Raw genomic sequence first — 57,671 nt, forward strand, 5'->3', positions numbered from 1 at the left:
ATGGGCGCGCCGTCGAACAGCCCCTGCCCCGCCATGGGATCGGCAAAGTCCACCAGCACAGACGACGCAGTGCCGCCCGCCTGCGCGATCAACGCCACCGTCGCGTCGCAGGCCCGGCGCCCGGCGCAGACCACGCTGGCCCCCGCCTGTGCCAGTCCCACGGCGATGGCCTGACCGATGCCCGTGTTGGCGCCCGTCACCAACGCGCGCTTGCCGTTCAGTGAAAACATACTCACCGCAGCGCCTCCATCGAGATCATGTCCATGTCGGTGAAGTCGGTGTTGTCGCCCGCCATCGCCCAGCAGAAGGTGTAGGACCCGGTCCCCGCCCCCGCATGCACCGACCACGGCGGAGAGATCACCGCCTCCTCGTTCGCCATGACGATGTGGCGCGTCTGGTCGGGGGTGCCCATGATGTGGAACACGCGCCGGTCGGCGGGCATGTCGAAGTAGAGATACGCCTCCATCCGCCGATCATGCGTGTGGGCCGGCATGGTGTTCCAGACCGATCCGGGCGCGAACTGGGTATAGCCCATCAGCAGCTGACAGCTCTCCGCCACCTCAGGGTGCAGGAACTGCAGGATCACGCGCTCGTTCGCCGTCTCTGCCGATCCCATTTCCACCCGGCGGGCGTCGGACAGGGTGATCAGGCGCGTGGGACAGGTGCGGTGCGCGGGGGCCGACAGGAGATAGAAGCGTCCGGCCCCGGCGAAGTCCACCGCCCCCGATCCCATGCCGATGTAGACGACCTCGCCCCGCCCGACGGTGTGCGTGGTGCCGTCCACGGTGACGGTGCCCGCGTCGCCCACGTTCAGCACCGCCATCTCGCGACGTTCGAGGAACGTCTTCGTCCCCGTCTCGGGCACGTGATCCAGCGTCAGCGTCCCCGCACCGGGCACGGCAGAGCCGAGGATCAGGCGGTCGTAGTGGCTGTAGACCAGCGTGATCGCACCTTGCGCGAACAGGCCGCCCACATGGAAGTGGGACCGCAGCCCTTCGGTATCGAGGGTCCGGGACGTGGCGGGATCGATGGCGTGGCGCACTTGGGTGGTGATCATGGGAGGGTCCTTCGGGTCAGAGGAAGTCGTCACGCCGCGGCGTGAAGGTGTCGATCAGCGTGCCTGCAGCGGTGCAGGTGCAGCCGTGCGGCACGCCGGATGGAATGATGAGACTGTCGCCGGTGCGCAAGTCATGGTCCTGCCCGTCCATGTGAAAGGTGAAGCGGCCGCTTTCCACATAGGTCGCCTGCACGTGCGGATGATCGTGCAGCGCACCGACCGCCCCGGTGTCGAACCGGAACGCGACGGTCATCATGGCGGGCGTCTCGGCCAGCACCTGACGGGTGACGCCGGGGGCCGTGGTGACGATGGGATGGGTCATGGAGTTACCTTTCAACGGAACAGGGATGGCAGCCACAGCGACAGGGCCGGGATGTAGGTCACCAGCAGCAGCACGAACAGCCCAGCGCCGTAGAACGGCCAGACGCTGCGCATCGCCTCCCAGATCGAGATGCGGGCGACGGCGGCGGCAACGAACTGCACCGGACCCAAGGGCGGCGTGTTCAGACCGATGCCGAGGTTCAGGATCATGATGACACCGAAATGCACCGGGTCGATGCCGAAGGACGCGACGACAGGCAGGAAGATCGGCGTTGTGATGATGATCAGCGGCGACATGTCCATGAAGGTGCCCAGCACCAGCAGGACGATGTTGATCATCAGCAGGATCACCAGCGGGTTGTTCGACACCGACTGCATCCAGTCCAGCGCGATCTGTGCCACGTGCAGATAGGCCATCAGCCAGCCGAACGCCCCTGCCATGCCGATGATCAGCAGCACCATCGCAGTGGTCCGCACCGCCTGCTCGGTCGCGTGCCAGAAATCCGCAAGGCTCATGGAACGATAGATGGCCAACGTCACCAGCAGCGCATAGATCACCGCGATGCAGGAGCTTTCGGTGGCGGTGAAGATGCCGGACCGCACCCCGCCGAAGATGATGGCGATCAGGAGCAGACCCGGAATGGCGTTCAGGAAGTAGCCGCCGGCGCGGGCAAAGCCCGGGAACGCCTCGGTCGGATAGCCGCGCTTGACCGCCACCAGATAGGCCACCAGCGACAGCGACAGGGCGAGCAGGATGCCGGGGATGATGCCCGCTGTGAACAGGTCGGCGATGGAAATCCGCCCGCCGCCCGCGATGGAATAGATGATCATGTTGTGGCTGGGCGGCAGCAGCAGCGCGATCAGCGCCGACATCGACGTGACGTTGACAGCGTAGTCCGCGCCATAGCCGCGCGCCTTCATCTGCGGGATCATGATGCCGCCGACCGCCGCCGCCTCGGCCACCGCGGATCCCGAGATGCCGCCGAACAGCGTCGAGGCCGCGATGTTCACCTGCCCCAGACCGCCGCGGACGTGGCCGATCAGCGATCCGGCAAAGGCCACGATGCGGGCGGCGATCCCGCCCCGCACCATCAGGTCACCGGCGAAGATGAAGAATGGAATGGCCATCAGCGTGAAGACCGAGATGCCCGCCGACAGCCGCTGGAACACCACCACGGGCGGCAGGTCCAGCCACAGCACCGTGGCGAAGCTGGCGATCCCGAGGCAGAAGGCGATCGGCGTGCCGATCAGCATGAAGAAGGTGAAGACGCCGAACAGGATGGTGTAGGCCATGATCCTCAGACCTCGCTTGCGATGATGTCGTCAGCACGCGGCGCGTGGTCGATGACCTGCCCCGCCAGACGCCGCCACAGGTTTTCCAGCATGAACAGGCTCATCAGGATGCCGCCCGCGAACAGCGGCATATAGGTGAACCCGCCCGGCAGGCCGATCACCGGTACGCTGGTGTTCCACGTCCGCGCCATCAGCTGCCAGCCATAGACCGCCATGCCGCACGAGAAGATCAGGATGCCCGCGTCGGACACCACCCGCAGGGCATGCCCCACACCGGCGGGCACGACATAGAGCAGCACCTCGAACCCCATGTGGAACCCTTCGCGCACGCCCACGGCGGAGCCGAGGAAGATGAACCAGCTCATCAACAGGATCGCGGTGGGTTCGACGAACAGCAGGCTGTCGTTCAGCACGTAACGCCACCAGACCTGTGCCGCGACGATGACGGTCATGGCGATCAGGCCGGACGCTGCCAGCCACAGGGCGGCACGGCACAACTGCGTGTTCAGGCGCGACAAGGCGGTCAGACTGCCGGACATGGCAACGTCCCTTTCTGGCGGTGACGGTGGGGGTGGCCCGCGCCGGATGCGGCGCAGGCCTGAGTCAGATCATTCGGTCGCGCGGATGCGCGCGACCAGATCCTGTGCCTCGGGTGTCGTGACGTATTTCTGATAGACCGGGGCCATCGCCTCGATGAAGGGCGTCTTGTCGATGTCGGTGATGACCTCGGACCCGGCGGCCGTCACCTTTTCCAGCGACGCGGCTTCCTGCGCCGCCCACAGCTCGCGCTGCAGGACGGAGGAGTTCTGCGCCGCTTCGCGCAGGACCGTCTGATCCTCCGAGCTCAGGTTGTCCCAGCTCGACCGCGACATGGCGACCAGTTCCGGCACGATCAGGTGTTCGTCCAGCGTGAAATACTTGGCGACCTCCGCATGGCCAGAGCTGTCGTAGCTGGGAAAGTTGTTCTCGGCCCCGTCGATGACGCCGGTCTGGATGCTGGAATAGACCTCGCCGTAAGGCATCGGGGTCGCGTTGGCACCCAGCGCGTCCATCATGTCCACGAACACGTCGTTCTGCATGACGCGGAACTTCATCCCCGCCAGATCCTCGATCGAGGTGATGGGCCGTTCGGAATTGTAGAAGCTGCGCGCGCCGCCGTCGTACCACGCCAGCGCCACAAGATCGGCGACCTCGAAATCGGCGGCGATCTCCTCGCCGATGGGGCCGTCGAGCACCGCGTGGCTGTGATCGACCGAGGTGAACAGGTAGGGCAGCGACATCAGCTGGGTCACCGGCACGATATCGTTGAACGACCCGAAGCTGGCGCGCACCATGTCGATGACGCCGAACTGGGTCTGCTCGATGGTGTCCTTTTCCTCGCCCAGCTGGGACGACGGGAACACCTCGATGCAGATGCGGCCATCGGTGCGTTCCAGCACCTCGGCGGCCATCGCCTTGACGCCCTCGACGGTGGGATAGCCGTCGGGATGCGTGTCGGACGACCGCAGGGTGATCTCGCAGGCACTTGCGGCGCCGGCCAGCAGCGTGCTGGCCAACAGGGCCGTGGTCAGGGTTGTCTTGATGGTCACTGGTTTTCCTCCTCAGATGAATGGCTGATCACAGCCGGTAAGCCTGCTTTGCAAGCCGGTAGGTCAGGTCGTGGGCGACCTGTGGTGCCTCGTCCGCCGCAAGACGCCCGGTGGCGACGAGGGTGGCGAGGAAGGCGCAGTCGACCCGGCGGGCCACGTCGTGGCGCGCGGGGATCGAGCAGAAGGCGCGGGTGTCGTCGTTGAACCCCACGGTGTTGTAGAAACCCGCCGTCTCCGTCGTCATCTGGCGGAACCGCCACATGCCCTCGGGGCTGTCGTGGAACCACCACGGCGGGCCAAGGCGCAGGCACGGCCAGACGCCCGCCAGCGGGGCCAGTTCGCGGGCATAGGCGCTCTCGTCCAGCGTGAAGAGGATCACGGTCAGATCATGCCGGTGGCCGACCGCCTCCAGCAGCGGGCGCAGTGCGCGGACGTAATCGGTGCGCGTGGGGATGTCGTAGCCCTTGTCGCGCCCGAACTGCGCCAGCACGGGACCGGAGTGGTTGCGCAGCGCGCCGGGATGGATCTGCATCACGAGGCCGTCGTCGAGGCTCATGCGCGCCATCTCGGTCAGCATGTGGCCGCGGAACGTCTCCGCCTCCTCCGCCGAACAGCGCCCCTGCAGCGCCTCGGCGAACAGGCGGGCGGCCACATCCTGGGCCAGATCCTCCGTCCGGGCCGTGGGGTGGCCGTGGTCGGTGGAAGTTGCGCCGAAGTCCTTGAAGTAAGCCCGCCGGTTGCGGTGCGCGGCGAGATAGCCGGTCCATGTCGTCGCATCCTCGCCCGCCAGCGCGCCCAGACGCGCGACGTTGTCGGCAAAGCCCGGCATCTCGGGGTCGATGACCCCGTCGGGGCGATAGGCGGTGATGACGCGGCCGGGCCAGCCGCTGCCCTTGATCATCCGGTGCCAGTGCAGGTCGTCGGTCGCGGCCTCGGTCGTGGACAGGGCCTCGATGCGGAACCGGTCGAACAGCGCGCGGGGGCGAAAGGCGTCGGTCTGCAGCTGTGCGTCGATCTGGTCATAGATCGCATCGGCGCTGGCGGGGGTCAGGCGATCGGTGACGCCGAACACGGTCTGGAACGCATGATCCAGCCACATCCGCGACGGCGTGCCACGGAACAGGTGGAAATGCTGCGCGAACAGCCGCCAAACGGCGCGGGGATCGGCCTCGGTGGCGCCACCATCCGCACGGGGCACGCCCAGCGCCTCCAGCGGCACACCCTGACTGTGCAGCATCCGAAAGACGTAGTGATCGGGGGTGACGAAAAGTGCTGCCGGATCGGCGAAGGTCGCATTCTCGGCGAACCAGCGCGGGTCGGTATGACCGTGCGGGCTGATGATCGGCAGGTCGCGGATGCCGTCATAGAGGTCGCGGGCGATGGCCCGCAGCCCCGGATCCGTGCCCAGCAGACGGTCGTCGTCCAGCAGCGTCATGCGGTCCCCTCCTCCCCCACGCGATTCTCCCGGATCGCCGGACCGTCGTAGCAAACTGAAAACTAATATGCTAGTTTTTAGTTTGCCAGTTTTCGCCGGTGCGGTATGACGGGGATCAGGCGATGGGGAGTGACGGGACATGCTGCGGCAGATGACGGCGGACGCGACGGGCGGGCGGCAGGCAATGCAGGCGGCGGCGCTGCCGCAGCTTGACGATGCGCGGCGCCCCAGCGTGGCGGATCAGGTCTTCGATGCGCTGCAGCGCCACATCCTGTCTTTGGACCTGCCGCCCGGCAGCAAGATGTCCGAAGTCGAGGTCGCCCAACGCATGGGCGTATCGCGCCAGCCGGTGCGCGATGCGTTCTACCGGCTGTCCAAGCTTGGCTTCCTGACGATCCGTCCGCAGCGGGCCACCACAGTCAGCCTGATCTCCGAGGCGGCGGTGATGCGGGCGAAGTTCATCCGCACGGCGCTGGAGTCCGAGACCTTCACCATCGCCTGCGACACGCTGACTGCCGCCGATCTGGACGCGCTGCACGACCTGATCGCGGGCCAGCGCGATGCGGTGGCGCGCGACGATCGGGCCGGGTTCCACGCCCTCGACGACCGCTTCCACCGCGAGATCTGCGACCGCGCCGGCGTCGGGTTCGCCTGGGACCTGATCCACGAGAGCAAGGCCCACATGGACCGGGTGCGCATGCTGTCGCTGTCCACCGCGTCGCAGCGGCTGGCGCTGGGCGAGCATGTGGAGATCCTCGACGCCATCGCCGCCCGCGATGCGCTAGCGGCGACTGCCGTGCTGCGCCAGCACCTGTCGCGCATCCGCGGGCTGATCGACCAGATTAAGGCGGAAAACCACGGTTGGTTCACGGAAGGTGGCGCATGAGATACCTGTGCATCGGCGAGTGCATGGTGGAAATGGCCCCGCAGGCCGACCCCGGCAGCTACCGCATGGGCTATGCGGGCGATACGCTGAACACCGCGTGGTATCTGCGGCAACTGATGCCCGACGCACGCGTCGGTTATCTGACCGCCGTGGGGCAGGACGCGGTATCGGATGCGATGCTGGCGTTTCTGGCGGGCGCGGGTATCGACACGGCACACGTCCAGCGCCGGGGGGACCGGACCGTGGGCCTCTATCTAATCCAACTGACCGGGGCGGAACGCAGCTTTGCCTATTGGCGCGGGCAAAGTGCGGCGCGGACGCTGGCGCAGGACGCGGGCGTGCTGGATGCGGCGCTGACGGGGGCGGACGTGGCCTATCTGTCGGGCATCACGCTGGCGATCCTGGCGGATGCGGACCGGGCCCGCCTGCTGGACCGGCTGGGCGCGTGGCGCGCCGGCGGCGGTCGCGTCGTGTTCGATCCGAACCTGCGGCCCCGCCTGTGGGACGACACCGCCACCATGTGCCGCGCCGTGATGCAGGCCGCCGCCGTCAGCGACACGGTGCTGCCGTCGTATGACGACGAGGCCGCGTGGTTCGGCGACACGGACCCCGCCGCGACCGCCGCGCGCTATGCCGCCGCAGACGTGACCGAGGTCGTGGTCAAGAACGGCGACGGCCCGATGCTGGCCCTGTGCGACGGCACCACCGTGACGGTCACGCCGCCGCCGGTCGCCCGTGTCGTGGACACGACGGCGGCAGGCGACAGCTTCAACGCAGGCTACATGGCGGCCCGTGCCGGTGGTGCAGATCCGGCGGCGGCGCTGGCAGCGGGTGCCGCGCTGGCCGGGCGCGTCATCGGCACGCGGGGTGCGCTGCTGCACCTGGACGGCTGATCGGCTGCGGCTGTCGCACGTGCCACCATCACGCATGAACGGCCCGTCAGCAGACGCGCCAACCCGGTCGATCAGGCGGTTCAAGGCACTGCATATGCCCGTGCGCGAACTGGATCGGGCGCAAGCCTCAGGTGTTTGGACGGTGTGTGTGTCGTCGCATGCGGCAGCGTCAGGCCCGCCATGGCTGCGGTCCGGGTGGCCGCGGGCGTCAATCGTCTTGCGGCGGTCGGTGACGTGCTGGCTGTCGCAGTCACGGCCATCGGTTCCGGCACAGGCGCATGCGATCCCGCCAGTCGGCGGGCCGCGCGCCCTAAGGACCCACGCCGGTCATTTGCGCGCCGCCGTCCTATCGGGCACGCCGTCGGCAGTCGCCTCGCAACCGCACGACATGGATAGCAGGGCCGGTCTGCGGGCATGACCGCCGGGCGCGCGGCAGACCGGCCCGCGCAACGCCACATGCCCGCCTTTGGGTCAATAAAGCGACACCACCTGCGAAAAGTCGCCCAGCCACCACGTCGCGCCTTTCAAATGCCCGCATCAGACGGCATTGCTGCCAACAGTCTTTCAGTCAGCCAGAGGTGCCCCCATGCAACGTCCCGTCAGGAAAGCCGTCTTTCCGGTCGCCGGTCTGGGCACCCGCTTCCTGCCCGCCACCAAGGCGCAGCCCAAGGAAATGCTGACGATCATCGACAAGCCGATCATCCAGTTCGCCGTGGAAGAGGCGATCGCCGCCGGCATCACCCACCTGATCTTCGTCATCGGGCGGACCAAGCGATCCATCGCCGACCACTTCGACGCGAACCCCGAACTCGACATGTTGCTGCGGTCCAAGGGCAAGGACGAGATGGCTGACACGCTCAACTCCATCGTGCCCAAGGACATCGCCTGCATCTACTTTCGTCAGGCAGAGGCGCTGGGTCTGGGCCATGCGGTCGCCTGTGCGTCCCCGGTAATCGACGACGACGAACCCTTTGCGGTGCTGCTGGCGGACGACCTGATGCGCGCGCAGACCCCGGTGCTCAAGCAGATGATCGACCTTTACGACCGGACCGGGCGCAGTGTCGTCGCGGTCGAGGATGTGGCCCCGGACATGGTCAGCAGCTATGGCATCGTCGATGCGGACCTGCCGCATGTCGGGTCGTCGGGCCGCCTGCGCGGTGTGGTGGAAAAGCCCAAGGTGGAGGATGCACCCAGCAATCAGGCGATCGTCGGGCGCTACATCCTCGACGGGTCGATCATGAAGCTGCTGCGTGACCAGACCCCCGGCGCGGGCGGTGAAATCCAGCTGACCGATGCGATCAGCCGTCTGGTAGGTGCACCCGGCGTCGATGCCTACCGCTTCGAAGGGCGCCGCTATGACTGCGGGTCCAAGATCGGTTTTGTCGAAGCCACGATGGCGAGCGCGCTGGAACATCCCGAGTATGGCGACCAGACCCGGCAGATGATGCGCGACCTGCTCGACAGGGACGCATGACACGGGGCCGCTGCGCCCGCACACAGACAGCCTTCCGGTCGGGTCCTGCGACATCCGGCACCCAGCGCGACCGCGCGCCGTCGGGCCCTGCCCGCGACCGCGAGGCATCGGGCACCCCGTGCCCCCGCGCGTCATCACGTGGTGCCGCACCGCGTCCCGCGACGGGTGACGCGCCGCCGGCGGCGCGGCCCCTGTCCGTGGGGCCGCTGCGCATGCGGCACCAAAACGTGCGGCCCCTGATCGTGCCGCAGGGGCCGGGCCGGTGATCGCGTTCGATCTGGCCGCCTGCGTGCAGCTGCGCGGAACGGGGCCGCAGGATTATTTCATCATCGCCCTGCTGCCGGTGTTCACGATCATCACCCTGTTGATCCGGCGTCAGCCGCCGTTTTCGGGCAAGCGGTTCTTTCTGACCGCGAACTGGGCGCTGACGGCGTGGCTGTTCACCGTCGCGATGGAACTGCTCAGCGCGGACCCCGGGTGCAAGGTGCTGTGGGGCATGCTGGCCTATCCGTGGATCAGCCTGCTACCCGTCGCGTGGTTCCTGTTCGTCTGGCGCTATGGCCGGGGCGAGACGGGCCGCATCGCGCGCTGGCAATGGGCGCTGCTGATCGGTGTGCCCGCCTGCGGCGCGTTGGCCGCCCTGTCGTCGCCCCTGACCGGGCTGTTCTATGCCCCCGGCACGGCGCCGTCGTCGCCCGCGCCCGGCGCCCCCATCGCCTATGTCTACGGCCCGCTGTTCTATGCGAACGCGGCGGTGCTCTACGGCTTTCTGCTGGGCAGTTTCGTGCTGCTGGGGCGCGGAATCGCGCGGGCTGCGGGCATCAGCCGGCTGCTGTACGTGATGCTCTTCGCGATGACGGCGCTGCCCAGCCTCGCGAACGTGGGCTACGTCGCCTTCGGGATCAACATCGCCGGTTTCGATCCGACGCCGTTCCTGTTCAGCTTCGTCCTGCTGGCCTACGCTGCGATCATGTCGCTCAGCAACTTCTTCCAGATCTCGGCCATCGCCAAGGACATGATCTTCGACGGCCTGCCCAGCCCGATCGTCGTCGTCGCCAACGACGGGCGCATCATGGCGTCCAACGCGCAGGCGCAGGCGCTGATGCCGGCGGCGGCGGCCGCCGATGCGACGGTCTGGAACGTGGCGTCGCTGGCCGACCTGATGACGCTCGCCATCTCGGGCGAACGGTTGTCCACCCCGCCGGAGGTCCGCATCGGGGACGGCCTGTTCGAGGTGAGCCTGACGCCGGTCCGCGACACGCACCGGATCGGCACCGCCGGCACCATGGGCTTTGCCTTCGTCTTCTTCGAAGTGACGCAGCGCAAGGCGCTGCAGGCATCGCTGGCTGCCGCACTGGATGCCACGGATGCCAAGCTGGACGCGGCCCTGATCCAGAACCGGCGCATCGCAGACGAGGTGCGGACCGACCCGCTGACCGGTCTGTTGAACCGCCGCGCCCTGACGACGGAGTTCGAAGCGATGACGGCGGCGGGTGCCGCGCGCATCTTTGCCGTGATGGTCGATATCGACCATTTCAAGGCGATCAACGACACGCAGGGCCACGCGAGGGGCGACGACGTGCTGATCGCGCTGGGCACCTGCCTGCAGCGCGCCTTCCGCGACAGCGACCGCGTGTTCCGCATGGGCGGAGAGGAGTTTCTGATCCTGCTGCCCGACATGGATGCGGCCACGCTGGAGGCCCGGATCGCCCGCCTGCGCCGCGACAGCCAGATCGCGGGCGACATGCTGTTGCCGTCCACCATGCCCCTGCGCTTTTCCGCAGGTGTTGCCGCATGGCCAACAGACGCGGAAACGTTAACAGATCTGTTGGACAGCGCGGACAGGCGTCTCTACACATCCAAGTCAACAGGGCGAAACAAGACCTCTGGACCATTGACGGAGACAGGATGATGCAAGGGACCCCGCACCGCGTCGGTGGGTTGCCGCCGCGTGGCGGATCTGCACGTGCAGCACGACACATCGCCATGATCCCCTTCGCACTGACCCTTGCCGCTTGCGCCGCCGTGCCCTTCGTCGGTGGCCCCAGCGTGGCACGGCTGGAGGAAACGCGGCAATTCGCGGCGAAACCGCTGGATCAGACCTGGGCCAGCCCGCGTGGATCGCTGGTGATGATCGAACGCGATCTGGGTCCCGAGGCGGAACAGATCGTCGGCCTGACGAACCCCACCACGATCGAAGGCGACAATTTCCTGTGGCTGCGCGCCCGCCGCCCCGACCGGCTGAGCGGCGACAACTTCGACCTGCGCGATTTCATGTCGCGTGCCCCCGACGTGCCGCCCCCCTTCACCACCGTGTCCGACGACAACCTCAAGCGGGGTCGGGACAGCATCGGGACGTATTTCTACCTTGAATGGCGCAGCGGCGCGCAGGCGAACTGCGTGCTGGCGTTCCGCCGCATCGCGGGCGCCGAAGGACTGCTGCCCGGCGACGCCAGCATCCTCGAGGTGATGTTGCGCAACTGCACGATGGGCTCGGTCGAAGAAGCGCTGCTGCCGATCCGCGACGCCCAGATCGGCGTGACGCCGGCGGGCGGCATCCCCACGGCAGTGGCGGCGGGCGGCAACGGGCGCATGATCTCGCCCCTCGCGGCGCCGCCCAGCGAATGACCGGGGCCGGGATGCCTGTGCCGCAGCGACCCCTGCCGATGCGGTCCGCTGTATACACAGCCGTTGCCGACACGGCACCGCCGGCTGCCAAGCCAGCGGGCGGCCTGCATTGGTCCATCGCATCGCAGACCCCCGGCGCGCGTGACGCCATCCTGTTCGACCACGACCCGTGTGCGTCGCTGGCCCCTTGGCCGCTGCGGGCGATCCGTCGCACCGGCACGCGGCCGGACCCGGCGGGCCAGACGTGACCACCCTGCCCCGCGGCACGCGCACGGCACCGGGGATCGTCGTGACCACGGTCCTGTGGCTGTGTCTGGCGGTCGTCATCGCGGCCATGGTCAGCTTTCCCACCTCACCCGGCGCGCAGGCATTCCTGTCGATCGTGGCCGTCATCACGGTGGCGGCGCTGAAACCCTACGCGCGGCTGCTCGTGGCCCGCTTCTTTCTGCTGGCCACGGCCAGCATCATCGTGCTGCGCTACTACCTGTGGCGCATCCTCGACACGATGCCTGACGCGGGTCTTACCATCTCGTTCATCGTGGCCGTGATGCTGCTGGTGGTGGAAACCTATTCGATCATGGTGTTCTTCCTGAACGCATTCATCGGCGCGGACCCGACGCGCCGCCCGTTTCCGTCCACCGTGGCGCCCGCCGACCTGCCCACCGTCGATATCCTCGTGCCGTCCTACAACGAACCGGTCGAGATGTTGTCCGTCACGCTGGCTGCCGCCAAGAACATGATCTATCCCGCCGACAAGCGCACCGTGGTGCTGTGCGACGACGGCGGCACCGACCAGCGCTGCAACTCCAGCGACGAGGGGCTTGCCGCCCGTGCGAAACAGCGCCGTGCGGACATGATGGCGCTGTGCGCCGAACTCGGCGTCACCTATTCCACCCGCGCGCGCAACGAACACGCCAAGGCCGGCAACATGAGCGCGGCACTGGAAAAGCTGAACGGCGATCTGGTCGTGGTGTTCGACGCCGACCACGTCCCCAGCCGCGATTTTCTGGCCCGCACGGTCAACCACTTCGTTGACGACCCACAACTGTTCCTCGTGCAGACCCCGCATTTTTTCATCAACAAGGACCCGATCCAGCGAAACCTCGAACTCAGCGAGGCGGCACCGCCAGAGAACGAGATGTTCTACTCATTGATCCACCGCGGGCTGGACCGCTGGGGCGGCGCGTTCTTTTGCGGCTCCGCCGCCGTGCTGCGCCGCCGCGCGCTGGACAGCGTCGGCGGTTTCGCCGGCGAGACGATCACCGAGGATGCGGAAACCGCGCTGGAGATCCATGCGGCGGGCTGGAAGAGCCTGTATATCGACCGCGCGATGATCGCGGGCCTGCAGCCGGAAACGTTCGCGTCCTTCATCCAGCAGCGGGGCCGCTGGGCTGCGGGCATGATGCAGATGCTGCTGCTCAAGAATCCGCTGTTCCGCAGCGGGCTCGGGCTGCCGCAGCGGATCTGCTACATCAATTCGATGAGCTTCTGGCTCTTTCCGATCATGCGGCTGTTCTACCTTTATGTGCCGCTGGTCTATCTGTTCTTCGGGATCGAAATCTTCGTGGCCACCCTGGACGAGGTGCTGGCCTACATGCTGGGCTATCTCGCTGTGTCCTATCTGGTGCAGAACGCGCTTTATGCGCGGTTCCGCTGGCCGCTGATATCCGAGATCTACGAGGTCGCGCAGGCGCCCTATCTGGCGCGCGCGGTGATGCGCACGATCATCCGGCCCCGCGACGCCAAGTTCAACGTCACCGCCAAGGACGAGGTGCTGGACAAGGACTACATCTCTCCCATCCACTGGCCGCTGACGATCCTGTTCTTCGTGATGCTGGCGGGGCTCATCGCGCTTGGGGTCCGTTGGGTGGCGTATCCGGGCGACCATTCGGTGCTGGCCGTCGTGGGTGGCTGGGCCGTGTTCAACTTCCTGCTGGTCAGCATCGCGTGGCGGTCGGTGGCGGAAAAGCAGCAGCGCCGCGCGTCGCCACGGGTGCAGATGGATGTGCCGGGTCGGTTCTGGCTGCCGGACGACGAGTCCGCGCAGGCGGGCGTGCGGATCGTCGACACCTCGACCAGCGGCGTGCGGATGCTGCTGGACACCGGCCACGGCCTGCCGGGCGGGCTGACGGCGCAGACGCTGGTCGGCCATCCCATCGTGATGCGCCCCACGCTAGAGGAAAGCCCCCATCTGGAGGCGCCGATCACCGGCGTGGTGCGTGCCGTCACGCAGACCGCGCGAGGCACGCTGATCGGCGTGGTGTTCGACGCCGACAACCCGATGCGCGCACGCGAAACCGTGGCCTATCTGATCTTCGGCGACAGCGAACACTGGCGCAGCATCCGCCACACCACCCGCGCGCCCAAGGGGCTGATCGCCGGGCTTGCCTATGTGATGGGCCTGTTCCTGCGCGGCACGCCGTTGCTTCTGATCGACATGTGGAAATCGCTGCGGGCCGACCGGACCGGGCCGGACGCCGGGCCTGGGGACAAGCCCGCGCATCTGCTGGCCTTCGGGATCGATCCGGAGGATCGCAGCAGGGGAAATCCAGAGGATCCGGGCGGTGAGTCCCCGGAAGAGACCGAAGATCGCGCGTCTGCTGCCGACGCAACCACCGGCGTGCGCGGCGCGGTCGTGCAGATGGGGGCGGCATGACGGTGCGGCGCACACGCCTGCGCGGTGTCGTGCTCGGCACGCTGTGCGCGCCCGCGCTGCTGTCGGGTCACGCGCTGGCACAGGGCACGGTCCCGCCGCCCGCCGAGGACGGGATCATCGACCTGACCCCGCTGCTGGGCGACGGCTTCGACGCCGCCCCCGCTGCGCCGGAGGTTGCCGTGCCGCCTGTTGCGGCGCCTGTGCTGCCCGACGGAAATGCGGCGCTGCCGGCCTATCGCCGTGGCGATCCCGTCGGCGATGCCGCCATCGCGGCCGTCCCGTCCGGGATCGCCGCGCCGCTGCTGCTCTATCCCGCCACCAGCGACGCCGGCCCCGGCCTGCAACGGCTGTCGGGGGAATACGCGGCAGGCGCGCTGACCGTGACCGTGCCGCCCGGTGCGGTGCCCGAAAACCTGTCCATCACCTATCGCAACAGCATCAACATCCTGCCGGAGGACAGCCGCCTGACCGCGACGCTGGACGGCGTCTTGCTGGGGGATTGGCCACTGACCGCGCCGGGCGATTTCCAGACTGTCACCCTGCCCGGCACTGCGCTGCGCACCGGACCCAACCGCATCCAGTTGCAGGTGCGCCAAAGCCACCGGATCTTCTGCGGACCAGAGGCGAGCTTTGCGATCTGGACCGACATCGCCCCTGCCCGCAGCGGGATCGCGATTGCCGCCGACGCACCGATGCCCGATGCTAATGGCTTCCGTCTGGCGGCTGCCGCGCAGCTGGCGGCGGGGCGCGGATTGCCGCTGGTATCTGCCTCAGCAGTGCCGCCTGAGCTGGCCGCCGAGATCGCGGGTCGCCTGACCGGCACCGGGGCGGACCGTAGTGCCGCGCTGGTGCAGCGCAGTGCCTATGCTCCCGCCCCTACCCCCGCCCCCGGCGCGGCACCCGGCGATCTGGCCCGCATCACGGTGCTGGCCGCCGCCGACGTCCTGCCCGGCCTGCCGCTGCCCGCCTATGTCCGCGCCCCGGACGGCGCCATCGTTCTGGTCCTGTCCGACGACACGCCACCAGAGGCGCTGGACAGCGCCCTGCCGCCGCCGCAACCGGTCGCCGCCCCGCCGCTGGTGACCCCCGGCCCTGCCGTGCGACTGTCGGACCTGTCCGATGCGGACCTGTCGCTGCGCGCCCGCTATGCACGGGCCGCGGTGACCTTCCGCCTGCCCGACGACTGGCTGCTGCTGTCGTCGCAAAAGGCCCGGATGACGCTTCTCTATCGCTATGCAGAGGGTTTGCCGGAAACCGCGCTGATGCTGGTCAAGGTCAACGAGACGACGGTCCGGCTGTTGCCGCTGCACGGGATGGGTGACACCGACCTGCCGCCGCTCGACGTGAGCTTTCCCGCGCGGCTGCTGCAGCCCGGCATGAACAGCGTCAGCTACGAGGCGATCATCCCCGGCGATCCCGCCGACATGCCCTGCCCGCGCATCGACGGCGATTTCGTGCAGATCATGGGCGAGACCACGCTGACGATCCCGCCCTCGCCACGGATGCAGTTTCCCCGTCTTGCGCGCGGCGTGCAGGCGCTGACCCCCGCAGGGGTGATGACCGGCGATCCCGTGGCGGACGATGCGGGCCGCGACACCCGTGCGATTGCCGCGCAGCAGGCGCTGGCCGCAGGCCTGCCGCCGCTAGACGTCGCGGCGACCGGCCCCGCCACGCTGACCGTGACATCGCACGACAGGCTCGATCCGGCGGTGCTGACGACGCTCGGCCTCGACCGGATCGCCCTCGACCGCGCGCTTGCACCGCGACGGACCGCACAGGACGACACCGGTGACGTGGCACCGCCCGCCGCCACGACCGCCCAGCGGCTGCGCGGGACCGCGACGCGGGCCTGGGACTGGTTGCGCACACTCGCGTGGCCGGGCGATCCGGCACTGACCGACTGGCTGGCCGACCGCACGGGCATCGCGCTGCTGGTGATCCCGGACCCTGCGCGCCCGCAGGACATGCTGCTGGTGACGGGCCCCGCCGCGGACCCCGCGACGCTGGCCACCGCCTTTGCAGACGGGCGCGTCAGCCCCGCCGGACCGACCGGTCAGGCGGCGCTGTTGTCGGACGGCGGCACCTGGCAGAACTGGCGCCCCGCCGCCGTGCCGCCGCAGATGCGCGAACCGCTTGGTCCGCGCAACGCCCGCGTCGTGGCCGGCAACTATGCCTCTTGGTCGCCCGTGCTGTTCACCGGGATCCTAGCCACCCTGATGGCGGCGTCGGTCCTGCTGGCCCTTTACCTGATCGTCAAAACCAGAGGAGCGCGGATGCGATGAACCGTCGTGAGATGATCCGCGCGGCCCTTGCGGCGACCCTGCTGGTGCGCCCGGCTGCCGCGTTGGCGCAAGATGCAGCCCCGCACCCGCTGCAACCGGCATGGACCGCGTGGAAGGCGGCCGTGATGACGCCAGAGGGGCGCATCGTCGATGCGCTGCAGCAGGGGGCAAGCCATTCGGAGAGTCAGGGTTACGGCCTGCTGCTGGCCGCGACGCTGGGGGATGCGGCTGCGTTCGATGCCATCGACGCGTGGACCATGGCCCATCTTGCCGTCCGGCCGGATGCCCTGCTGGCGTGGCGCTGGCTGCCCGATGCGGCGGCGCCGGTGCCGGATCTGAACAACGCCAGCGACGGCGACCTGTTCTATGCCTGGGCGCTGGTGCGCGCGGCGGTGACGCTGAACCGCCCGGAGCTGATCCCGCGCGCCACCGCCATCGCCGGGGCGCTGGCCGCGACCTGCATCGTGGCCCACCCGGACGGCAGCGGGCGGCAGGTGCTGACCCCCGCCGCCGCCGGGTTCCAGCGCGAGACGGGTCTCGTCTTCAACCCCGCCTATCTGATGCCGCTGGCGCTGCGCGAGGTGGCAACAGCCACAGGCGTGGCGGCGCTGCGGATCTGTGCCAGCGACGGGCTGTCGATCCTGTCCGATCTGGCGTCCGCCGGCCTGATGCCCGACTGGATCGAACTGCGCGCCGACGGCACGGCCCCCGCCGCCGACCTGTCGGACGCGACCGGCTACGACGCCCTGCGGGTGCCCTTGTTCCTGATCTGGTCCGGCGATGCCGATCATGCCGCCGTCACCAATCAGGCCCGCGCGGATGCGGCGGCCCAGGTCGCTTGGGGCGGTGCGCCTACGCGGATGGACCGGCTAACGGGCCGCGTCCTCGAACTCAGCCCCGATGCGGGCTATGCGGCGATCCGCCGCCTGACGGCCTGTGCCGCGACACCGCAGCAGACCGGGTCCTTCGTGCCCGCCTTCACCACCGACCAACCCTATTATCCCGCCACCCTGCATCTGATGACGCTGCTGGCCCAGACGGAGACCCTGCCCCGATGCGTACCGCTGTAATCCGCCGAGTGATTTTCCGTCCTGCCCTTCTGCTGTGCGGCAGCGCCCTCAGTGTCGGCCTGATGCTGGCCACGCCCGCGGCCTTTGCACAGGACGCCCCCACGCCAGACGACCTGCGCGCCCTGCGCTATTATGTCGAACAGGACGAACAGGCCGCCGTGACGGCAGAGCTGCGCCGCCTGCGCACCGCCTTTCCCGACTGGACGCCGCCGGAGGATCCCGCAGCGCTGGTCGGACCCACCGGCGGCCCGGCAGGCGAGGTGGACGACATCTATGCCGCGATCGCCCGTGGCGACGTGGCCGCAGCCCGCCGCATGCTGAGCGAGACGCGGCGCAGCTTTCCCGACTGGACGCCGCCCGGGGATATGACCAACCTGCTCGCCACCGCCGAGGCGCAGGGCAAGTTCGACACCGCCCTGTCGCGCGGCGACGCGGAGGGCGCGTTGCGCATCGGGCTGGCCACGCCGGAACTGCTGCGCTGCACCCGGATCAACAACACCTGGCGGCTGGCCGAACTGGAACAGTCGCGGGGCCGCGATGCGGCGGCGCTGGCCGCCTACCGGCAGATCGTGGGGTCCTGCAGCGGCGAATCCGATCTGATCGCCACCATCGAAAAGGCCGACGCGGTTGCCAGCGAAGCGGATCTGCGCGCGCTGATCACGCTGGCGGGTAACCGCCTGCCCGGATCGCGGGCAGCCCTTGCGGCAGTGCAGTCGCGCCTGCTGGCGGGTCGCGGCGGGGCGGACGCAGGGTCCGCCGCCACCCCCCCCGCAGCGGCGAAACCGGCAACACCCGCGGCGGCTCCCTCGGCTGGCCCCGCGCCCGCGCCCGTGGCAGCCCCCGCGGCAGCGCAACCGGCGACCCCTGCCCCCGGCCGGGGCGTCGTCGCGGCAGCGGCGGTCGCAAGCCCCCTGTCACGCCTGCCGGCCAGCGGCGACGGACGGGTGGGATCCACCCGCAGCGCCGCCCAGGCGGGGGATTTCCGCGACTGCACAGAGCGCTCGACCAACCCCCGCTCTCTCGACATCGCGTACGAGCGGGCGTGGTGCGTCTACAACCTCGAACGCCCCCTCGAAGCGCTGGCGCTGTTCACGGCCGCCGCGAACGGGCCGCTGTCGGGGGTGGTGAAACGCGATGCCCGCTACGGCATGGCGCTGGCGCTGCTGAAGCAGGACATGACCGACGCCGCCTCGCGCATCGCCGCCGAGACGGATTTCGACACCAGCCAGCGCCGCACGGTCGAGGGAATCATCCTCGATCAGCGCGGTGTGCGCGCCTTTGCGCAGGGCGACTATCCCGCCGCGATCCGCTATCTCAACGCGTTGGAGACCCTCGACGGCAGTCTGCGCCGCGATTTGGGGCTGCTGCGGGGCTATGCCTATCTCAACGGTGGCGACAAGGCGACGGCGCGTACCCTGTTCGAGCGGTTGAACAGCGAACTGGAAACCCCCGAAAGTCGTGCCGGCCTGCGGGCGAGCCGGTCATGATGCGCAGCCGCGCCCCACGGGCTGCGGCGCCCGACGTCGCAGGTGGGACCGCGCCATCAATGCCTTGCTGCTGCCACAAAGCGGCTGCAATCGGACGGCATGCTCCTGCACACCACCGCAACCGCCATGCGGGTTCCCCGCCGGGGGGGTCGCGATGACGCTGCCAGTGGACGACATGACAACTTCGGAGAAACCGATGCGCATCCTTGCCGTGGACGACGAGCCCTTCATCCGCGAACTGCTGCCGCTGTTCACCGCCCGCGCCGGATTTCGCGACGTGGCGACGGCAGACGGCGGCAACACGGCACTGCAGATGATCGCCGCAGCTGAACAGCCCTTCGACTGTTTCCTGCTGGACGTGAACATGCCGGGCATGGACGGCATCACGCTGTGCCGCCGGATCCGCGCCCTGCCCGGTCACGACCGGACGCCGGTGATCGTGTTGACGGCGATGAACGACCGAGACGACGTGGCGCGGGCATTCGCAGTCGGCGCGACCGATTACGTCACCAAGCCCTTCGACCTCGTGGCGCTCGGCGCCCGGCTGGAAGCGGCCCGCGACCTGCGCGCGGCCCAGCTTTCGTCTGGTGCGATGGCGCCCTGTGCGCCGGACATCGTGCAGGGACGCGCGCTCGACCGGGTCGCGTTCGCCAATTATCTGGCGCAACTGGCCCGTGGCACGACCGGACAGACACAGGTGTTCGCCATCGCACTGGCCGAAATCGCCGTCCTGCAGCTGCCGGGCCACATCCTGGGCCTGACCGCCGCCACCAACCGGCTGACGCAGGCGATCGACACGGCACTGGGTGGATCGGGCTATTTCATGACGCCGACCGGACCGGGCACGCTGGTCGTGGCCACCGATGCCAGCGCCGCCTTGCCGGTGGCCCGGATCGAGGCGCTGGTGCAGGCCGCACTGGACGCGGTCCGCACCGCCGAGGCGACGGTGATGGAAACGCCCCGGCTGGTCATCAGAACCGGCCGTGGCGTCATGCCGGAAGCGTCCGATCAGGCTGACATCGATGCCGTGATCGATCGGGCGGCTGCGCAGCTGGATGGTCCGGCCACGCCGCAGCGCCGCTGGACGGCACCGTTCGCCTTGTTCGCACGGCGTCCCGCCGCGCCGCGCGCCGCGCAGCCGAGCAGTGCACGCATCGCACCGCAGGGCCTGTCGCGGGCCTGAGACCCGCTCTTGCCGCTACCGCGGACCAAGCCCGCGCGGCGCCGATCGCGGCGGTGACGGCCATGCGAATAGCCCGGGGCGCGATGACCCTGCGTGGCATGCCATTGGCCGTCAAATCAGTCGTGCGCCGTGACGGGCGGTCCCGCGCCGTGTGGAGGCGGTTCACCTGTCTTGGCCAGAGGCAGCCCGTGCACCGCGCACATCGCCACCGATCACGGTGGGTCAGATCACGGGCTGGCCGACCCCTCGTCGTGGTAGCGGTGGCGGGACTCGAACCCGCACTCGGTCAGGAAAGCGATTTTAAGTCGCTCGTGTCTACCATTCCACCACACCGCCCCATCCGACGAGGCTCCGCGCCTGCGGCTGCGATACCGCAAGGTCTGGATCGTCCGCAAGGCCGCCTGCAACGCGCTCCACGCGGCCCCCGTGCGACGACAGCTACTGGCCATGCCCCCCGGCGGCAAGGGGATTGCCACGCAATCCGCCGGCAACCCCCGCTCCGACCGGCGCGCCGGGGGTATGCCAAGAGAGCAGTAGACGCGCCTTGACTGCGGCCCGACGGGCCGCACCTATGGCGCATGTTCCCGATCCGCGATCACAACCCGTCCAGCCGCACGCCATGGGTGTCGCACGCGCTGATCGTGGCGAATGTCGCGATCTGGCTGTGGACCGCCGTGGCGATCACCGACGAGACGGCGTTGTGGTCGCTCTATTACGACTACGCGCTGATCCCCGCCCTGCTGACCGGGGGCGAGGGGTTGACCGGGCTGCTGACTGCGATGTTCCTGCATGCGGGCCCGCTGCATCTGGCAGGCAACATGCTGTTCCTGTTCATCTTCGGCGACAACCTGGAGGATCGGATGGGGCATGTGCCCTTCGCGCTGTTCTATGCCGCCTGCGGTGTGGCGGCGGGGCTGGCGCAAATCGCCGTCGATCCGTGGTCCGCCGTGCCGACCGTGGGCGCATCTGGGGCCATCGCAGGGGTGATGGGTGGATACCTGTTGCTGTTTCCGCGCGCGCGGGTCGACATGCTGCTGGTGCTGATCGTGATCTTCAAGGTGATCCCGATCCCCGCGTGGCTCCTGCTGGGCCTGTGGTTCGCGCTGCAGGTCTGGGGCGGGCTGGGGCCGCAGGCGGACGCAGGCGTGGCATACGCCGCGCATGTCGGCGGCTTCGTGGCCGGCATCGCCCTGACGCTGCCGCTGTGGCTGAGACTCGGCGGGCCACGGTTCTGGCAGGCGACCGATGGCCACCCGCCGCACCCGGCGGCCGCACCCATCGGTCCCGGCCGCGTGCCGCTGGTGCGCCGGCGCTGAGCGGGCTCAATCCTTGCGGATGACCTTGGCGAAGGGGGCGAAGATGTCGTTGTTGGCGCAGATCACCGTGCCGTCGGCCAGCGGATCGCCGTCCTTGGTCAGCGATTCCACGATCGCCCCCGCCTCGCGCGCGATGACGAGGCCTGCGGCCATGTCCCACGGCTTCAGCCGGCGTTCCCAAAACCCGTCGTAGCGACCGGCAGCGACATAGGCGAGGTCCAGCGCCGCCGCACCGAAACGGCGCACGCCGGACACCGCAGGCAGCAGACGCGCCAGATCCTGCAACGTCTCCGGCAGGTCGCTGCGACCGGCGAACGGCAGACCCGTGGCGAACAGCCCGTCGATTAGCCGGTGACGCCCCGATACGCGCATGCGGGATTCGTTCATGAAGGCACCGCCGCCCTTTTCCGCATAGAACATCTCGTCCTTGACCGGATCGTAGATCACGCCCGCGACGGCCTGCCCCTTGTGTTCCAGCGCGATCGAGACGGCCCAGTGCGGCAGGCCGTGCAGAAAGTTCGTGGTGCCGTCCAGCGGATCGACGATCCAGCGGCGGGTCGGATCCTCGCCCGCGATCTTGGCCCCCTCCTCGCCCAGAAAGCCATAGCTGGGGCGGGCATGCATCAACTCGTTGCGGATCGTCTCTTCGGCCTGGCGGTCGGCGCGGGTCACGAAATCGCCGGGGCCCTTGGTGCTGACCTGCAACTGCTCGACCTCGCCGAAGTCCTTGAGCAGGGCGCGGCCTGCCTTGCGGGCCGTCTTCATCATCACGTTCAGGTTCGCACTGCCAGCCATCGGGGCCTCCGGTCATGGATCAAGGGCGGCGTATAGGGTGCCGCATCCGTTCGCACAAGGTCGCACGGGGATCGGGGCCATGCCGGCCGGCGTTAAGTGAATCTTCTTGCCCCTGCGTCCATAGATGATGGCGATATGACCCGAGGATGCCGTGCTGGACCGCCTGAAGAACCGATTCCTGTTCGAGACGCGCTTGACGCTGCATATCGTGCGGCGTGACCGGTTGCGCAGGCTCAGCCTGTTGCCGGTGCTTGGCGGGGCGTTGCTGGTGGCGGGTGATGTCCAGCGGATGTGCATCGTCGCACTGCTCGCCGCGACCAGCGAGGTGACGATGGCCGTGGCGGGGGCAGGTGTGCCGATCGACCGGCCGGGCATCGGTTTGCGACGCTGCATCGCGGTCTGGGTCGCCACCATTGCATCCACCCTCGCGTATCTGTCGGCGGCCTGGGTGATGACCGACGGGCATAGCAGTGCCATGCTGATCGGCGCCTGCCTGTGGATGTTCGGCGTCCTCGTGCACATCTCGAACTCCTTCGTCACCGTACCCATCTATAACTGGAGCATGCTGATCCCGTCCGGCTTTTGCGTGGCCGCGATCATCCACGACGTGTTCGACGAACCGGTCACCGCGCCGATGCCGATGGAAGGCTGGGTGCTCGCCGGTCTGCTGCTGGTCTATTTCACGAACACCGTGATGACGACGCAGCGCCAGAACGACACGCAACACGCGTTCGAGACGATGCGCGATCTGGCCAACCGGCGCCTGACAGAACTCGAGGACATCGCCAGCCGCGATCTTCTGACCGGACTGCCGAACAGGCGGGTCTTCGACCGCATCGCGCAGGACAGCCTGCAGGCGGATCGCGCCGGATCAGGCGCGGTCTTTCTGATCAATCTGAACGGCTTTCGCCCGATCAACGAAAGCTACAGTCAGGCCGCAGGCGATGCCGTCCTGATCGAGGTGGCCTGCCGTCTGCGCGGCCTGCTGATGGACAGCGGCATCGTGGCGCGCATGGACGCCGACACCTTCGCAGCCCTGATTCCGGGACCGTCCGACACGGCCGGGCAATTGCGCATCGCGGCCGACGTACAGACGGCGATCTGCCAGCCCATCACCTTCGAGGACCGCCAGCTTCAGGTGGCGGCCAGCGTCGCGATCGCCCCGGTCCGGGCGAACCCGTCGCTGGCGGCACTGATGCAGCAGGCCGAACAGGCGATGGACCGGGCCAAGGCCACGCTGGACCGGCCCGTCGTGATCTATGATCCCACCCGCTTTCCACCGCGCCCGACGCTGGACGACCGGGCGCGGATCGGGGCCGCGATGCAGGCGGATCAGATCGTTCCGTTCTATCAACCGCAGGTCGACATCGCCACGGGCCGCGTCACGGGGCTGGAGGCGCTGGCCCGCTGGGTGATGCCCGACGGTCGCGTGCTGTCGCCGGGGTCGTTCCTGCCGTCGATCCGGGACCTCGGCCTGCAGGCCGATTTCCAGCACCAGATCCTGCGCCACGTGCTGCAGGACATGCAGCACCTGCGCGATCTGGGCCTTCTGCCCGACCAGATCTCGGTCAACCTGTCAGAGGTGACGCTGGCGACCACGTCGGGGCGCGGAGCGCTGATCGCGGCCGTCGCGCGTCACCCGGACCTGCGCCCACATCTGATGTTCGAAGTGACCGAGGACATCTTCATCGCGCGGGCGGGGCGCATGATCCAGGAATCGATCAGCCTGCTGCGCATGACCGGCGTGCGGATCGCGCTGGACGATTTCGGGACCGGCTTCGCCTCGTTCCAGCACCTTCAGGAACTCGAATGCGACGAATTGAAGCTGGACAGCACGTTCGTGCGGCGGTTGGGACAGGACCCAACGGCAGAGGTCCTGATCAAGGCGTTCCTCGACATGGGGCGTGGTCTGGAACTGGCCGTCGTCGCCGAAGGGGTCGAGACGCGGCAACAGCTGGACATGCTGCATGCGCTGGGCTGCCGGACGGTGCAGGGCTATTACTATTCGCCCGCCCGGCCGCTAGGCGACGTCATCGGAATGCTGCAGTCGGGCATCGCAAGTGCCGCCTGACGGATGGAGCGCGACGGGTGCCGCACGACCGGGGGTCCACGGCGCGACGATGTGCGCGTGCCACCGGCCGGGCATCCGCAGGACCGGCACAGGCGTGCCTCAACCGCGCTGCATCCGCACCGCCTCTTGCCGGGCCAGACGCGTCACATGGTCCAGATAGGGCATCCCCGCGTCCTGCGTCCGCGTCGCGGCATACAGGGTGCGCGTGATGCCCTGCGCGGTCAGCGGCCGCGTGACATAGTCCGCGTTATAGCGCACCTGCCGCACCACCCAGTCGGGCAGCACCGCGACACCGCGATTGGAGGCCACCAGCAGCAGGATCATCGCCGTCAGTTCCACCTGCCGCAGCGCCAGCGGTTCCACCCGCGCGGGCGTCAGCAATTCGGTGAACACATCCAGCCGTCGGCGATCCACCGGATAGGTGATCAGCGTCTGGTCGGCGAAATCCACGGCCTCGATCACCGCCTTTTGCGCCAGCGGGTTGACAGCCGCCGCGACGAACACCGGTTCGTAGTCGAAGATCGGCGTGAATGCGATGCCGTCGATCACCTCCGGATCAGACGAGATGACGAGGTCCACCTCCTCGCGCCGCAGAGCCGGCAGGGCGTCGAAGGCGAGGCCGGGGCGGATGTCCACGTCGACCTCGGGCCAGGATTTGCGGAAGGTATCCAGCACCGGCATCAGCCATTCGAAACAGGCGTGGCATTCGATCGCGATGTGCAACCGCCCCGCGCGTCCCGCCACCAGCCCGTCGAACTCCGCCTCCAGCGCCGCGACCTGCGGCAGGATCGCCTCGGCCGCGGCCAGCAGCTTCATCCCCGCCGCAGACAGACGCAGCGGCTTGGTGCGGCGCACGAACAGCTCGACCCCGGCCTGATCCTCGATCCCCTTGACCTGATGCGACAGGGCCGACTGCGTAATGCCCAGCAGGTCCGCCGCATGGGACAGCCCGCCCGTGTCGTGGATCGCCTTGATCGTGCGCAGGTGACGGAATTCGATATGCATCTGCAAATCTTCCTCATGATGATCGTGAGAATTATGAATTTGCTTCATATGAACAGAGATGCGAAAGAGGGCAAGACATCAGCACAGGACCGCCGCCATGACCCGCCCCCGGATTTCGTTCGAATTCTTTCCGCCCAAGAACCTCGAAGGATCGTTCAGGCTGTGGGATTGCGTCAACGTGCTGGCCCCGCTGGGGCCCGAATTCGTGTCCGTCACCTATGGCGCCGGCGGCACCACGCGACAACTGACGCACGAGGCGGTGACGACCATCGACAAGACCACCGGGCTGAAGGTCGCGGCGCACCTGACCTGCGTGGACGCGACCCGTGCCGAAACGCTGGCCATCGCCGAGGAATATGCGGCCGCCGGAATCACCGACATCGTCGCCCTGCGCGGCGATGCGCCCAAGGGCGCGGCGACGTTCACGCCACACCCGGACGGCTTTGCGTCCTCCGTCGATCTGATCGCGGCGCTGGCCGAGACGGGCAAGTTCACCCTGCGCGTCGGCGCCTATCCTGAAAAGCACCCGGAAGCGGCCAGTCAGGACGCCGACGTGGCGTGGCTGAAGCGCAAGATCGACGCGGGCGCCGTCGCCGCGATCACGCAGTTCTTTTTCGAGGCGGACACCTATTTCCGCTTCCGCGATACCTGTGCGGCGGCGGGCATCACCGCGCCGATCATTCCGGGCATACTGCCGGTGGAAAACTGGAAAGGCGCGGCCCGCTTTGCCGCCGCCACCGGCACCCACGTGCCCCCCGCACTGGCCGCGCAGTTCGAGGCGGCAGTGGCAGACGGCACCGCCGATCAGCTGGCGACCCGCCACGCGACGGACCTGTGCACCGCACTGGTGGCGGGCGGTGTGGATCACCTGCATTTCTACACGCTGAACAAGCCGCAGCTGACCCGCGACGTGTGTGCGGCCCTCGGCATCGGGCCAGACCCGCGGTTGCAAAGCGTCGCCTGACACGGCAGCCTGCGGCGAACAGCCGAAGGACCTGCCATGACGACGCCATTCATCGCCCAGACGCCCGCCGACCTGCCGGACCGCGCACGGGTCCTGTCCATGTCGGGACTTGCCTTCATGCAGGGCGTGCACGACGGCACCCTGCCGGGACCGCCCATTGCGGGCATCATGGATTTCGGCATCGTGAGCGTCGACGCGGGCCGCGTCGTGTTCACCGGCACCCCGGCCTTCGCACATCTGAACCCGGTCGGTGGCGTCCACGGCGGCTGGTACGGCACGCTGCTGGACAGCTGCATGGCCTGCGCGGTGATGACGACGGTACCGCAGGGTTCGGTCTATACCACGTTGGAATACAAAGTGAATATCGTCCGCGCCATCCCGCCGGGAATCACCGTCACCGCGACCGGCACCGTCGATCACGCGGGCCGGTCCACGGGTGTCGCCACGGGCCGGATCGCGGGGCCCGACGGCACGCTCTATGCCACCGGGTCCACGACCTGCCTCATCATGAAGATCGACTAGGCGGCCTTGTCTCGGGCCGCCTGCAGCCAGCCCCAGACCCGGTGCGGCGTGAACGGCATCGCGACATCGCGCACGCCGCTGTCCCACAGCGCGTCCAGCACGGCGTTGGTGACGGCAGCCAGCGCGCCAACCGTTCCCGCTTCGCCACAGCCCTTCATGCCCATCGGGTTATACAGCGACGGCGTGCCACGGGTGGAAAACGCCACCCGCGGCACGTCCAGCGCCCGCGGCATCCCGTAATCCATGTAGCTTGCGGTCAGAAGCTGCCCGTCCGCATCGAAGACGACGCGCTCGCTCAACGCCTGACCAAGTCCCTGCGCCACGCCGCCATGCACCTGTCCTTCGACCAGCAAGGGATTGATGAGGTTGCCGAAATCGTCGACCACCGTGTAGCGGTCCACGACCGTGTGGCCGGTCTCGGGGTCGATCTCGACCTCGACCACGTGGGCGCCGTTGGGAAAGCTGCGGTTGTCCAGCGTGATGCGCTGGCTGTGGCGCAAAAGATCGGTGCGGCCGTCGCCGCGGGCCATCTCGGCCACCTCCAGCACGGTCGGCGTCATGTTGGACCCACTGACCCGGAACCGTTCGTCGTCGAAGGTGACGTCGCCACCCTCGCGGTCCGCCAGATAGGCGGTGAAGGCCGCGATCAGCGCACCCACCGTGGCCAGAGTCGCCGTATTCTGCACCGTGACCGACCGCGACCCGCCGGTGCCGCCGCCTTGCTGGATGCGGTCGCTGTCGCCCTGCACCACGGTGATCCGGTCCATGGGGATGCCGGTGTGATCGGACAGGAACTGCGCATAGACCGTCTCGTGGCCCTGACCGTTGGACTGGGTGCCGACGTGGATCTCGGCCCCGTCCCCGGTGAACACCACCGTCGCGGTTTCCGACGGATCGCCGAGGATGCTTTCGATGTAATAGCACAGCCCCTGCCCACGCAGCCGCCCGCGCGCGGCAGAGGCCGCCTTGCGCGCGGCAAAGCCCGCCACGTCGGCGCTGTCCTGCGCCGTGTCCAGCAGGTCGGAAAACGCACCCACGTCATAGGTCACGCCGGTCGGCGTCGTATAGGGGAACTGGTCGGGCGTGATAAAATTGCGGTGCCGCAGGTCCCACCCGGTGACGCCCAACTGCCGTGCAGCCGCGTCCATGCTGCGTTCCAGCACGAAGATCGCCTCCGGCCGCCCCGCGCCGCGATAGGCGTCCACGGGCGTCGTGTTGGTATAGACGCCGCGCACCCGCATCGCGGCCAGCGGCACCGCATAGGTGCCGGTCAGCACCTTGGCGAAAAGCTCGGTCTGGATGTTCTGTGCGAACTGGCTGTTGTAGGCGCCCATGTTGGCGATGGTATCAAGGCTGTAGGCCGTCATCCGCAGGTCCGCGTCGAAGGCGAGGGTCGCCTGCGTGATCAGGTCGCGGCCTGCGTTGTCGGTCAGCATGGCCTCGGTCCGCTCGCTCATCCAGCGGACGGGGCGCGACAGGTGCCGTGCGGCATGGGCCACGACGAAGGGTTCGGGATAGCGCATCCCCTTCATCCCGAACCCGCCGCCGACGTCGGGCGTGGTCACGCGCACTGCGTCTGGCGAAAGGCCGAAATGTTTCACCAGATCGGCCTTCGGCGCCCAGACGCCCTGCCCGTTCACGGCGACGTGCAGGCGTCCGTCCACCACCTCGGCATAGCAGCCGCGCGGCTCCATCGCGTTGCAGATCACCCGGTTGTCGGGCACCTGCACGGTCACGACATGGGCCGCCGCCGCGATCGCCGCATCCACCGCAGTTGTATCGCCGAGGCTGAAATCGAAGGCGAGGTTGTCCGGCGCCGTGTCGTGCAGCGCCGCCCCACCCACCGCCAGATCGACGTGCGCGGGCAGGTCGTCGATATCGACCTCCACCGCCTCGGCGGCGTCACGGGCCTGCGCCAACGTGTCCGCGATCACGCAGGCGATGGGTTCGCCCACGTGCCGCACGCGCCCCTGCGCCAGAATGGGGCGACGGGTGAATGCGCCCCGGCTGCCGTCCCGGTTGCGCACCTGCACGCCCGCCAGATCCAGCACCACGCCCGCCGCCAGCAGCTCGTCGGCGGTGACGACCGCGTGGACGCCGGGCATCCCCCGCGCCGCATCCGCATCCACGCCGCGCAGCACCCCGTGCGCCACCTGCGCGCGCACGAAGACCGCGAACAGCGCCCCCGCAGGCGCCACATCGTCCACATAGCGGCCCGCGCCGGTCAGGAACCGGCGATCCTCGATCCGGGTGACGGGCTGACTCTTGCCGAATGCGTCCATGGTGGCTGCTCCTGTGCTGTCACGGCGGAACCTAACCTGCGTCAGGCGGGCGTCCAGTGGCCCCGCCGCCGCACCCCGGCGGCCATTGCCCCTTTTCCCCCTGTCGCCCAGCGGCTAAACCCTGCGGCAACCTGACAATCAAGGACGCAGCCATGGCCCTCGACAAGACCTTCGACCCCGCCGCCCGCGAAGCCGCGATCTATGCCGCGTGGGAACAGGCCGGCGCGTTCAAGGCGGGCGCGGCCAAGCGTCGTGACGAGACGTTCACCATCATGCTGCCGCCCCCCAACGTGACCGGTGCGCTGCATGTGGGCCACGCCTTCAACCACACGCTGATGGATATCCTCACCCGGTGGAAACGGATGCAGGGCTACGACACGCTCTGGCAGCCCGGCCTCGACCACGCGGGCATCGCCACGCAGCTTGTCGTGGAAAAGCAGTTGGCAGAACGCCAAATCAAACGCACCGACATGACCCGCCCCGATTTCATCGCCAAGATCTGGGAGTGGAAGGCCCAGTCCGGCGGCACGATTGAGGATCAGGCGCGGCGGCTGGGCGACAGCATGGACTGGTCCCGCTCCGCCTTCACCATGTCCGGGGCCGAGAGTGCGCCCCAGAGCGAGAAGCACGGCAACTTCCACGACGCCGTGCTCAAGGTCTTCGTCGACCTGTTTGACAAGGGCCTGATCTATCGCGGCAAGCGGCTGGTGAACTGGGACCCGCATTTCGAGACGGCGATCAGCGATCTGGAGGTCGAGAACCGCGAGGTCGAAGGCCACATGTGGCACTTCAAATACCCTCTCGCCGGCGGTGAGACCTATACCTACGTCGAGCGCGACGAGAACGGTGCCGTGCTGTTCGAGGAGGAGCGCGACTACATCTCCATCGCCACGACGCGGCCCGAGACGATGCTGGGCGACGGCGCAGTGGCCGTGCACCAGGATGACGCGCGCTATGCCCCCATCGTCGGCAAACTGTGCGAGATCCCCGTGGGGCCGAAAGAGGCCCGCCGCCTGATCCCGATCATCACCGATGAATATCCCGACATGACCTTCGGGTCGGGTGCGGTGAAGATCACCGGCGCGCATGATTTCAACGACTATCAGGTCGCCAAACGCGCAGGCATCCCTATGTATGCGCTGATGGACACCAAGGGCCGGATGCGCGCCGACGGGCGGCCCTACGCCGAGGAGGCCGCGACTGCACGGGCCATCGCCGCAGGTGAACAGACCTTCGACGAAAACATGATCGCCGCGATGAACATGGTGCCCGAGGCCTACCGCGGCCTCGACCGCTTTGCCGCGCGCGACGCTGTCGTGGCCGACATCACCGCCGAGGGGCTGGCGGTCATGACCGTCGCCACCGACCCCCGTCTGGGCAAGGCGGCGGTGAAGGCCCCCCTCGCCCCCGAAGAAGGAGGCGACGCCCGCACGGACGAGGAGCAACTGGTCCCGCTGGTCGAGGCCAAGGCGATCATGCAGCCGTTCGGCGACCGCTCCGGCGTCGTGATCGAACCCGCGCTGACCGACCAGTGGTTCGTGGACACCGCAAAGATCGTGGGTCCGGCGCTGGATGCGGTGCGCAACGGGCGCACCAAGATCATCCCCGAGAGCGGCGAGAAGGTCTATTACCACTGGCTCGAGAACATCGAGCCCTGGTGCATCTCGCGCCAGCTCTGGTGGGGCCACCAGATCCCGGTGTGGTATGGACCGACTGGGAGAGGCGATTTCGAAGAAAATAGCCATGAGGTTCGTCCTGCTGGCTACAAATATGCGGTTTGCGCAGCCACCTTTGAGGAGGCTGCGCAAAAGATCGCATTTAGATACGGCGGCCCTATCGTTGAAGTATCCTCTAAAGAGGAGGCGGAGAACTTTAAGGGGCCAGAAACGCCGCTCTACCGCGACCCCGACGTCCTCGACACCTGGTTCTCCTCCGGCCTCTGGCCCTTCGGCACCCTAGGCTGGCCAGAGCAGACGCCGGAGCTCGCGAAATACTTTCCCGGCGATGTCCTCATTACCGGGCAGGACATCCTGTTCTTCTGGGTGGCGCGCATGATGATGATGTCGCTGGCCGTGACGGACGAAATCCCGTTCCACACGGTCTACCTCCACCAGCTCGTCCGGGATGCGAAGGGCGAGAAGATGTCCAAGACGCGCGGCAACGTCATCGACCCGCTTGCGATGATCGACCTCTACGGCGCCGACGCCCTGCGGTTCAACAACGCGGCCATGGCGGCGATCGGCGGCGTGCTCAAGATCAACGAGGACCGCATCAAGGGTTATCGCAACTTCGGCACCAAGCTGTGGAACGCCGCCCGGTTCGCGGAACTGAACGGCGTCTTCGACGCCCCCCGGCCCGATGGCGTGCCCACCGCCACCGCCACCGTGAACCGCTGGATCATCGGCGAGACGGCCCGCGTCCGCGCCGACGTGGACGCCGCCCTCACCGCCTACCGCTTCAACGACGCGGCGGGTGCGCTCTACGCCTTCGTCTGGGGACGGGTCTGCGACTGGTACGTGGAATTCGCCAAACCCCTGCTGCTGGACGGCGACGCAGGCGCACAGCTGGAAACCCGACAGACCATGGCGTGGGTGCTGGACCAGTCGCTGATCCTGCTGCACCCCTTCATGCCCTTCATCACCGAAGAGCTGTGGTCCCTGACCGGTGAGCGCCCCCAGATGCTGTGCCTGACCCCGTGGCCAGATGACCTGACCGACACGCTGGCCGATCCCGCCGCACAGGCCGAGATGGACTGGACCATCGCACTCATCGACGGCGTCCGCTCTGCCCGCGCGCAGATGAACGTGCCTGCGGGGCTGAAGATCGACGTGCTGCGCATCGACGCCGATGCGGCTGCGCTGCAGGCCGAGGGTAACAATGCCGCCCTGATCCAACGTCTTGCCCGGATCGAGACGATCACTGCGGCCGATGCGGTGCCGAAAGGCTCGCTGACCGTCGCCGCCAAGGGGGCGACCTATGCCCTGCCGCTGGCGGGCCTGATCGACGTGGACGCCGAAAAGGACCGCCTGACGAAGGGCCTGGTGAAGCTGGAAAAGGAGATCAAGGGCCTCGCGGGCCGGGCCAACAACCCTGCCTTCGCCGCCTCCGCCCCGCCCGAGGTGGTGGCCGAAACGAAGGCCAATCTCGCCGAACGCGAGGCCGAGGCCGAGACCCTGCGCACCGCCCTCGCCCGTCTGGCCGAGATCGACTGACGCCAACAGCCCCGGTCGTACCTTGACGACCGGGGTCCGTTGCCCGTCATCTTGCTCCAAACACTCCCCGCGCGGCGCGCTCCCGCCCCACCCCGCCTCCGGCCCTCGCTTTTTTTCAAGTACTCCCGCCGGAGGCGTCCCTGTCTCGCCGCCAACGCGGCCAGCGACCGCCTTGCGCCACCGCTTTCCACCTCTACGCCGCTCTCGTTCATCCGACCCGTGAAACTCCCGCCGGAGGCGCCCATGGCCGACACCACAGACCCCCGCCTGACCCCGCTGGCAGCCTCCCTGCCCGCCACGGTCCCTTTCGTCGGCCCGGAAACCATGGAGCGGCAGCGCGGCACACCCTTCGCCGCACGGCTGGGGGCCAACGAATCCGCCTTCGGCCCCTCGCCGCGGGCCATCGCAGCCCTGCGGGACGCCACGCCCGAGATGTGGCAATATGCCGATCCGGAGGCGCACGACCTGCGCCACGCCATGGCCGCCCATCACGGCATCGCGCCCGCCCACATCATGCTGGGCGAAGGGATCGACGCGCTGCTGGGCAATCTCGTGCGGCTGCTGATCGCACCCGGCGATGCGGTCGTGACCAGTGCCGGGGCCTATCCGACCTTCAACTACCACGTCACCGGCTTCGGCGGCACGCTGCACATGGTGCCCTATGCGGGCGACCACGAGGACCCCGCCGCCCTGATCGCCCGCGCGGCGGAGGTGGGCGCGAAGCTCATCTACCTCGCCAATCCGGACAACCCGATGGGCAGCCACCACCCGGCGACCACGATCCAGACCATGATCGACGCCGTGCCCGACGGCTGCCTGCTGATCTTGGACGAGGCCTATGTCGACCTCGCCCCCGACGGCACCGCCCCGGCCCTCGATCCGACCTCGACCTCCGTCATCCGCATGCGGACCTTTTCCAAGGCGCATGGCCTTGCCGGTCTGCGCATCGGCTACGCCATCGGTCCCGCCCCGCTGATCGCGGCGTTCGAGCGGGTGCGCAACCATTTCGGCGTGAACCGCGCCGCACAGGTGGCGGCCCTCGCAGCCCTCGCCGATCCCGACTGGCTGCCCCATGTGCGGGCGCAGGTCGTGGACAGCCGCGCCGCGCTGTCCCGGATCGCGGCGGACAACGGCCTGACGGCCCTGCCAAGTGCGACGAACTTTGTCACCATCGACTGCGGACAGGACGGCGCGTTCGCGCGCCGCGTGCTGACAGCCTTGCTGGACCACGGCATCTTCGCCCGGATGCCGGGTGTTCCCCCGCACGACCGCTGCATCCGCATCACCTGCGGTCCGGCGGACGCGATGGCCGCGTTTGCCGCCGCCCTGCCACGGGCGCTGGCCGCGGCACAGGACTAGGCCTGCCGCGCCCGTGGGTGCCACCCCGCCGACAGGGCGGTGGTGGCACGGGCGCAATCGCGGCACGCACGGACGTCACCGCGCCCGTCGGACCAGCACCACGGCACAGACCGCAGCCCGCACGGGCGCATCCGGCACCGCGCCCATCAGCTTGCGGCCGCGATCACCTCTGCCGCCGCACGGGCGCCACCGGCGCCGTGGGGGATCCTGCAGGCGATCAGCCCCGCCTCCAGCGTGGCCACCAGCCCGAGGATCATCTGCGCGTTCACGTGCCCCATGTGACCCAGCCGGAACCACGCATCCGCAGGTTCGCGCCCCAGACCGATGCCCAGCGTCAGGCCCGCCGTATGCTCGCACCAGCGGCGCAGGGCGTCGCCCTGCCCGGCCTCCAACCCGATGGAGGTGACGGAATGCGACCGCAGGCCCGCGTCGGTGACGTTCAGACGCAGCGGCCCGGCGCTGCCCCACACGTCGCAGGCGGCCCAGATCGCACGGCTCAGCACCGCGTGGCGGGTCCAGACGTTTTCCAGCCCTTCGGCGCCGATCATGTCCAGTGCTGCACGCAGACCATACAGATGGTGCGTCGGGGCCGTGCCGTCGAAATACTGATAGAACTGCGCGGGCCGCGCCCGTGGCGTCCAGTCCCACCACGCCGACACCCGCGCCACCTGCCGTGCAGCCGCACGCGCGTTGAAGAACACGAACGCCAGCCCCGCCGGCGTCATCAGACCCTTCTGGCAGCCCGCCACCATCACGTCGACACCCCATGCGTCCATCTCGAACACGTCGCACCCGAGTGACGCCATGCAATCGACCATCAGCAGGGCCGCGTGCCCCGCCGCGTCCAGTACGCCGCGCAGGGCGGCCACATCGTTGCGGATCCCGGTCGAGGTGTCGGTCTGGCACACCAGCACCGCCTTGATCGCCCCATCCGTATCGGCGGCAAGCGCCGCCGTGACGCGACCTGCGTCCACCGTCGCGGTCTGGCCGAAGTCCAGCACGTCGACGACCAACCCCAGCTTTTCCGCCATCTCGGCCCAGCCGTGGCCGAACCGGCCCGTACACAGCACCAGCACCCGGTCGCCCGGGGCGCACAGGTTGGCAAGCGATGCTTCCCACGCCGCATGGCCGTTGCCGATGTAGATCGCCACGTCGCCGGTGGTGCGCGCGACGCGGCGCAGGTCGGGGATCAGGCTGGCGGTCAGGTCATGCAACTCGCCCTCGTAGATGTTGGGCGACGCGCGGTGCATCGCGCGCAGCACCGCATCGGGCATGACGGAGGGGCCTGGAATGGCAAGGTAGGCGCGGCCTTGGGACAAGGACATGGGGGGTATGACTTTCAGCGCAAAGGGGTCTGCGCGACACTAGCCATGGCGCACCGCGCGTCAACCACACCCCGTCCGCGGATCACACCCTGCCGCGGACATCACTGGCGGGCGCATCACCCTGCCACCGCGTCCATCGCGCCCCCTGCGGCCCCGTGTCGGCCCTGCCGTCCGGACCCATCGCACGACCACCACCTTGCGACCGACACGGCACCCGCAGCGGTCCGGCCACCTCTCCGTCGCCCGGCGCGATACGGCCTGCCGTCGCTGCGGCCGCGTGGGCCACACGCTTGCCCTGACCCCGATGCATCGCTAGATGTGGGCGCGACGGACGGACCCCTTCCAGAAGGTGCGGCATGCTGCGCAGACTAGTCACCACCCTGTCATGGGGCACCCGCCCACGCCGCCCGGACGATGCGCCCTCGATTGCGCCGTCGGTCGTGGGCCATGTGACCGACTGGTGGCGCGTGAACATGACCGATCACGGCTGCCTGCGCTGGGGCTGGTCCAACTTCGACAGGGTCGCCCCCGGCGTGTTCCGCTGCAACCAGCCGCACCCCGCACGCCTGCGCCGGTATCGCAACTATGGCATCAAGGGCGTCCTGAACCTGCGCGGCGAGAACCGCAGTCCCGCCTTCCGGATCGAGAAGGCGACCTGTGCGCTGCTGGGGCTGCCCCTCGTCAGCGTCAGTCTGACCGCCCGGACCGCCCCGTCGCGTGCCGTGCTGCTCGACCTGCTCGACGCCTTCGACACGTTGCCGCGCCCCTTCGTCATGCATTGCAAATCCGGCGCCGACCGGGCGGGACTGGCTGCGGCGCTCTATCTTATCGATCAGGGCGCATCGTTGACCGAGGCGCGCCGACAGCTTGCGCTGCGCTACCTGCACCTGCCCTTCACGCGCACCGGCGTCCTTGGCACGCTGCTGGACGCCTATGCGGCACGGCTGACCGAAGGGCCCGTGACGTTGCGCGACTGGATCCACGACGAGTATGATCCCGCCATCGTGTGTGCCCGCCACGCGGCCCGCAGGCGGGCTGCATGACCACGGCGACCACGACGCCCGCCCCTGCAGACACGATCCGCGCGCGCGACATCCAGACGTTCCGCTGGCTCTGGCGCAGCTATCTGCGGCGGTATCGCTGGATCATCGTGCTGGCCGTGGTGCTGATGTCGGTCGAGGGCGCGATGCTGGGCGTGCTGTCCTACATGATCCGGCCCATGTTCGATCAGGTCTTCGTCGGTGGCGACGGCACGGCGCTGTGGTTCGTGGGTCTGGTGATCCTCGGCTGCTTCGTCGTGCGGGCCATCACGTCCGCGTCGCACCGTATCCTGATGATGTCCGCCAGCCAGCGCGCCGCCGCCCGCATGCGCAGCGACCTGCTGCGGCACCTGATGCAGCTCGACAGTGCCTATCACCAGATCAACCCGCCCGGTCAGCTGATCGAGCGGATGCAAAGCGACGTGACGCTGGTCAACCAGAGCTGGGCCAGCATCCTCGTCAGCCTCGGGCGCGATCTGGTGACCGTGCTGGTGCTGTTCGGCGTCGCCCTGTCGGTGGACTGGCAGTGGACGCTGGTCGCGCTGATCGGCACGCCGCTGCTGGTGCTGCCGGCGCTTGTCGCGCAACGCTATGTCCGGCGGCGGTCGGTCAATGCCCGCGATCTGGCGGGCCGCATGGCCACGCGGCTTGACGAGGTGTTTCACGGCATCAACCCGATCAAGCTGAACGCGCTGGAGACCTATCAGTCCAGCCGGTACGACAGCCTGACCCACGCCCGCGTCCGGGCAGAGGTGCGCGCCACCGCCGGTCAGGTCACGGTCCCTGCGATGATCGACGTCATGACCGGCATCGGGTTCTGTGCCGTGCTGATCTATGGCGGTTCGGAGATCATCGACGGGACCAAGACCGTGGGCGAGTTCATGTCCTTCTTCACCGCGATGGCGCTGGTGTTCGATCCGCTGCGCCGTCTGGGCCAGACCAGCGGGTTGTGGCAGGTCGCACGTGCCAGCATCGACCGACTGCGCGGAATGCTGGCCGAGCGGCCCACCCTGCTGTCGCCGCCCGTGCCGCGCCCCGTCCCCGCCGGCGCACCCGAGATCCGGCTGCACGACGTGGCGTTGACCTATGGCGACCTGCCGGTGCTGCGCGGCGTGTCGTTCGTCGCACAGGCCGGGCGCACCACGGCGCTGGTCGGTGCCTCTGGTGCTGGCAAGAGTACGGTGTTCAACGTGCTGACCCGTCTGGTCGAGCCGCAGGGCGGTCGCGTGTCAATCGGCGACGTGCCGGTGCAGGACCTCGATCTGGGCGCGCTGCGGGGCCTGTTCTCGGTCGTGACGCAGGACGCCGCCCTGTTCGACGAAAGCCTGCGGGACAACATCCTGCTGGGACGCACCGACGTGTCGGACGACCGCCTGCGCACCGTGACAGAGGCCGCCCATGTGTCGGATTTCCTGCCGCAGCTCAGCGACGGGCTCGACAGTCCGGCGGGGCCGCGCGGATCGAACCTGTCGGGCGGTCAGCGCCAGCGCGTCGCCATCGCCCGCGCCCTGCTGCGCGACACGCCGATCCTGCTGCTGGACGAGGCGACGAGCGCGCTCGACACCATGTCGGAAGCGCTGGTGCAGTCCGCCCTCGACCGTCTGTCCGCAGGCCGCACCACGCTAGTCATCGCGCACCGCCTGTCGACCGTCCGCAACGCCGACAGCATCGTGGTGATGGACCACGGCCGCGTGGTCGAACAGGGCACCCACGACGACCTGCTGGCGCTGGGCGGCTTCTATGCCGACCTCTATGCCATGCAGTTCAAATCACGGGATGACACCAATCATGACTGATCCACGCCCACGCACCGTCCTGGCCCTGACCGGCACCGACCGGGTGGCCTTCCTGCAGGGCCTCGTGACCAATGACGTGGCCCGTGCGGATGGCGGCATCGTCTATGCGGCGCTGCTGACGCCGCAGGGCAAGTTCGTGGCGGATTTCTTCGTCACGGGGCAGCCGGACCGGTTGCTGATCGACGTGGCGACCAGCCATGCCGCATCGCTGCTGCAACGGCTGACGCTGTACCGGTTGCGCGCCGACGTGCAGATCGTGGCGACGGATCTGACCGTGTCGCGCGGCACCGGCCCCGCACCCGACGGCGCCCTGCCCGATCCGCGCGATCCGGCGATGGGCTGGCGGCACATCGGGCCCACCGACCTGTCCGACGACACCGACTGGGACGCCCTGCGCACCGCCCATCTGGTGCCCGAAACCGGGATCGACCTGACGCCCGACACCTACATCCTCGAGGCGGGATTTGCCCGCCTGCACGGCGTCGATTTCCGCAAGGGCTGTTTCGTGGGGCAGGAAATCGTCGCGCGGATGAAGCACAAGACAACCCTGCGCAAGGGTCTGGTTCGCGTCAAGCTGGACGGTGCGGCCCAGACCGGTGAGGCGATCCTGTCCGGCGAGCGAGAGGCGGGCACCCTGCATACGGTCGCGGGCGCACATGGCATCGCCTATCTGCGGTTCGATCGCGGCACCGACCTGCGCACGACTGGCGGTGCTGCGCTGAGTGTGGATGCGCGCGATCTGACGGCGGACTGACGACGGATTGATGGCGGACTGACGCAGGCAGACGCAAAAGGCCGGCCCTGTTTCCACAGGACCGGCCTTCGACATGCGATCCCGCAGGATCAGGCGCGTTCGACGTATTCGAACAATTCGGTGTTCACGATGATCTTTTCGTCCGTGCCCACGAAGGGCGGGATCATGACGCGCACACCGTTGTCGAGGATTGCGGGCTTGAAGCTGTTGGCAGCAGTCTGCCCCTTCACTACCGGCTCGGTCTCGACGATGGTGCAGGTCACCCGCAGCGGCAACGTCACGTTCAGCGCCTCTTCACCATAGTATTCGATGTGCACGATCATGCCGTCCTGCAGGAACGGGCGACGGTCGCCAAGGATGTCGGCGGGCAGCGCGATCTGCTCGTAGGTCTCGCTGTCCATGAAGGTCAGCATGTCGTCCGTCTCGAACAGGAACTGCTGGTCCTTCTGTTCCAGCTGCACCTTTTCCACCTTGTCGGCGGACCGGAAGCGTTCGTTCAGCTTGCGGCCGTCGCGCAGGTTCTTCAGCTCGACCTGTGCAAATGCGCCACCCTTGCCGGGTTTCACGTGATCGACCTTGACAGCGCCCCACAGGCCCCCGTCGTGTTCCAGAACGTTGCCGGGGCGGATTTCGTTACCGTTGATTTTGGGCATGGGTCACTTCATGTCAGACAGATGTCAAAAGGTTGATGCGCGGTTGCGGCGATCTATATATTGCGCACGGACCCCTGACAAGACGACTAAATCCATGTGACGACCGGCGACTGTCATGCAGCTGTTGCATGGCAGCCATTCCAAAACAGGCAACCCGAATCGGCTCTCAGCGGTCATAAGGGGCGGCACCCCGAGACGACAAGAGCGAAAAAACGAGAAGGATCCAAGATGCGAGATTTCGTTGACGGCACGGCATTCAACAACGAACAAGGCAACCGTGCCCGCAAACTGTTTGCGGCCGTCGTTCTGGCGGCCCTCGACGACGCGATTGCGGATGACAAGAAATACGGCAACGGACCCGAGCAGATAGCCCGCTGGGCCCGGTCGCGCGATGGTCGCGAAGTGTTGTCCTGCGCAGGCATCGACCCCAACGAGCGTGTCGTGACCGGCCTGATGGATTTCGTCGGCAAGGGTGTGCGCACCTCGGTCGCTTTGTCGCGCGAAGAGAGCGAGCGCCGCAATGCCGCCGAGCAGGACGCCCGGGCCGCCTGATCAGTCCGACCTGCCGACCCTGAGATGACCGAACGCGGCCCCGCCTTAGGCCGCGTTTTTCGTTTGGTCATGACTATGCCGGGGGTGGGTGCGATGATCCGGTCGCAAAGCACGATGACCCGTTCCGGCGTGAAAAGGTCAGGCCGACCCTTCGTCAAAGCTTTCCGTCGTGAGGATGCGATGGATCTCGCTGCGCACCAGCTTGCGGACGTTGCGCGTGATCTTGACACCCAACTGGCCCTGCAACTCCTCGCGCACGATCTGCGTCACCATCGCACGCAACGCGTCCGGGTCGGTCAACGCCGCGCCAGAAAGATAGCGGTGCATCTCGTCCTCGGGGTCGGGGCCAAGATCCGGGCCACCAATCAGGTCGTCCTGCCATGCGGCGGGATCATCGGCACCGGCCCCATCCCCAGACGACGCGGCATTTGGCAGCGCGGCAGGCTGCGGGTGGCGTCCCGACAAGGCCCTGTGGCGCAGGGTCGAGGCCGGTGGCGGCATCCGAAGATGCCGGAATGTCGGCTCGTCTGCGTCCTTCGCCGCATCGGAACCGGCAGCGTCCGCCGCATCGCCATAGCGGCGCGCCGCCTCGGTCAACGTGGCAGGCCACGCTGCAGCATCCATCGGTGCGGTCACGGGTGACGCCAGCATGTCGGCGCTGCCATCCTGCGCCGTAACGCCCGCCCGCGCCCAGTCGAGGTCGATCTGCGTGCCCGTCCCGTCCGGCTCGAACTCGTCGCCCTGCGCGCGCACCGCCGCCTCGAGTTCCGCGATCGTGGCCATCAGCCGCAGGCGGTCGGCCACGACCGTGGGCGCGTCCGGGTCGCCTGCCGTTGCGTCGGTTGCGATGACCGGCGCTGCCACAGGCACCTGCAACAGCAGTGGGGATAAGGCGTCTTCGACGGTGTCGATCCGCTGGGCCGGTGTCAGGACCAGCTTCGGCACCCGCGGTACCACCGGTGCCGCCGCGCCGCCATCCGCGACCAGTCGCCGGATGGACGACAGCACATCCTCGATTTCGACGTTGGTCATCGGGTCGGCCATCATTGATCCTTTGTCACGTCAGCGTGAGTGTATCCACGTCATACGGTTCGGGCAACAGCCCGCCCACCGGTTTACTGGCCGATCGCCTGCAGCACGCGGTCCAGTGCCTGCCCCTGCTGGGACAGCGCCGCAGGCGCATCCTTGACCAGATCGTAATAGGCGGTCGGATCGTACTGCTGCACGGGCAGGTTCAGGTGATCCGCCGTCAACAACCCGACCGAGGCGAGCACCGCGTAAGAGGCATTCACCTCTGCCGCCTGTGCGGTGATGACGTTGGCGCGGGCGTCCAGCAGGTCCTGTTCCGCGTTCAGCACGTCGAGCGTGGTGCGCGCACCCAAGGTCGCCTCTTCGCGGATGCCGTCGAAGGCGACCTGCGCCGCACGGACCTGTTCGCCAGATGCAGCGAGCGATGCGCGGGTCGCGGTCAGCACCGCATAGGCATTCGCCACGTCCTGCGACACGTCGAGCGTCGCCAGATGCAGCCCGGCCCTGGCCTGATCGCGCAGCGACATCGCCTGCCGCACCGTCGATGGCAGCGCACCACCGTTATAGATCGGCCCACCGATCGACAGGGTCAGCGACCGGCCCGTGTTGCGGTCCTGATCGATGCCGATTTGACCGCTCAGGTCGACGTTCGGGCTGTAGGCCGTCTCGGCGCGCGAAATGCCCAGTTCGGCGGCGGTCACGTTGTATTGCGCCTGCCGGATCACCGGATGGTTGCGCATGGCCAGCGCCTCCGCCTCGTCGCGGGTCTGCGACGTCGGCGCCGGCGACACGGCGACCAGCGGTCCCGGGGCACGGCCGATGGCGGCCTCGAACTCGGCGACCGCCTGTTCATTGTTGCCGCGCGCCTCGGCCAGCAGGCTTTGCGCTGCCGCAAGACTCGCCTGCGCCAGCGACACGTCGGTCCGCGTCACCTCGCCCACGTCGAAGCGGTCCTGCGCCGCGCGCAGTTCCTGCCCCAGCACCCGCAGGTTGTTTTCGCGCAGGCTGATGATCTCGGACGTGCTGCGCACGGTCAGATAGGCGGCGACGGCACGCTGCAGCACCTGCTGTTCCACGTCGCGCAACGTCTCGCGCGTGCCCAGCACCAGTTCCTTCTGCTGCGCGAGCGCGAGCTGGTTCGCGCCACCGTCATACAGGGTCAGCGACGCGGTCAGCGACAGCTGTGCCGTGATCTCCGGCGCGCCGATGGCGCGCGGCGACTGGGTGTTCGCCTGTGCGGCCCATGACACGACGGGGCCAAGGGCGGCCATCGCCTGTGCCACATCCTCGTCCGCGGACCGCAGCACGGCGCGATTTTGCGCCAGCAGACCCGATTTGTCGTAGGCATCGGTCAGCGCCTGTGCCAGCGTTTCCGCAGACAGGGCGGTGGCGGTCAGCGCCGTGGTGGACACCAGCAAGGCTACCGTCACGGCACCGCGGCGCAGGAGGGTCCCGATCATCATAATGCAAAGGCCCGCGTCTTGCGGAACCCGGGCAGCACCGGCGCCCCCGCATTGAAGGCATGGCGCCAACTGATGCGGCCACCGGCGCTGGTGCCGATGCGCACGGTGCCCAGCGCGCCTTCGGCGAACAAGGCCGCGATGCGGCCGCCGTCGCGCAACTGGTCGGTCAGGGCCTCCGGCACGACCTCGACCGCTCCGTGGATCAGGATCGCATCGTAGGGGCCTGACTTCGCCACGCCCTCGGCCAGCGGTCCGGTCATCACGGCGGCATTGTCGACACCGGCTTCCGACAGGATCGCCTGCGCCTCGGCGGCGCGATCTGCGTCATCCTCCAGCGCCACGACGAATTCGGCCATGCGGGCCACGACGGCGGTGGAATAACCCAGCCCGCACCCCACATCCAGCACCACGTCGCTGGGCTGCAGGTCGAGGGCATCCAGCATCTTGGCAAGCGTGCGCGGTTCCAGCATGACGCGCCCGCCGGGCAGCATCAGATTTTCGCCGACATAGGCGGCCTCGCGCAGGGACGATGGCACATAGGCCTCTCGCGGGATGCTGAGCATCGCGTCGATGATGGGGAATTTCGTCACGTCGGACGGCCGCACCTGCGTGTCGACCATCATCGTGCGGCGGGTCTCGAAGTTTGCCAAGGTCAGCACTCATCCGGTTGTCTGCGTTGGCGCGACGATGCCACAGGCCCCGTTCCGGGGCAACGCGCGAATGGCGCCGGTGGCAATCCTGCAACGCCCGGTGTCGCCAAAGTTCCGGGGCGCGTGACAGGGTGCGTGATGGCCCCGCCCGTCACGTCAGCAGCGTCGCCGCCGCGATGACGCCCACGGTCAGGCTGAACGGGATGACGACCGCCACGACGAAGATGTCGGCATAACTTTGCTTGTGCGACAGCCCCGTGATCGCCAGCAGCGTGATGACGGCCCCGTTGTGGGGCAGCGCGTCGAACCCGCCGGACGACAGCGCCACGACCCGGTGCATGATCTGGGGATCGATCCCCGCCGCCTGTGCCGCCTGCGCGAACTGCGTGCCCAGCGTCTGCAAGGCGATCGACATGCCGCCAGAGGCGGACCCGGTGATCCCTGCCAGCACGTTGATCGCCACCGCCGACGAGATCAGCGGATTGTAGGAAATGCCCAACACGGCATCGCGGATCACGAGGAACGCCGGCAGGGCCGCGATGACGGCGCCGTAGCCCACCTCTGACGCGGTGTTGAACACGGGCAGCAGCGATCCCATCGTGCCTGCGTTGGCGGTGTCCATCAGGTCGGCAAAGCGGGACCAGTTCAGTGCGATGCACAGCAGGATCGACGCCGTCAGCGACGCGATGATCGCCCAGACCCCCTTCACGTCGTCGATGGTCGCACCGCCATAGGCGTCCTGCGCCAGATAGGCAGTGTCGAGGCGCGGGATCACCAGATAGGTGAAGACGCCGTTCAGCACGATCACCGCGACCACGGGCAACAGCGCCACGACGATGCTCGGCTGGCGGCCCACCTGCGCCTCGGCGTCCGCATCGCTGCGACCGTGGTCGCCGTAGCCTTCGTCAGCGGCGATGGCGCGCGCCCGCCTGCGGTTCAGCCATGCAATGCCGAAGATCATCATGCCAAGGCCCGCCGCCGTGCCATAGATCGGCGCGGCAAACGGCGTGGTGCCGAAATAGGGCATCGGGATCGCATTCTGGATCGCGGGCGTCCCCGGAAAGGCGGTCATCGTGAACGTGAACGAGCCCAGCGCGAGGGCGGCGGGCAACAGCCGCTTGGGCGTGTCCGACCGGCGGAACAGATCGTTGGCGATGGGATAGACCGCAAAGGCCACGACGAACAGCGACACCCCGCCATAGGTCAGCACGCCGCAGGCCAGCACCACGGCGGCAATGGCCTGCCCCGCACCCATCCGGGCCACGAACCATTCCGCGATGACGCGGGCCGATCCCGAATCCGCCATCAGCTTGCCAAAGATCGCGCCCAGCATGAACAGCGGAAAGAACTGCAGCAGGTAGTTGCCCAAGGCGGGCATGAAGACCTGCGTATAGGACGCAAGCAACGGCATGCCGCCCGACAGCAGCACCGCCAGCAGCGCCAGAACGGGGGCCAGGATCAGCACGGTGATCCCGCGATAGGCCAGATACATCAGCAGCCCGAGGGACACGAAGATGCCGATCAGACCCATGGGGTACCTCCTGCGATGCCACGACCGTTGCGTTGAGCCTCGGCCGGGACCCTAGGGCGGGGTGGCGGGAATGACCACCCGTGCCAAGGGTTGCGGCGACACGGCACAGTCGTCGGGGCCGCGCACGACGCACAGCGCCCCGTCGGGGCCGGTCGCCGCAGGGCGCGATCAGCGTCCTGCCCTGCCCTGCAGAGGATCACGAGGCGGCGGCGGATCGCCATGATCGCCTGTCCCGTCGACATGTCCCCGGTTGCATTCCGGTGCCTTGCACGCTGTTGTGGCTGTCAGACCCGGAAAGGTGCCCGCCCCATGACACGACGTCCCACTTCACCGCACCGCCCCCTGTGGGGCGTCCTTGTATCCGTGCTGCTGATCGGGGTGTCGCTGTGGGTGCTGCAGGCGGCCCGCAGTGGTGTGGTGGTGACGACGACATACCGCGGCGACACGCCGGTGACGACCTATGCCCTGCCCGGTGCCGACGGCCCGGTGGTGGTGGTGGCGCACGGCTTTGCCGGATCGCGGCAGATGATGCAGGGCTATGCGTTGCCGCTGGCGCAGGCGGGCTACCGGGTTCATGCTTTCGACTTTCAGGGGCACGGTCGCAATTCCGTGCCGATGTCGGGCGACGTGACGGCGGTGGACGGCACCACGGGTCTGCTGGTGGCACAGACCCGCGCCGTCATCGACGCGGTCGCGGACGGGGACGCGCCCGTGGCGCTGCTGGGTCATTCGATGGCCACCGACGTGCTGGTACGGGCGGCCCAGGGGCGCGACGACGCAGGGCCGCTGGTGCTGATCTCGGCATTCTCTGGCGCCATCGACGCGCAGTTTCCGGCGAACCTGTTGCTGATCTCTGGCGCGTGGGAAGGGCCGTTGCGCCGCGCCGCACTGGATGCAGCGCGTCTGGTCGATCCAGGCGCCGCCGAGGACGAGACGGTCACGGCGCAGGCCACCACCCAAGGGGCGGTCGCACCGCCGTCCACGTCCCCCGACACCACGGCACAGGTGATCCGCCGCGCGCAGGTGGCCCCCTGGACCGAGCATGTGGCGGTGCTGCACAGCCGGGTCGGGCGCACGGCGGCGCTGGACTGGCTCGACGCCGCCTATGGCCGCACATCGGACGTGCCGATCAGGCCGACTGGCTGGGCGCTGCTGGGTGTGCTTGCCGGCATCGTGGGGCTTGGCGTCGCGTTGCTGCACTGCCTGCCCATGCGGGATGCGACACCGCGCCTGCCGCTGTCGCGGGCGCGTTTGGCACTTGTGACGGGCGTGCCGCTGCTGGTGGCCCCGCTGGTCGCCGTGCCGCTCGATCCCAGCGTGCTGCCGGTGCTGGTGGCCGATTACCTCGCCCTGCATCTGGCGATCTTCGGTGCCGTGCAACTGGCGCTGATCGCGTGGTGGCGGTGGCCTGTCGGACGCGTGGACGGGCGCGCGCTGCTGGTGCTGCTGGCGGTCAGTGCGGTCTTCGGTGCGGGGCTGGACCGCTATGGTGCGAACTTCTGGCCGACGCCGGGGCGCGGCTGGATCATCGCGGCGCTGGCGCTGGGCACCCTGCCCGCCATGCTGGCGGATGCTGTGCTGACCCATGGCGCAAGTGTTTGGCGCCGCATTGTGCTCAGGGGCGGGTTCCTCGTCTCGCTGGCGCTGGCGGTGGCACTGAACCCCGGCGAGTTGTTCTTCCTCATCATCATAGCACCCGTGATCCTGCTGTTCTATGCGGTGTTCGGAACGCTGGGGCGCGCGGCGTCCGGCGCGGCAGGGCCGTTGGCACCGGGGATCGCGCTGGGTCTGGTGCTGGCCTGGGCGCTGGGGGTCAGCTTTCCACTGTTTCAGGCGTGACCCAGATGGTCCGCCAGCAGGCCGTGCACGTCGACGCGCGCGCCCAGACGGGCGGCCAACAGGAACATCCCCGCCAGCTTGCGCTGCACCAGAAGCACGGCGATGGGAACCGGCGGCGGGATGAAGCCGTCCTCGGCCAGTTGCATCCCCTGCGCCTGCAACCGGCGCGACAGGCTGGTGTCGGCGAAATCGATGCCGGCCGGGTCGCGCAGGCGGGCAAAGACCTGCGCCATCATCACGGCGATCTGCGCGCGGTGCGCCACAGCGGCGTCGGGCGCGATGAAGCCGATGCGTTCGACCATGACCATCGCCGCATCCATGTCGTCGGCCAGCCCCGCGCGCAGCAGATCGCGGTAGTGCTGCGCGGTGGTGGTGTCGATGTCGCCCGCAGCCCCGAAATCCAGCAGCACGACGCGGCCCGTGTCCGCCTGCCAGCGGTAGTTGGCAAAGTTCGGGTCGGTCTGCATCACGCCGAACGTCCACAGCTCGTCCAGCGTCAGGGCGATCAGGTCGCGGGCGATGCGGTCGCGCACGTCCTGCGCCTCGCTCACCGCCGCCTCGATCGGTTGCCCCGCCACATAGGTCATGGCGAGGACCTGCGGCGTGGACCAGTCGGGGCGCACCTGCGGGATGGCAAAGCCCGGCCTGTCGCCGATCAACGCGGCATAGCGCGTCATCTGCGCCGCCTCGCGGGCGTAGTCCGTCTCCTCGTGCAGCTGCCGGGCGGCGTCGGTCAGGTAAGGCGCGATGTCGAGGCCCTTTGGCAGCAGCCCCGTCATGCGGATCAGTGCGCCCACGTTGGCCACGTCGCTGTCGATGCTGCGGGCGACGCCGGGATACTGCACCTTGATCGCCAGATCCGTGCCGTCGCGCAGTTGCGCCCGGTGCACCTGCCCGATGGACGCGCTGGCAATGGGGCGCACGTCGAAGTGGCGGAACTGCGACAACCACCCTTTCGGCCATTGGGCGTCCAGAACCTTGCGCAACTGCGCAGGCGGCATCGTGTCGGCGCTGTCGCGCAGGCGCGCCATGATCTGCGCAAGCTCCGGCGGCAGCACGTCGCCGGTGTCCATCGAGACCATCTGCCCGATCTTCATCGCCGCACCGCGCATCTTGGCCAACTGGTCGGCGATGCGGGTGATGTTGGCAGGCGTCAGCAGCAGGTCGCGCATCGCGGGACGCTGTCCGCGCCCCCACTGCCCGGCGCCGTCGCGCAGCATGGCCCCCGCCACACCGGCGGTCATGGCGCCGAGGCCCGCCAGACGCGTCAGGCGGGCGGTGGGGACGGCGATGGGACGGGGCGCGGTGGGGGCTTTGCTCATGCCGCTCAGGTAGCGGTGTGTGACGGTGCGGCAACGCCGAAGGACAGTGCGCCGCAGGTTTCAGGCGTGACAATCGCGGATGCACGGTCCCGGCAGACCGGCTAGGACGGTTCTGCACCGATCCGGAACATGCCTCATGACCACCCTCGCCGCCCCGCGCCCCCATCCGCTGCTGTGGCCCCTGATGGCCGCAGCTCTCGTGCTGGGGTGGAGTTCGGGGTTCGTCGGCATCCGCTATGCCAGTCAGGATGCGGGCGTCGCGCTGCTGCTGTTCTGGCGGACGCTGTTGTCGGGACTGATCCTGCTGCCCTTTGCCCTGCTGATCGGGCCGCGGTTGCGCTGGCGCGGGGTGCGGGATCAGGCGCTGTTCGGTGTGGCGTCGGTGTTTTTGTATCTGGGCGGTTTCGCCCTCGCCATCGGGCAGCGGGTGCCGACCGGCCTCGTGGCACTGATCGCCGACCTGCTGCCGCTGGCGATGGTCGTCTTGGCGCAGCCGGTACTGGGCGAAAGGTTGCGCCCCCGACAGTGGCTGGGCACCGGGATCGCCGTGGCGGGGGTGCTGATCGTGACGGCGGACAGCCTGAGCGTCGGGTCGGCCCCACTGTGGGCCTATGCCCTGACCGTGGGGTCGATGGCGGTCTTTGCGGCGGCCAGCGTGGTGTTCCGTGCCCGGCGCACCGATCCGATGCCGGTGCATCAGGCGCTGTGCATCCACACGCTGACCGGGGCGGTGCTGTTCGGCCTGTGCGCGGCCACGCAGGGATCGCTGATGCCGCCGCTGACCCGGACGTTCGGCATCGGGATGGTGTGGCTGATCGGGCTCGGCACGTTCCTCGCCTACGGCGTCTATTACGGTGCCTTGCGGGTCTGGCCTGTGGCGCGGGTCAGCGCCGCGATCTATCTGTGCCCGCCGGTGACGATGGTCTGGGCCTGGGCCCTGTTCTCAGAGCCGCTGACCTGGGCGATGGCGGTGGGCGTGGCGGTCACGCTGGTTGGCGTCTGGCTGTGCGTCAGGGATTAGCAGCGGGACTGCGTCGCTGCGCCGATGGGACTGCGCGCCGCGACGCGCTATGTATGCGTCCAGTCACATAGAGGAGCACCGTCATGCACATCATCCCCGCCGCCGCCGCCTGCCTCGCTCTCGCCACCGCCGCCCATGCGGCCCCGGCCACCTTTGAGCTTGACCCCACCCACACCACCGTCGCCTTCCTTGTCGACCACGTCGGCTATGCGGCGACCCTCGGCCTCTTTGCTACCGTCGAAGGCAGCTTCGTCTATGACACCGAAACGCAGGCGCTGTCGGACGTGCGCGTCACTGTCAGCACCGACAGCGTCAACACGCTGAACGAGGCCCGCGACGAACACGTCCGCTCCGCCGATTTCCTGTCGGTCGCGGCGCATCCCGAGATGGTCTTCACCGCCAGCGAAGGCACGCCGACGGACGCCACCAGCGGCACCGTCACCGGCACGCTGACCCTGCTGGGGCAGGCACAGCCCCTGACCCTGGACGTGACCCTGAACAAGGCGGAAGCCTATCCCTTCGGCCATGGCCGCTTCACCCTCGGCCTCAGCGTGCGCGGCAGCCTCGACCGCAGCGCCTATGGCATGACCTATGGCGTGGCGGACGGTCTGGTCGGCGATACCGTCACGCTGATGATCGAGACGGAAGCGATGCAGATGACCGAATGACGATGGCTGTGGCGGGCGGACCTGCGCCCGCCGCTACCCCTTGACCGCGCCCACCACGAGGGCGCTGACGATCATCCGCTGCAGCGCCACGAAGACCGCCACGGCGGGCAGCACCGCGACGATGCAGGCCGCCGCCAGCACCTGCGTCGTCGACGCACTGGTGGAGCCTGCGAAGTTGAAGATGGCCACCGAGATCGGCCAGTCGCCGTCGCGTTCCAGCAGGATGAACGGGATCAGGAACTGCGACCAGTTCGTCACCATCGCGAGGATGAAAGCCGATGCGATGCCCGGTCGCGCCAGCGGCAGCGTGATGCGCAGCAGCGTCGTCAGGCGTGACGCCCCGTCGATCGCCGCAGCCTCCTCCAGATCCTTGGGGATCGCGTCGAAGGTCACCTTCAGCAGCCAGACTGCCAGCGGCATGCCCAGCGCGCCGTAGACCGCGATCACCGACAGGTCGCGGTTCAACAGATCCAACGCCACCATCCAGCGATACAGCGGCACGAGGATCACGAGCGGCGAGATCATCTGCACCGCGAGGATGCCCACGAGGATCGCGTTCTTGCCTTTGAAGTCCAGCCTTGATGCCGCATAGGCCGCCGGGATCGCCAGCAATACCGCAAGCGTGGCGCCCGCCGCCGACAGCTTCAGCCCGTTCCACAGGTAGGTCAGGAACGCCGGATCGGACAGGATCAGGGCGAAGTTGTCCAGCGTCGGCGCCTGCGGGATGAACCGCGCGGCGCCCAGATAGACCTCGGCGGGCGTGCGCACGGCGAGGCTGAGCAGCCACGCGAAGGGCAGCGCAAAGAACACGCCGAGCACACCGAGCAGCAGATAGGTCGCCACGTCGCCCCACCGGTCGCCCGTCATGCGGAGGCGTGACATCCGAAGACCGCTCATGCCGCCGCCCTCTCTCGGCCCATGCCGCGCAGGACCACCAGCGCCAGCACCATGCTGATGCCGAACAAGAGCAGCGCCAGCACGCTGCCCCCCGCGAGGTCGAGGTTGTAGAACACGGTGTTGAAGGTGAAGAGCGCCAGCACCTCTGTCGCTCGGCCCGGACCGCCCCCCGTAAGGGCGAGGATGCTGTCGAAGGTGTTCAGCGTCTGCACCGCGATCAGGATGGTGTTCACCGCGATCAACCGCCGCAACAGCGGCAGCGTGATGTAACGGAACGTCTGCCACGGCGTCGCGGCGTCCAGTTCCGCCACCTCATAGAGCACCGGATCGATACCCTTGCGGCCCGCATAGAACACGATCATCGAAAACGCCGTGCCCTGCCACAGGTTCGCGATCATGGCGGACACCATCGCCATCTGCGGGTCCGACAGCCACGCCACCGGACCGATGCCGACCGAACCCAGCAGGCTGTTCAGCGTGCCGTAGGGTGCCTCGTCGAACAGCATCCCCCAGACCAGACCGTTGGCGATGCCCGGCACGACCCAGGCCGCCAGCACCAGCGTGCGGAACGCCGCCATGCCGGGCAAGCCGCGATCCTCGCCCCGGATGATGACCAGCGCGATCGCCAGCCCCATCAGTTGCAGGGCTGCGACGGTGATGCCGGTGAACACTGCCGTGGTCCCCAGCACCGACAGCAGCGCAGGGTCGGTCAGCGTGCCGCGCACCGCATCGGTGGTGACGCGCGTGGCGGGGGCCAGCAGGCTGGCATCGCTGAACGCCAGCCGGAACACGTCCAGCACGGGGATCGCATAGAACAGCGCCAGAACCGCGACCGCTGGGACCAGCCACGGCAACGGGTGGCCGTCGGCGGGGGCCGGGCCGCGGCTGTGGCGGGCGGGCGATGCGGCGGTCACGCGCGCACCGCCGACCACGCGACCACGGGGCGAGACGCGCACGCCCCGCCCGGTGTCGCCACGGACCCGATCCCGTCCGCCGTCACTGGCGGGCGTAGGCCGCCTGCACGGCGGCGTCGGCGGTCTCCAGCGCCTCCTCCGGCGTGGCGGCACCGGACAGTACATCGCCGATCAGGATCTGGATCTGGTTCGAGATCTCGGGATAGATCGTGGCCCCCGGACGGGCCACGCCGTTCTGGAGCGCATCGGAGAACTGTGCATATTCCGGCCCGTCGTAGGTGTCGAACTGGTCATAGATCGCAGCCGACGTGGGCAGCAGACCTTGCGCCGCATTGCCCGCACCGGCGTAGATCTCCTTCACCATCTCGCCACACAGGCTCGCTTTTTCCGGATCGTCGGACAGGGCCGCGATGGACCAGCCACCGGTGCCCGTCGCGCGCATGTCCGCCGTGGGGCCGGGCAGTTCCGACACCTGCCAGTTGGCAAAGGTCGCCTCGTCCAGCGTGCCGCGCAGCTGGCCATATTGCCAGTTGCCGCCCACGAACATCGCAGCCGACCCTGCGGCGGCGGCGGCGTTGAAGGCGTCGTAGTCGGTGATCGAGGTGACGCGGGCGGGGGCCGCACCGCTGTCGACCAGATCCTGATAATAGGCGATGGCGCTCAGGAACTTTTCACGGTTCTCGCCTTGCGCGAACACCGGACGCCCCTCCGCATCGACCAGTTCGCCGCCCTGCGCCCAAAAGTTCGCCATCCAGTCGAAGGCGGTCCCTTCCCAGCGGCCACCGTTGAACAGGATGCCTTCGCGGCCCTGCTCGACGGCGGCGAGGGCTGCGTTCTGCACCTCCTCCCACGTCTGTGGGGCGTCGGGGACAACGGTCGTGTCGCGGTAGAGGACGCGCAGGTCCGTGAACCACCACCACGCCAGCACGTTGCCGTCCGCATCGGTCACGGCGTCGCGCACGAAGGGAAACAGGTCCGCCACCTCGTCGTCCGAAAACACCCCGTTCATCGGTTTCAGCACGCCCGCGTCGATGAAGGTCGCAAGCTGGCTGCTGTCGATCATCGCGCAGTCCGGGCCGCGACCGGCCTGCGATTGCTGCAACAGACGGGCCTGTTCCTGACCGATGCTGGCGGTCTGCAACTGCGTCTCGATCTTCCAGTCGGGGCGGGCCGCGATGAAATCGCTGAACAGCCCCTCGAACGTCTCTTTCGTCGCGGGGTCCGAGGAATAGAGGTCATAGGCGGTCAGGCTGAAGGTCAGCGTGTTGGGCGCGTCCGCGAGCCCCACGCGGTTGCGCGCGATCAGCTCTTGCGCGGCCCCCAGCGATGGCAGGGCCGCGATGGCGGCGGTGGTCAGCAGAATGGCTCTCATGGGGGTCTTCTCCTTGGGGGTCAGTCGGTGAGGGGTTGCTCGTAGATCGTGGTCAGCAGGCCGCGCATGGCGTCCATCGGCAGCACCGGTGCGTCGGCGGAAGGCACCATGCCGGGGGCAAAGGCGTCGGCGGGCAACCGGTCCAGCAGGCGCGGATCGGTGGCGATGATGTGCACGGGCACGTCGGGTGGGGCATCCTGCCCGGCCAGCAGGGCGGCGGGTTGATGGTCGCCCAGCACGACGAACAGGGCGTCGTTGCCGCTCCGGGCGATGTATTGCCCCATCACTTCCAGCGCGTAATCCAGCGACAGGGCATACTGCTGCCGGATGCGGACGGGATCGGACCAGACCGCGCGGGGCGTGTCGCCGAACCGCTGCGTGCCGTCAAAGATCGCGCCGTCGCCCACATCCTCCCACGGCACGATAAAGGGCAGCGGCGTCCACGGTGCGTGGGACGTGATGAGGGCGACCTCGATCATCGCAGGCTTCCCGGTCTGGCGCAGTTTCATGTCCAGCGCCGACCATGTGTATTGGTCCGGCATCGTCACCCACTCGAACGGCTGTCCGCGATAATCCAGCCCCGCCGCATCCAGCGTCGTGTCATAGCCATACCACGCCGCCTCCGGCCAATGAAGCGTTATGGCGGGCATCGCCGCCCCGGTGGTCCAGCCAGCCGCCCCGAATAGGCGGTTGAGCGAGGCACGGTTCGACAGCATCAGGCGGTCATAGCGGATCTGGCTGTCCACCCACAAACCCGACAGCAGGGTGCCATGGCTCAGCCAGCTTTGCCCGCCACGGGTGGGGGCCGCCAGCCAGCCGCTGTGCACGGACCAGCCCGCATCGCTCAGACGGTCCTGCACGGCGGACAGGCGCGGCGCGGACAGGGCCGCGAACTCCGGGTCGTCGATGAACGACCGGCCATAGGATTCGACAAAGGCCACGATCACGTCGCGGCCCTGCAGCGCGGCGAAGGTGGGGGCGGGCACTGGATCCTCCGGCAGGGCGGCGGTAAAGACCGCGAGGCTCGCCACGCCGGTCTGGATGCGGTCGATCTGCTGCACGACAAGCGGCGTGGCCCACATGGACCGCAGGCCGGGTGTCACCGCCACCACCCCGGCAACCGCCAGCGGCAGGGCGACGGCGATAGCGCGCCCGCGCAGGCCGAACTCGCCCAGCCGGCCGAGGCTGACCCACAGCAGGACCGCCACCAGCGCGAGCACCGTCACGGCACCGCCGACCGCCAGTGCCGCCACAGGCAATCCCACGCTGGCCGACAGCAGCGCCCAGCCCGACACGAGCATGTGCAGATCGAGCAGCGGGTTGAACGCGCGGCTGAACGCCAGTTGCGTCCCCAGATCCGCCAGCTTCAACGCCTTCAACGCGACGACCGCCATCACGACCAGCGCACGCACCGCGCGCCATGGTGCCACCACCAGCAGGCCCACGATCAGCGCCACCTCCCACACCGGGGTCAGCCAGCGGGACAGGGTCAGGCCCGCGGGGTGCGATGGCAGCACCAGCAGAACCTGCAACAGCAGCACGCCGAAGGCGGCGAAGACCACCGATTGCAGGCGGCGCGCCATCATGTGTGGACCGCCTTGGGATGCGGATGGCGCAGGTCGGCGTCCGGTGCCACGGTGGCGGTCGGTCCCGCGCCGCCTTGCCGTCTGCGCCGCAGCAGCAACGGCACGGCGGGCAGTACGGCCAGCATGATGACGATGCCGAACACGATTCCCGCCGCGATACCCGCATCCGCCGCAAGGCCGGCGACCGGGAACAGCACCGCCGCCGCCCCCTCGCGCCAGCCCCACCCGGCAACGGACAGCGGGACCAGCATCGCCGTCAGGATCAGCGGCACCAGCACCAGCGCCGCCTGTGGGTGAAGCACCGTACCAGTCGCCGCAGCGGCACAGGCAAAGCCTGCGACGTTGAGCGCAGCGGCGGCCAGTGACAGGACCAGATGCGCCGCGCGCTGCGGTGCGTCCGGCAGGCACCGGGCCAGCAGCAGCGCCACCGGCCCCCCGCGCAGCCAAAGCGCCGCGATCACCGCCACAGCCCCTGCCGCGGCCCCGACGACCAGCAGGCCCCGCGCCAGTGCGGGCGGCCAGTCCAGCACGCCAGGCGCCACCAGCGCCCAGAGCAGACCGCACAGACCGACAAGCAGCAGGCCCGCCTGCCCCAGCGCCCGCTCGATCACCACCGCCTGCGTGGCCGCGCGCAATCCCGCGCGTCCGCCGGACGAGCGGACGACGCGCGCGCCGTCGCCCACGACGCCGCCCGGCAGGCTGACATTGACGATCTGGGCGATGAAGTATTCGCGCACCGCATGACCGAACCCCAGGGTCAGGCCCAACTGCCCCGCCACCAGCCGCCACCGCTGCGCCATGATGACGGTCTGCACCAGCAGGCAGACGGTGCCGGCGGCGATCCAGACCGGGTCGGCCCGCGACAGCCGCGCGCGCAGGGCAGGATCGTTCAGCACCCACGCGAAAAGGGCGATCAGCACGGCGATGCCACCGGCGCGCAGCAGGCCCTTGGCGACCCCGCCCCTCACCGGCGCGCCGCCAGCCAGCGGATGTCGCGGACGAACGACCAGACCAGCAGCACGGACGCCGTCACAGCGAGGGGCCGCGCAAATCCATCCGGCAGCACGGGCAGGGTCAGCACCGCGAGTGTGCCGATCTGGATCACGCAAACGGTCTTGCGGCGCAGGCTGGGATAAAGCGGGCTCGCCAGCCAGGGCCAGACGAGGCTGGCCGCGACATAGACATAACGTGTCAGCCCGAGGATCAGGATCTCGGGCCCGACGCGCCCTTCGGCCATCAGCAGCGCGGCCAGCACGGCAGCGAGGGCCGCGTCCGTCTCCATGTCGAAGCGGGCACCGAAGTCGGAGGAGAGCCCGGCGCGCCGCGCCAGCCAGCCATCGACGCCGTCCAGCGACAGCGCCAGCACCGCCAGCGCGAAGATCGCCCAGACGGTCCCCGTCTCCATCGGACCTGCAACGCCCACCCCTGCCGCCAGCACCGCCACCAGCGCCAGCCGCAGCATCGTGACCAGATTGCAGGCGCCCGCATGGCCATGCGGATAGGCCGTGGCCATGCCCCACACGACGATCGCCACACCCGCCATGTGCACGGCGAACGCGATGGGCCATCCCGACGGAAAGATTAGCCCGTCAAGGGCCATGACCACGGGCAGCAGCAGCAGCCCAAACAGGCCAAGCCGCCACGCCGGATCCGGCAGCCATACCGCCATGGTCGATCGCATCCGTGCGGTCATATGGTGGGACTGCCTGTCACGGGCAGCACGGGTTCGGCGCATCGGCCAACGGCACGGTGCCCGCGGTCAGCGGCAAGGCGCCGTGTGCAAACTGTGGTCATCGCGCGGCCTCCTGCTGTCTGATCGCCCGTAGGTACGGGTCACGCCTCGTCATCGTCTCGTCACATACCTGTGCGGGTTAGGGCTCCGCAACGCCACGGCAATGCGTGATGGACGACATCGATGCAACAAGGCCGCCCCGCAGGGCGACGCGATGACGCACCACGCCGACGGCGCAGGTAAGGCCACGGACCCAAGGGCGGATTCAGGCCCGCCCGCCCCTTGACGCAGCAGACCGGGCTTCCGATGTACCGATTGCGGCCCGGGCCCCTCTGACGATGGAATAAACCATCGTGATGTCGGATCGCATCGCCTGTGTGCGATGGTTTGCCCGGACGCCCCCCCCCGCCAGTCCCGACGAGTCCGCGCGCGCATCCGTTTTCACGGCGCCACCTGCGCCCAACCGGGTCTGATACCAATGGAAATCCTGCTCTACCTGTTCCTCGGCAAGCCACTGTGGATGTGGCTGGTCTTCGTCGTCATCGTCGTGGCCCTCCTCGTCTTCGACCTTGGCGTCCTGCACAAGGACAACCACGAAATCGAAGTCGGCGAGAGCCTGAAGCTTTCGGCCATGTACATCACCCTCGGCGTGGCCTTCTCCGGCTTTGTCTGGTGGCAGATGGGCGGTGAGGCCACGGCGCAATACCTGACCGCGTTCGTGGTGGAAAAGACGCTGGCGCTGGACAACATCTTCGTCATCGCGCTGATCTTCGGCTTTTTTGCGATTCCGCGCGAATACCAGCACCGGGTGCTGTTCTGGGGCATCCTCGGCGTGATCGTGCTGCGCGGCATCATGATCGGTTTCGGTGCGACCATCGTCGCCCGCTACGACTGGGTGCTGTATATCTTCGCCGTGTTCCTGATCTTTACCGGCATCAAGATGCTTCTGGCCAAGGAAGGCGCGACCGATCTGAGCCAGAACATGTTCATCAGGTTCCTGCGTCGCCGCATGAACGTGACGGACACCGTCGAAGGCGATGCCTTCTTCGTCAAAAAGCCCGATCCGGCGACCGGAAAGCTGGTCAATTTCGCGACCCCGCTGTTCCTCGCGCTGATCGTGATCGAGTTCGCGGATCTGGTGTTCGCCGTGGATTCCGTGCCGGCCGTGTTCACGATCACCACCGACCCCTATCTGGTCTATACGTCCAACATCTTTGCGATCCTCGGGTTGCGGGCGCTCTATTTCGCGCTGGCTGCCGTGCTGCACCGCTTCGCCTATCTCAAATATGCACTGTCGCTGCTGCTGGTCTTCATCGGCTCCAAGGTCTTCATCGCCGCCGGGCTGGGCTGGGAGAAGTTTCCCCCGATGTGGTCGCTCGGGATCACCTTCGCCATCCTTGGCGCGGGCATCGGGTTTTCGCTGTGGAAGACGGCGCGAGAGCCGAAGCCCGTCGAGCTGCACTGATCAGCGCCCGCCGGTGTGAGACAAGACCGCCCGCACCTGATGGTGCGGGCGGTCTGCATTCGGGTGGTTATTCGAACCCGCCGTCAAAGCCGCCATCGTCGAAGCCACCTTCGTCGAAGCCCGGCTCCTCACCGGACCCTTCGTCCATTCCGGCAGCCTCGGCGGAACCGGCGAACATGCCGCCGATCGCCTGCCCCAGAAGCACGCCGCCTGCGACACCCATCGCCGTCTGCGCGGCCCCCGCAAGGAACCCGCCACCGCCGCCCGCGCGCGCACCGCCCC

The 57,671-nt window shown here is 68.4% G+C and carries 48 protein-coding genes and 1 tRNA gene (1 of these 49 running past the window's edge); 24 read left to right on the forward strand and 25 right to left on the reverse strand.

Annotated elements, in window-relative coordinates; all coding sequences use genetic code 11:
* The 7 genes from BMX16_RS12495 to uxaC form a co-directional block, all read right to left on the reverse strand.
* Positions 1 to 236, reverse strand: a 236-nt coding sequence (locus BMX16_RS12495) for an SDR family NAD(P)-dependent oxidoreductase (RefSeq protein ID WP_218139879.1), incomplete at its 3' end; no start/stop codon positions are given.
* Positions 233 to 1,057, reverse strand: coding sequence for a 5-dehydro-4-deoxy-D-glucuronate isomerase (kduI, locus tag BMX16_RS12500; RefSeq protein WP_089904080.1), 825 nt, complete (start codon positions 1,055 to 1,057; stop codon positions 233 to 235). The genes BMX16_RS12495 and kduI, both read right to left, overlap by 4 nt.
* Positions 1,058 to 1,073: 16 nt before the next feature.
* Positions 1,074 to 1,379: a cupin domain-containing protein gene (locus BMX16_RS12505; RefSeq protein WP_089904083.1), complete on the reverse strand. Its 306-nt coding sequence runs from the start codon at positions 1,377 to 1,379 to the stop codon at positions 1,074 to 1,076.
* 11 nt (positions 1,380 to 1,390) lie between these two features.
* On the reverse strand, positions 1,391 to 2,671 hold the full coding sequence (locus BMX16_RS12510) for a TRAP transporter large permease (RefSeq protein WP_089904086.1): 1,281 nt from the start codon (positions 2,669 to 2,671) through the stop codon (positions 1,391 to 1,393).
* 5 nt (positions 2,672 to 2,676) lie between these two features.
* On the reverse strand, positions 2,677 to 3,210 hold the full coding sequence (locus BMX16_RS12515; RefSeq protein ID WP_089904089.1) for a TRAP transporter small permease: 534 nt from the start codon (positions 3,208 to 3,210) through the stop codon (positions 2,677 to 2,679).
* 69 nt (positions 3,211 to 3,279) lie between these two features.
* Positions 3,280 to 4,254: a TRAP transporter substrate-binding protein gene (locus BMX16_RS12520; RefSeq protein ID WP_089904218.1), complete on the reverse strand. Its 975-nt coding sequence runs from the start codon at positions 4,252 to 4,254 to the stop codon at positions 3,280 to 3,282.
* A 34-nt stretch (positions 4,255 to 4,288) separates the two neighbouring features.
* A complete protein-coding gene (gene uxaC / locus BMX16_RS12525) occupies positions 4,289 to 5,695 on the reverse strand; it encodes a glucuronate isomerase (RefSeq protein WP_089904092.1) in 1,407 nt (468 codons plus the stop codon).
* A gap of 139 nt (positions 5,696 to 5,834) precedes the next feature.
* Between uxaC and BMX16_RS12530 the strand changes: the two genes are divergently transcribed.
* The 10 genes from BMX16_RS12530 (at position 5,835) to BMX16_RS12585 (ending at position 20,254) form a co-directional block, all read left to right on the forward strand.
* Positions 5,835 to 6,581: a GntR family transcriptional regulator gene (locus tag BMX16_RS12530; RefSeq protein WP_245731526.1), complete on the forward strand. Its 747-nt coding sequence runs from the start codon at positions 5,835 to 5,837 to the stop codon at positions 6,579 to 6,581.
* Positions 6,578 to 7,474, forward strand: a complete 897-nt coding sequence (locus tag BMX16_RS12535) for a sugar kinase (protein WP_089904095.1) — start codon at positions 6,578 to 6,580, stop codon at positions 7,472 to 7,474. Before BMX16_RS12530 ends, BMX16_RS12535 begins: the two co-directional genes overlap by 4 nt.
* 586 nt (positions 7,475 to 8,060) lie before the next feature.
* Positions 8,061 to 8,948 carry a UTP--glucose-1-phosphate uridylyltransferase GalU gene (galU, locus tag BMX16_RS12540; protein WP_089904098.1) on the forward strand — a complete coding sequence of 296 codons (888 nt, stop codon included), beginning with the start codon at positions 8,061 to 8,063 and terminating at the stop codon, positions 8,946 to 8,948.
* A 262-nt stretch (positions 8,949 to 9,210) separates the two neighbouring features.
* Positions 9,211 to 10,860: a diguanylate cyclase domain-containing protein gene (locus BMX16_RS12550; RefSeq protein WP_089904103.1), complete on the forward strand. Its 1,650-nt coding sequence runs from the start codon at positions 9,211 to 9,213 to the stop codon at positions 10,858 to 10,860.
* Positions 10,861 to 10,934: 74 nt separating this feature from the next.
* On the forward strand, positions 10,935 to 11,576 hold the full coding sequence (locus tag BMX16_RS12555; protein ID WP_143058025.1) for a hypothetical protein: 642 nt from the start codon (positions 10,935 to 10,937) through the stop codon (positions 11,574 to 11,576).
* Between the two features lie 244 nt (positions 11,577 to 11,820).
* Complete coding sequence (gene bcsA / locus BMX16_RS12565; protein WP_245731527.1) at positions 11,821 to 14,232, forward strand: UDP-forming cellulose synthase catalytic subunit; 2,412 nt, start codon at positions 11,821 to 11,823, stop codon at positions 14,230 to 14,232.
* The gene (locus tag BMX16_RS12570) at positions 14,229 to 16,514 is read left to right on the forward strand and encodes a cellulose biosynthesis cyclic di-GMP-binding regulatory protein BcsB (RefSeq protein ID WP_089904112.1); all 2,286 of its coding nucleotides are present in this window, start codon (positions 14,229 to 14,231) and stop codon (positions 16,512 to 16,514) included. The genes bcsA and BMX16_RS12570 overlap by 4 nt, the downstream gene beginning before the upstream one ends.
* The gene (locus BMX16_RS12575) at positions 16,511 to 17,584 is read left to right on the forward strand and encodes a family 8 glycosyl hydrolase (protein WP_089904115.1); all 1,074 of its coding nucleotides are present in this window, start codon (positions 16,511 to 16,513) and stop codon (positions 17,582 to 17,584) included. The genes BMX16_RS12570 and BMX16_RS12575 overlap by 4 nt, the downstream gene beginning before the upstream one ends.
* 62 nt (positions 17,585 to 17,646) lie before the next feature.
* Positions 17,647 to 19,071, forward strand: a complete 1,425-nt coding sequence (locus BMX16_RS12580) for a tetratricopeptide repeat protein (protein WP_177174655.1) — start codon at positions 17,647 to 17,649, stop codon at positions 19,069 to 19,071.
* A 175-nt stretch (positions 19,072 to 19,246) separates the two neighbouring features.
* Entirely contained in the window at positions 19,247 to 20,254 is a 1,008-nt protein-coding gene (locus BMX16_RS12585; RefSeq protein ID WP_177174656.1) for a response regulator transcription factor, read from the forward strand.
* 252 nt (positions 20,255 to 20,506) lie between these two features.
* On the opposite strand, the gene BMX16_RS12590 is transcribed toward BMX16_RS12585, so the two are convergent.
* Positions 20,507 to 20,590, reverse strand: a tRNA-Leu gene (locus BMX16_RS12590).
* Between the two features lie 242 nt (positions 20,591 to 20,832).
* Between BMX16_RS12590 and BMX16_RS12595 the strand changes: the two genes are divergently transcribed.
* The gene (locus BMX16_RS12595) at positions 20,833 to 21,570 is read left to right on the forward strand and encodes a rhomboid family intramembrane serine protease (RefSeq protein WP_089904123.1); all 738 of its coding nucleotides are present in this window, start codon (positions 20,833 to 20,835) and stop codon (positions 21,568 to 21,570) included.
* 6 nt (positions 21,571 to 21,576) lie between these two features.
* On the opposite strand, the gene BMX16_RS12600 is transcribed toward BMX16_RS12595, so the two are convergent.
* A complete protein-coding gene (locus tag BMX16_RS12600) occupies positions 21,577 to 22,365 on the reverse strand; it encodes an inositol monophosphatase family protein (RefSeq protein ID WP_089904126.1) in 789 nt (262 codons plus the stop codon).
* Between the two features lie 151 nt (positions 22,366 to 22,516).
* Between BMX16_RS12600 and BMX16_RS12605 the strand changes: the two genes are divergently transcribed.
* The gene (locus BMX16_RS12605; protein ID WP_089904129.1) at positions 22,517 to 24,436 is read left to right on the forward strand and encodes a putative bifunctional diguanylate cyclase/phosphodiesterase; all 1,920 of its coding nucleotides are present in this window, start codon (positions 22,517 to 22,519) and stop codon (positions 24,434 to 24,436) included.
* 99 nt (positions 24,437 to 24,535) lie between these two features.
* On the opposite strand, the gene BMX16_RS12610 is transcribed toward BMX16_RS12605, so the two are convergent.
* Entirely contained in the window at positions 24,536 to 25,441 is a 906-nt protein-coding gene (locus tag BMX16_RS12610; RefSeq protein ID WP_089904227.1) for a LysR family transcriptional regulator, read from the reverse strand.
* Between the two features lie 97 nt (positions 25,442 to 25,538).
* Here BMX16_RS12610 and metF point away from each other — a divergent pair, with 97 nt between their 5' ends.
* Together metF and BMX16_RS12620 are read left to right on the forward strand one after the other, a co-directional pair.
* Positions 25,539 to 26,405: a methylenetetrahydrofolate reductase [NAD(P)H] gene (metF, locus tag BMX16_RS12615; protein WP_089904132.1), complete on the forward strand. Its 867-nt coding sequence runs from the start codon at positions 25,539 to 25,541 to the stop codon at positions 26,403 to 26,405.
* A 36-nt stretch (positions 26,406 to 26,441) separates the two neighbouring features.
* Complete coding sequence (locus tag BMX16_RS12620) at positions 26,442 to 26,927, forward strand: PaaI family thioesterase (RefSeq protein ID WP_089904135.1); 486 nt, start codon at positions 26,442 to 26,444, stop codon at positions 26,925 to 26,927.
* Here BMX16_RS12620 and BMX16_RS12625 read toward each other — a convergent pair.
* Entirely contained in the window at positions 26,924 to 29,209 is a 2,286-nt protein-coding gene (locus BMX16_RS12625) for a xanthine dehydrogenase family protein molybdopterin-binding subunit (RefSeq protein ID WP_089904138.1), read from the reverse strand. The two genes, BMX16_RS12620 and BMX16_RS12625, sit on opposite strands and share 4 nt — an antisense overlap.
* Before the next feature lie 152 nt (positions 29,210 to 29,361).
* On the opposite strand from BMX16_RS12625, the gene BMX16_RS12630 reads away from it, so the two are divergent.
* Positions 29,362 to 32,421 carry a valine--tRNA ligase gene (locus BMX16_RS12630; protein WP_089904142.1) on the forward strand — a complete coding sequence of 1,020 codons (3,060 nt, stop codon included), beginning with the start codon at positions 29,362 to 29,364 and terminating at the stop codon, positions 32,419 to 32,421.
* 243 nt (positions 32,422 to 32,664) lie between these two features.
* Positions 32,665 to 33,780: a pyridoxal phosphate-dependent aminotransferase gene (locus BMX16_RS12635; protein ID WP_089904143.1), complete on the forward strand. Its 1,116-nt coding sequence runs from the start codon at positions 32,665 to 32,667 to the stop codon at positions 33,778 to 33,780.
* Positions 33,781 to 33,926: 146 nt separating this feature from the next.
* Here BMX16_RS12635 and BMX16_RS12640 read toward each other — a convergent pair whose 3' ends face one another.
* Positions 33,927 to 35,105, reverse strand: coding sequence for a pyridoxal-phosphate-dependent aminotransferase family protein (locus BMX16_RS12640; RefSeq protein ID WP_089904146.1), 1,179 nt, complete (start codon positions 35,103 to 35,105; stop codon positions 33,927 to 33,929).
* Between the two features lie 356 nt (positions 35,106 to 35,461).
* On the opposite strand from BMX16_RS12640, the gene BMX16_RS12645 reads away from it, so the two are divergent.
* From BMX16_RS12645 to ygfZ, 3 genes are read left to right on the forward strand one after another with little or no spacing between them, the layout of a single operon-like run.
* Positions 35,462 to 36,148, forward strand: a complete 687-nt coding sequence (locus BMX16_RS12645) for a fused DSP-PTPase phosphatase/NAD kinase-like protein (protein WP_089904149.1) — start codon at positions 35,462 to 35,464, stop codon at positions 36,146 to 36,148.
* Entirely contained in the window at positions 36,145 to 37,941 is a 1,797-nt protein-coding gene (locus BMX16_RS12650) for an ABC transporter ATP-binding protein (protein WP_089904152.1), read from the forward strand. The genes BMX16_RS12645 and BMX16_RS12650 overlap by 4 nt, the downstream gene beginning before the upstream one ends.
* Positions 37,934 to 38,695 carry a CAF17-like 4Fe-4S cluster assembly/insertion protein YgfZ gene (gene ygfZ, locus BMX16_RS12655; protein ID WP_089904155.1) on the forward strand — a complete coding sequence of 254 codons (762 nt, stop codon included), beginning with the start codon at positions 37,934 to 37,936 and terminating at the stop codon, positions 38,693 to 38,695. The genes BMX16_RS12650 and ygfZ overlap by 8 nt, the downstream gene beginning before the upstream one ends.
* Positions 38,696 to 38,784: 89 nt before the next feature.
* On the opposite strand, the gene efp is transcribed toward ygfZ, so the two are convergent.
* The gene (gene efp / locus BMX16_RS12660; protein WP_089904157.1) at positions 38,785 to 39,348 is read right to left on the reverse strand and encodes an elongation factor P; all 564 of its coding nucleotides are present in this window, start codon (positions 39,346 to 39,348) and stop codon (positions 38,785 to 38,787) included.
* Between the two features lie 228 nt (positions 39,349 to 39,576).
* Here efp and BMX16_RS12665 point away from each other — a divergent pair, with 228 nt between their 5' ends.
* Complete coding sequence (locus BMX16_RS12665; RefSeq protein ID WP_089904160.1) at positions 39,577 to 39,900, forward strand: DUF6280 family protein; 324 nt, start codon at positions 39,577 to 39,579, stop codon at positions 39,898 to 39,900.
* A gap of 138 nt (positions 39,901 to 40,038) precedes the next feature.
* Here BMX16_RS12665 and BMX16_RS12670 read toward each other — a convergent pair whose 3' ends face one another.
* The 4 genes from BMX16_RS12670 to BMX16_RS12685 form a co-directional block, all read right to left on the reverse strand.
* Entirely contained in the window at positions 40,039 to 40,944 is a 906-nt protein-coding gene (locus BMX16_RS12670; RefSeq protein ID WP_089904162.1) for a hypothetical protein, read from the reverse strand.
* Between the two features lie 71 nt (positions 40,945 to 41,015).
* Positions 41,016 to 42,389, reverse strand: a complete 1,374-nt coding sequence (locus BMX16_RS12675; RefSeq protein ID WP_425434035.1) for a TolC family outer membrane protein — start codon at positions 42,387 to 42,389, stop codon at positions 41,016 to 41,018.
* Complete coding sequence (locus tag BMX16_RS12680) at positions 42,389 to 43,042, reverse strand: protein-L-isoaspartate O-methyltransferase family protein (protein WP_089904230.1); 654 nt, start codon at positions 43,040 to 43,042, stop codon at positions 42,389 to 42,391. The genes BMX16_RS12675 and BMX16_RS12680 overlap by 1 nt, the downstream gene beginning before the upstream one ends.
* A gap of 151 nt (positions 43,043 to 43,193) precedes the next feature.
* A complete protein-coding gene (locus tag BMX16_RS12685) occupies positions 43,194 to 44,573 on the reverse strand; it encodes a GntP family permease (protein WP_089904167.1) in 1,380 nt (459 codons plus the stop codon).
* 309 nt (positions 44,574 to 44,882) lie between these two features.
* Between BMX16_RS12685 and BMX16_RS12690 the strand changes: the two genes are divergently transcribed.
* Positions 44,883 to 46,412: an alpha/beta hydrolase gene (locus BMX16_RS12690; RefSeq protein ID WP_089904169.1), complete on the forward strand. Its 1,530-nt coding sequence runs from the start codon at positions 44,883 to 44,885 to the stop codon at positions 46,410 to 46,412.
* Here BMX16_RS12690 and BMX16_RS12695 read toward each other — a convergent pair.
* Positions 46,403 to 47,734 carry an ABC1 kinase family protein gene (locus BMX16_RS12695; protein ID WP_089904172.1) on the reverse strand — a complete coding sequence of 444 codons (1,332 nt, stop codon included), beginning with the start codon at positions 47,732 to 47,734 and terminating at the stop codon, positions 46,403 to 46,405. The two genes, BMX16_RS12690 and BMX16_RS12695, sit on opposite strands and share 10 nt — an antisense overlap.
* A gap of 136 nt (positions 47,735 to 47,870) precedes the next feature.
* On the opposite strand from BMX16_RS12695, the gene BMX16_RS12700 reads away from it, so the two are divergent.
* Positions 47,871 to 48,755 carry a DMT family transporter gene (locus tag BMX16_RS12700; RefSeq protein WP_089904175.1) on the forward strand — a complete coding sequence of 295 codons (885 nt, stop codon included), beginning with the start codon at positions 47,871 to 47,873 and terminating at the stop codon, positions 48,753 to 48,755.
* An 83-nt stretch (positions 48,756 to 48,838) separates the two neighbouring features.
* On the forward strand, positions 48,839 to 49,423 hold the full coding sequence (locus tag BMX16_RS12705) for a YceI family protein (protein ID WP_089904178.1): 585 nt from the start codon (positions 48,839 to 48,841) through the stop codon (positions 49,421 to 49,423).
* 33 nt (positions 49,424 to 49,456) lie between these two features.
* Here BMX16_RS12705 and BMX16_RS12710 read toward each other — a convergent pair whose 3' ends face one another.
* From BMX16_RS12710 to BMX16_RS12735, 6 genes are read right to left on the reverse strand one after another with little or no spacing between them, the layout of a single operon-like run.
* Positions 49,457 to 50,305: a carbohydrate ABC transporter permease gene (locus BMX16_RS12710; RefSeq protein ID WP_245731529.1), complete on the reverse strand. Its 849-nt coding sequence runs from the start codon at positions 50,303 to 50,305 to the stop codon at positions 49,457 to 49,459.
* A gap of 11 nt (positions 50,306 to 50,316) precedes the next feature.
* Complete coding sequence (locus BMX16_RS12715) at positions 50,317 to 51,276, reverse strand: carbohydrate ABC transporter permease (RefSeq protein WP_218139881.1); 960 nt, start codon at positions 51,274 to 51,276, stop codon at positions 50,317 to 50,319.
* 40 nt (positions 51,277 to 51,316) lie between these two features.
* Entirely contained in the window at positions 51,317 to 52,606 is a 1,290-nt protein-coding gene (locus BMX16_RS12720; protein ID WP_089904187.1) for an extracellular solute-binding protein, read from the reverse strand.
* 20 nt (positions 52,607 to 52,626) lie between these two features.
* Positions 52,627 to 54,192, reverse strand: a complete 1,566-nt coding sequence (locus BMX16_RS12725) for an LTA synthase family protein (RefSeq protein ID WP_089904190.1) — start codon at positions 54,190 to 54,192, stop codon at positions 52,627 to 52,629.
* On the reverse strand, positions 54,189 to 55,160 hold the full coding sequence (locus BMX16_RS12730) for a lysylphosphatidylglycerol synthase domain-containing protein (RefSeq protein ID WP_245731531.1): 972 nt from the start codon (positions 55,158 to 55,160) through the stop codon (positions 54,189 to 54,191). The genes BMX16_RS12725 and BMX16_RS12730 overlap by 4 nt, the downstream gene beginning before the upstream one ends.
* Positions 55,157 to 55,873 (reverse strand): CDP-alcohol phosphatidyltransferase family protein, encoded by a 717-nt coding sequence (locus BMX16_RS12735; RefSeq protein ID WP_245731533.1) that lies wholly within the window; start codon positions 55,871 to 55,873, stop codon positions 55,157 to 55,159. Before BMX16_RS12735 ends, BMX16_RS12730 begins: the two co-directional genes overlap by 4 nt.
* Positions 55,874 to 56,402: 529 nt before the next feature.
* Between BMX16_RS12735 and BMX16_RS12740 the strand changes: the two genes are divergently transcribed.
* On the forward strand, positions 56,403 to 57,389 hold the full coding sequence (locus BMX16_RS12740; RefSeq protein ID WP_089904193.1) for a TerC family protein: 987 nt from the start codon (positions 56,403 to 56,405) through the stop codon (positions 57,387 to 57,389).
* A gap of 67 nt (positions 57,390 to 57,456) precedes the next feature.
* Here the strand turns inward: BMX16_RS12740 and BMX16_RS12745 are convergent, their stop codons facing one another.
* Positions 57,457 to 57,671, reverse strand: the final stretch of a protein-coding gene (locus BMX16_RS12745; protein ID WP_089904196.1) for a DUF2076 domain-containing protein. It continues 325 nt past the right edge of the window; 215 of the gene's 540 nt are visible here — the last part of the coding sequence; its start codon lies beyond the right edge, outside the window; its stop codon occupies positions 57,457 to 57,459.

This window comes from Loktanella fryxellensis, from assembly GCF_900110065.1.
Classification (GTDB): Bacteria; Pseudomonadota; Alphaproteobacteria; order Rhodobacterales; family Rhodobacteraceae; genus Loktanella; species Loktanella fryxellensis.

Coding starts and splice junctions, on each gene's coding strand:
- kduI (WP_089904080.1), bottom strand. CDS start 1,057: ATGATCACCACCCAAGTGCGCCACGCCATCGATCCCGCCACGTCCCGG.
- BMX16_RS12505 (WP_089904083.1), bottom strand. CDS start 1,379: ATGACCCATCCCATCGTCACCACGGCCCCCGGCGTCACCCGTCAGGTG.
- BMX16_RS12510 (WP_089904086.1), bottom strand. CDS start 2,671: ATGGCCTACACCATCCTGTTCGGCGTCTTCACCTTCTTCATGCTGATC.
- BMX16_RS12515 (WP_089904089.1), bottom strand. CDS start 3,210: ATGTCCGGCAGTCTGACCGCCTTGTCGCGCCTGAACACGCAGTTGTGC.
- uxaC (WP_089904092.1), bottom strand. CDS start 5,695: ATGACGCTGCTGGACGACGACCGTCTGCTGGGCACGGATCCGGGGCTG.
- BMX16_RS12530 (WP_245731526.1), top strand. CDS start 5,835: ATGCTGCGGCAGATGACGGCGGACGCGACGGGCGGGCGGCAGGCAATG.
- BMX16_RS12535 (WP_089904095.1), top strand. CDS start 6,578: ATGAGATACCTGTGCATCGGCGAGTGCATGGTGGAAATGGCCCCGCAG.
- galU (WP_089904098.1), top strand. CDS start 8,061: ATGCAACGTCCCGTCAGGAAAGCCGTCTTTCCGGTCGCCGGTCTGGGC.
- BMX16_RS12555 (WP_143058025.1), top strand. CDS start 10,935: ATGATCCCCTTCGCACTGACCCTTGCCGCTTGCGCCGCCGTGCCCTTC.
- BMX16_RS12570 (WP_089904112.1), top strand. CDS start 14,229: ATGACGGTGCGGCGCACACGCCTGCGCGGTGTCGTGCTCGGCACGCTG.
- BMX16_RS12575 (WP_089904115.1), top strand. CDS start 16,511: ATGAACCGTCGTGAGATGATCCGCGCGGCCCTTGCGGCGACCCTGCTG.
- BMX16_RS12580 (WP_177174655.1), top strand. CDS start 17,647: ATGCTGGCCACGCCCGCGGCCTTTGCACAGGACGCCCCCACGCCAGAC.
- BMX16_RS12585 (WP_177174656.1), top strand. CDS start 19,247: ATGACAACTTCGGAGAAACCGATGCGCATCCTTGCCGTGGACGACGAG.
- BMX16_RS12595 (WP_089904123.1), top strand. CDS start 20,833: ATGTTCCCGATCCGCGATCACAACCCGTCCAGCCGCACGCCATGGGTG.
- BMX16_RS12600 (WP_089904126.1), bottom strand. CDS start 22,365: ATGGCTGGCAGTGCGAACCTGAACGTGATGATGAAGACGGCCCGCAAG.
- BMX16_RS12610 (WP_089904227.1), bottom strand. CDS start 25,441: ATGCATATCGAATTCCGTCACCTGCGCACGATCAAGGCGATCCACGAC.
- metF (WP_089904132.1), top strand. CDS start 25,539: ATGACCCGCCCCCGGATTTCGTTCGAATTCTTTCCGCCCAAGAACCTC.
- BMX16_RS12620 (WP_089904135.1), top strand. CDS start 26,442: ATGACGACGCCATTCATCGCCCAGACGCCCGCCGACCTGCCGGACCGC.
- BMX16_RS12625 (WP_089904138.1), bottom strand. CDS start 29,209: ATGGACGCATTCGGCAAGAGTCAGCCCGTCACCCGGATCGAGGATCGC.
- BMX16_RS12630 (WP_089904142.1), top strand. CDS start 29,362: ATGGCCCTCGACAAGACCTTCGACCCCGCCGCCCGCGAAGCCGCGATC.
- BMX16_RS12635 (WP_089904143.1), top strand. CDS start 32,665: ATGGCCGACACCACAGACCCCCGCCTGACCCCGCTGGCAGCCTCCCTG.
- BMX16_RS12640 (WP_089904146.1), bottom strand. CDS start 35,105: ATGTCCTTGTCCCAAGGCCGCGCCTACCTTGCCATTCCAGGCCCCTCC.
- BMX16_RS12645 (WP_089904149.1), top strand. CDS start 35,462: ATGCTGCGCAGACTAGTCACCACCCTGTCATGGGGCACCCGCCCACGC.
- BMX16_RS12650 (WP_089904152.1), top strand. CDS start 36,145: ATGACCACGGCGACCACGACGCCCGCCCCTGCAGACACGATCCGCGCG.
- ygfZ (WP_089904155.1), top strand. CDS start 37,934: ATGACTGATCCACGCCCACGCACCGTCCTGGCCCTGACCGGCACCGAC.
- efp (WP_089904157.1), bottom strand. CDS start 39,348: ATGCCCAAAATCAACGGTAACGAAATCCGCCCCGGCAACGTTCTGGAA.
- BMX16_RS12665 (WP_089904160.1), top strand. CDS start 39,577: ATGCGAGATTTCGTTGACGGCACGGCATTCAACAACGAACAAGGCAAC.
- BMX16_RS12670 (WP_089904162.1), bottom strand. CDS start 40,944: ATGGCCGACCCGATGACCAACGTCGAAATCGAGGATGTGCTGTCGTCC.
- BMX16_RS12675 (WP_425434035.1), bottom strand. CDS start 42,389: ATGATCGGGACCCTCCTGCGCCGCGGTGCCGTGACGGTAGCCTTGCTG.
- BMX16_RS12685 (WP_089904167.1), bottom strand. CDS start 44,573: ATGGGTCTGATCGGCATCTTCGTGTCCCTCGGGCTGCTGATGTATCTG.
- BMX16_RS12690 (WP_089904169.1), top strand. CDS start 44,883: ATGACACGACGTCCCACTTCACCGCACCGCCCCCTGTGGGGCGTCCTT.
- BMX16_RS12695 (WP_089904172.1), bottom strand. CDS start 47,734: ATGAGCAAAGCCCCCACCGCGCCCCGTCCCATCGCCGTCCCCACCGCC.
- BMX16_RS12700 (WP_089904175.1), top strand. CDS start 47,871: ATGACCACCCTCGCCGCCCCGCGCCCCCATCCGCTGCTGTGGCCCCTG.
- BMX16_RS12705 (WP_089904178.1), top strand. CDS start 48,839: ATGCACATCATCCCCGCCGCCGCCGCCTGCCTCGCTCTCGCCACCGCC.
- BMX16_RS12710 (WP_245731529.1), bottom strand. CDS start 50,305: ATGTCACGCCTCCGCATGACGGGCGACCGGTGGGGCGACGTGGCGACC.
- BMX16_RS12720 (WP_089904187.1), bottom strand. CDS start 52,606: ATGAGAGCCATTCTGCTGACCACCGCCGCCATCGCGGCCCTGCCATCG.
- BMX16_RS12725 (WP_089904190.1), bottom strand. CDS start 54,192: ATGATGGCGCGCCGCCTGCAATCGGTGGTCTTCGCCGCCTTCGGCGTG.
- BMX16_RS12735 (WP_245731533.1), bottom strand. CDS start 55,873: ATGCGATCGACCATGGCGGTATGGCTGCCGGATCCGGCGTGGCGGCTT.
- BMX16_RS12740 (WP_089904193.1), top strand. CDS start 56,403: ATGGAAATCCTGCTCTACCTGTTCCTCGGCAAGCCACTGTGGATGTGG.